45 protein-coding genes and 1 riboswitch are annotated in these 45,984 nt (G+C 74.3%); of the genes, 31 read left to right on the forward strand and 14 right to left on the reverse strand.

Annotation, left to right across the window (positions count from 1 at the left end):
• Together NH342_RS06165 and NH342_RS06170 are read left to right on the forward strand one after the other, a co-directional pair.
• On the forward strand, positions 1 to 2,236 hold a 2,236-nt coding region (locus tag NH342_RS06165; RefSeq protein WP_253012755.1), incomplete at its 5' end, for a transglycosylase domain-containing protein.
• Positions 2,237 to 2,249: 13 nt separating this feature from the next.
• Positions 2,250 to 3,860 (forward strand): glycosyltransferase family 87 protein, encoded by a 1,611-nt coding sequence (locus tag NH342_RS06170; RefSeq protein WP_253012757.1) that lies wholly within the window; start codon positions 2,250 to 2,252, stop codon positions 3,858 to 3,860.
• On the opposite strand, the gene NH342_RS06175 is transcribed toward NH342_RS06170, so the two are convergent.
• Positions 3,750 to 4,562 (reverse strand): deoxyribonuclease IV, encoded by an 813-nt coding sequence (locus tag NH342_RS06175; RefSeq protein WP_253012759.1) that lies wholly within the window; start codon positions 4,560 to 4,562, stop codon positions 3,750 to 3,752. The two genes, NH342_RS06170 and NH342_RS06175, sit on opposite strands and share 111 nt — an antisense overlap.
• 145 nt (positions 4,563 to 4,707) lie before the next feature.
• On the opposite strand from NH342_RS06175, the gene NH342_RS06180 reads away from it, so the two are divergent.
• The 7 genes from NH342_RS06180 to NH342_RS24115 all read left to right on the forward strand — a co-directional run bounded on the left by NH342_RS06180 (position 4,708) and on the right by NH342_RS24115 (position 10,092).
• The gene (locus tag NH342_RS06180) at positions 4,708 to 5,739 is read left to right on the forward strand and encodes a hypothetical protein (protein WP_253012761.1); all 1,032 of its coding nucleotides are present in this window, start codon (positions 4,708 to 4,710) and stop codon (positions 5,737 to 5,739) included.
• Positions 5,740 to 5,860: 121 nt separating this feature from the next.
• On the forward strand, positions 5,861 to 6,148 hold the full coding sequence (gene rpsF, locus NH342_RS06185) for a 30S ribosomal protein S6 (RefSeq protein ID WP_091067342.1): 288 nt from the start codon (positions 5,861 to 5,863) through the stop codon (positions 6,146 to 6,148).
• 2 nt (positions 6,149 to 6,150) lie between these two features.
• Positions 6,151 to 6,645, forward strand: coding sequence for a single-stranded DNA-binding protein (locus NH342_RS06190; RefSeq protein ID WP_253012763.1), 495 nt, complete (start codon positions 6,151 to 6,153; stop codon positions 6,643 to 6,645).
• A 30-nt stretch (positions 6,646 to 6,675) separates the two neighbouring features.
• Positions 6,676 to 6,912, forward strand: a complete 237-nt coding sequence (rpsR, locus tag NH342_RS06195; RefSeq protein WP_055763176.1) for a 30S ribosomal protein S18 — start codon at positions 6,676 to 6,678, stop codon at positions 6,910 to 6,912.
• Between the two features lie 2 nt (positions 6,913 to 6,914).
• A complete protein-coding gene (rplI, locus tag NH342_RS06200; protein WP_253012765.1) occupies positions 6,915 to 7,370 on the forward strand; it encodes a 50S ribosomal protein L9 in 456 nt (151 codons plus the stop codon).
• Between the two features lie 592 nt (positions 7,371 to 7,962).
• Complete coding sequence (gene dnaB, locus NH342_RS06205) at positions 7,963 to 9,333, forward strand: replicative DNA helicase (RefSeq protein ID WP_253012767.1); 1,371 nt, start codon at positions 7,963 to 7,965, stop codon at positions 9,331 to 9,333.
• A gap of 72 nt (positions 9,334 to 9,405) precedes the next feature.
• A complete protein-coding gene (locus tag NH342_RS24115; protein ID WP_253012769.1) occupies positions 9,406 to 10,092 on the forward strand; it encodes a VOC family protein in 687 nt (228 codons plus the stop codon).
• Here the strand turns inward: NH342_RS24115 and NH342_RS06215 are convergent.
• Positions 10,076 to 10,534, reverse strand: a complete 459-nt coding sequence (locus NH342_RS06215; protein ID WP_253012771.1) for a cupin domain-containing protein — start codon at positions 10,532 to 10,534, stop codon at positions 10,076 to 10,078. The two genes, NH342_RS24115 and NH342_RS06215, sit on opposite strands and share 17 nt — an antisense overlap.
• 48 nt (positions 10,535 to 10,582) lie before the next feature.
• Here NH342_RS06215 and NH342_RS06220 point away from each other — a divergent pair, with 48 nt between their 5' ends.
• Complete coding sequence (locus tag NH342_RS06220) at positions 10,583 to 11,419, forward strand: alpha/beta hydrolase (protein ID WP_253012773.1); 837 nt, start codon at positions 10,583 to 10,585, stop codon at positions 11,417 to 11,419.
• Between the two features lie 26 nt (positions 11,420 to 11,445).
• A complete protein-coding gene (locus NH342_RS06225; RefSeq protein WP_253012775.1) occupies positions 11,446 to 11,835 on the forward strand; it encodes an MmcQ/YjbR family DNA-binding protein in 390 nt (129 codons plus the stop codon).
• 45 nt (positions 11,836 to 11,880) lie between these two features.
• On the opposite strand, the gene NH342_RS06230 is transcribed toward NH342_RS06225, so the two are convergent.
• The gene (locus tag NH342_RS06230) at positions 11,881 to 12,552 is read right to left on the reverse strand and encodes an NUDIX domain-containing protein (RefSeq protein ID WP_253012777.1); all 672 of its coding nucleotides are present in this window, start codon (positions 12,550 to 12,552) and stop codon (positions 11,881 to 11,883) included.
• 82 nt (positions 12,553 to 12,634) lie between these two features.
• Between NH342_RS06230 and NH342_RS06235 the strand changes: the two genes are divergently transcribed.
• Positions 12,635 to 13,633 carry an SPFH domain-containing protein gene (locus NH342_RS06235; RefSeq protein ID WP_253012780.1) on the forward strand — a complete coding sequence of 333 codons (999 nt, stop codon included), beginning with the start codon at positions 12,635 to 12,637 and terminating at the stop codon, positions 13,631 to 13,633.
• Positions 13,630 to 14,508 (forward strand): hypothetical protein, encoded by an 879-nt coding sequence (locus NH342_RS06240; protein ID WP_253012782.1) that lies wholly within the window; start codon positions 13,630 to 13,632, stop codon positions 14,506 to 14,508. The genes NH342_RS06235 and NH342_RS06240 overlap by 4 nt, the downstream gene beginning before the upstream one ends.
• Here NH342_RS06240 and NH342_RS06245 read toward each other — a convergent pair.
• On the reverse strand, positions 14,474 to 15,085 hold the full coding sequence (locus NH342_RS06245; RefSeq protein WP_253012784.1) for a class I SAM-dependent methyltransferase: 612 nt from the start codon (positions 15,083 to 15,085) through the stop codon (positions 14,474 to 14,476). The genes NH342_RS06240 and NH342_RS06245 overlap by 35 nt on opposite strands.
• 18 nt (positions 15,086 to 15,103) lie before the next feature.
• On the opposite strand from NH342_RS06245, the gene NH342_RS06250 reads away from it, so the two are divergent.
• Positions 15,104 to 16,441 carry a DNA polymerase IV gene (locus NH342_RS06250; RefSeq protein ID WP_253012786.1) on the forward strand — a complete coding sequence of 446 codons (1,338 nt, stop codon included), beginning with the start codon at positions 15,104 to 15,106 and terminating at the stop codon, positions 16,439 to 16,441.
• Here the strand turns inward: NH342_RS06250 and NH342_RS06255 are convergent.
• The 4 genes from NH342_RS06255 to thiM all read right to left on the reverse strand — a co-directional run bounded on the left by NH342_RS06255 (position 16,360) and on the right by thiM (position 19,293).
• The gene (locus NH342_RS06255) at positions 16,360 to 17,037 is read right to left on the reverse strand and encodes a TenA family protein (protein WP_253012788.1); all 678 of its coding nucleotides are present in this window, start codon (positions 17,035 to 17,037) and stop codon (positions 16,360 to 16,362) included. The two genes, NH342_RS06250 and NH342_RS06255, sit on opposite strands and share 82 nt — an antisense overlap.
• Positions 17,034 to 17,861: a bifunctional hydroxymethylpyrimidine kinase/phosphomethylpyrimidine kinase gene (thiD, locus tag NH342_RS06260; protein ID WP_253012790.1), complete on the reverse strand. Its 828-nt coding sequence runs from the start codon at positions 17,859 to 17,861 to the stop codon at positions 17,034 to 17,036. The genes NH342_RS06255 and thiD overlap by 4 nt, the downstream gene beginning before the upstream one ends.
• A complete protein-coding gene (gene thiE, locus NH342_RS06265; protein ID WP_253012792.1) occupies positions 17,858 to 18,490 on the reverse strand; it encodes a thiamine phosphate synthase in 633 nt (210 codons plus the stop codon). The genes thiD and thiE overlap by 4 nt, the downstream gene beginning before the upstream one ends.
• A complete protein-coding gene (thiM, locus tag NH342_RS06270; RefSeq protein WP_253012794.1) occupies positions 18,487 to 19,293 on the reverse strand; it encodes a hydroxyethylthiazole kinase in 807 nt (268 codons plus the stop codon). Before thiM ends, thiE begins: the two co-directional genes overlap by 4 nt.
• Positions 19,284 to 19,377: riboswitch (TPP riboswitch) on the reverse strand. It overlaps the preceding gene by 10 nt.
• A 129-nt stretch (positions 19,378 to 19,506) precedes the next feature.
• Here thiM and NH342_RS06275 point away from each other — a divergent pair.
• From NH342_RS06275 to NH342_RS06295, 5 genes are all read left to right on the forward strand, one after another.
• Positions 19,507 to 20,052 carry a hypothetical protein gene (locus NH342_RS06275; RefSeq protein ID WP_253012796.1) on the forward strand — a complete coding sequence of 182 codons (546 nt, stop codon included), beginning with the start codon at positions 19,507 to 19,509 and terminating at the stop codon, positions 20,050 to 20,052.
• Entirely contained in the window at positions 20,049 to 21,563 is a 1,515-nt protein-coding gene (locus NH342_RS06280; RefSeq protein ID WP_253012798.1) for a flotillin family protein, read from the forward strand. Before NH342_RS06275 ends, NH342_RS06280 begins: the two co-directional genes overlap by 4 nt.
• A 61-nt stretch (positions 21,564 to 21,624) precedes the next feature.
• The gene (locus NH342_RS06285) at positions 21,625 to 21,846 is read left to right on the forward strand and encodes a hypothetical protein (RefSeq protein ID WP_253012840.1); all 222 of its coding nucleotides are present in this window, start codon (positions 21,625 to 21,627) and stop codon (positions 21,844 to 21,846) included.
• Positions 21,846 to 22,238 carry a type II toxin-antitoxin system VapC family toxin gene (locus NH342_RS06290; protein ID WP_308200619.1) on the forward strand — a complete coding sequence of 131 codons (393 nt, stop codon included), beginning with the start codon at positions 21,846 to 21,848 and terminating at the stop codon, positions 22,236 to 22,238. The genes NH342_RS06285 and NH342_RS06290 overlap by 1 nt, the downstream gene beginning before the upstream one ends.
• Positions 22,235 to 22,669, forward strand: coding sequence for a GNAT family N-acetyltransferase (locus NH342_RS06295; protein ID WP_253012802.1), 435 nt, complete (start codon positions 22,235 to 22,237; stop codon positions 22,667 to 22,669). The genes NH342_RS06290 and NH342_RS06295 overlap by 4 nt, the downstream gene beginning before the upstream one ends.
• Before the next feature lie 100 nt (positions 22,670 to 22,769).
• Here the strand turns inward: NH342_RS06295 and NH342_RS06300 are convergent, their stop codons facing one another.
• Together NH342_RS06300 and NH342_RS06305 are read right to left on the reverse strand one after the other, a co-directional pair.
• Positions 22,770 to 24,383 carry a helicase gene (locus NH342_RS06300; protein ID WP_253012804.1) on the reverse strand — a complete coding sequence of 538 codons (1,614 nt, stop codon included), beginning with the start codon at positions 24,381 to 24,383 and terminating at the stop codon, positions 22,770 to 22,772.
• Positions 24,384 to 24,609: 226 nt separating this feature from the next.
• On the reverse strand, positions 24,610 to 25,317 hold the full coding sequence (locus NH342_RS06305) for a hypothetical protein (protein WP_253012806.1): 708 nt from the start codon (positions 25,315 to 25,317) through the stop codon (positions 24,610 to 24,612).
• A 139-nt stretch (positions 25,318 to 25,456) separates the two neighbouring features.
• Between NH342_RS06305 and NH342_RS06310 the strand changes: the two genes are divergently transcribed.
• A complete protein-coding gene (locus tag NH342_RS06310; RefSeq protein ID WP_253012808.1) occupies positions 25,457 to 26,290 on the forward strand; it encodes an alpha/beta fold hydrolase in 834 nt (277 codons plus the stop codon).
• On the opposite strand, the gene NH342_RS06315 is transcribed toward NH342_RS06310, so the two are convergent.
• Positions 26,287 to 29,571 (reverse strand): DEAD/DEAH box helicase, encoded by a 3,285-nt coding sequence (locus NH342_RS06315; protein ID WP_253012810.1) that lies wholly within the window; start codon positions 29,569 to 29,571, stop codon positions 26,287 to 26,289. The genes NH342_RS06310 and NH342_RS06315 overlap by 4 nt on opposite strands.
• Positions 29,572 to 29,691: 120 nt before the next feature.
• Here NH342_RS06315 and pgm point away from each other — a divergent pair, with 120 nt between their 5' ends.
• Positions 29,692 to 31,326 carry a phosphoglucomutase (alpha-D-glucose-1,6-bisphosphate-dependent) gene (gene pgm, locus NH342_RS06320; RefSeq protein WP_253012812.1) on the forward strand — a complete coding sequence of 545 codons (1,635 nt, stop codon included), beginning with the start codon at positions 29,692 to 29,694 and terminating at the stop codon, positions 31,324 to 31,326.
• 209 nt (positions 31,327 to 31,535) lie between these two features.
• Here the strand turns inward: pgm and glpK (NH342_RS06325) are convergent, their stop codons facing one another.
• Together glpK (NH342_RS06325) and NH342_RS06330 are read right to left on the reverse strand one after the other, a co-directional pair.
• Positions 31,536 to 33,056 (reverse strand): glycerol kinase GlpK, encoded by a 1,521-nt coding sequence (glpK, locus tag NH342_RS06325; RefSeq protein WP_253012814.1) that lies wholly within the window; start codon positions 33,054 to 33,056, stop codon positions 31,536 to 31,538.
• Positions 33,057 to 33,092: 36 nt separating this feature from the next.
• On the reverse strand, positions 33,093 to 33,833 hold the full coding sequence (locus tag NH342_RS06330; RefSeq protein ID WP_253012816.1) for an MIP/aquaporin family protein: 741 nt from the start codon (positions 33,831 to 33,833) through the stop codon (positions 33,093 to 33,095).
• Positions 33,834 to 34,012: 179 nt separating this feature from the next.
• Between NH342_RS06330 and NH342_RS06335 the strand changes: the two genes are divergently transcribed.
• The 8 genes from NH342_RS06335 (at position 34,013) to NH342_RS06370 (ending at position 43,448) form a co-directional block, all read left to right on the forward strand.
• Complete coding sequence (locus NH342_RS06335; protein WP_253012818.1) at positions 34,013 to 34,732, forward strand: IclR family transcriptional regulator; 720 nt, start codon at positions 34,013 to 34,015, stop codon at positions 34,730 to 34,732.
• Positions 34,725 to 36,230 carry a glycerol kinase GlpK gene (glpK, locus tag NH342_RS06340; protein ID WP_253012820.1) on the forward strand — a complete coding sequence of 502 codons (1,506 nt, stop codon included), beginning with the start codon at positions 34,725 to 34,727 and terminating at the stop codon, positions 36,228 to 36,230. Before NH342_RS06335 ends, glpK (NH342_RS06340) begins: the two co-directional genes overlap by 8 nt.
• 120 nt (positions 36,231 to 36,350) lie before the next feature.
• A complete protein-coding gene (locus NH342_RS06345; RefSeq protein ID WP_253012822.1) occupies positions 36,351 to 38,081 on the forward strand; it encodes a glycerol-3-phosphate dehydrogenase/oxidase in 1,731 nt (576 codons plus the stop codon).
• Between the two features lie 150 nt (positions 38,082 to 38,231).
• Complete coding sequence (locus NH342_RS06350; RefSeq protein ID WP_253012824.1) at positions 38,232 to 38,666, forward strand: SRPBCC family protein; 435 nt, start codon at positions 38,232 to 38,234, stop codon at positions 38,664 to 38,666.
• 47 nt (positions 38,667 to 38,713) lie between these two features.
• Complete coding sequence (locus NH342_RS06355; RefSeq protein WP_253012826.1) at positions 38,714 to 39,334, forward strand: TetR/AcrR family transcriptional regulator; 621 nt, start codon at positions 38,714 to 38,716, stop codon at positions 39,332 to 39,334.
• An 8-nt stretch (positions 39,335 to 39,342) separates the two neighbouring features.
• Positions 39,343 to 41,625: an MMPL family transporter gene (locus NH342_RS06360; RefSeq protein WP_253012828.1), complete on the forward strand. Its 2,283-nt coding sequence runs from the start codon at positions 39,343 to 39,345 to the stop codon at positions 41,623 to 41,625.
• A 40-nt stretch (positions 41,626 to 41,665) separates the two neighbouring features.
• A complete protein-coding gene (locus NH342_RS06365; RefSeq protein ID WP_253012830.1) occupies positions 41,666 to 42,334 on the forward strand; it encodes a hypothetical protein in 669 nt (222 codons plus the stop codon).
• 37 nt (positions 42,335 to 42,371) lie between these two features.
• Entirely contained in the window at positions 42,372 to 43,448 is a 1,077-nt protein-coding gene (locus tag NH342_RS06370) for a M20 family metallopeptidase (protein WP_253012832.1), read from the forward strand.
• On the opposite strand, the gene NH342_RS06375 is transcribed toward NH342_RS06370, so the two are convergent.
• On the reverse strand, positions 43,432 to 44,433 hold the full coding sequence (locus NH342_RS06375) for a LacI family DNA-binding transcriptional regulator (RefSeq protein ID WP_253012834.1): 1,002 nt from the start codon (positions 44,431 to 44,433) through the stop codon (positions 43,432 to 43,434). The genes NH342_RS06370 and NH342_RS06375 overlap by 17 nt on opposite strands.
• Positions 44,434 to 44,639: 206 nt before the next feature.
• Here NH342_RS06375 and NH342_RS06380 point away from each other — a divergent pair, with 206 nt between their 5' ends.
• Positions 44,640 to 45,479: a BtpA/SgcQ family protein gene (locus NH342_RS06380; protein ID WP_253012836.1), complete on the forward strand. Its 840-nt coding sequence runs from the start codon at positions 44,640 to 44,642 to the stop codon at positions 45,477 to 45,479.
• Positions 45,476 to 45,984: PfkB family carbohydrate kinase (locus NH342_RS06385; RefSeq protein ID WP_253012838.1), on the forward strand; the 509-nt coding region annotated here is incomplete at its 3' end. The genes NH342_RS06380 and NH342_RS06385, both read left to right, overlap by 4 nt.

Below are 45,984 nucleotides of genomic sequence, written 5' to 3' on the forward strand. Positions count from 1 at the left end.
CGGCGGCGACCGGGGCCGGACGACGGCCGCGCGCACCGGCGGGCCCGCCACCGTCTCGGCCCGGCCCGCCGGCGGCAAGCGGAAGGGCAAGGGCAAGCGGACGGCGAAGCAGAAGCGGCGCCGCGTCTACAAGGTGCTCGCCTCGCTGGTGCTGGGCGGGCTGCTGCTGCTGGGCGTCTTCGTCGGCGTGGTCTACGCCAACACCACGGTGCCGAACCTGGACGACGTCCAGCAGGACCAGCTGTCGATCATCTACTACTCCGACGGCACCACGGAGATGGCCCGGCTCGGCACCGAGAACCGGATCAACGTCACCCTCGACCAGGTCTCCGAGCCCGCCCGCGAGGCGGTGCTGGCCGCGGAGAACCGGAACTTCTACTCCGACCCGGGCATCTCGGTCACCGGCATCGCCCGGGCGGCCTGGAACAACCTGACCGGCGGTTCCACCCAGGGCGGGTCGACGATCACCCAGCAGTACGTGAAGAACACGCTGCTCACCGCCGACCAGACCTTCAGCCGCAAGTTCCAGGAGCTGTTCCTGGCGGTGAAGCTGGACAACAGCTACTCCAAGGACGAGATCCTCCAGGGGTACCTGAACACCATCTACTTCGGCCGCGGGGCCTACGGCATCCAGGCCGCTGCGCAGACCTACTTCGGGGTCGACGCCAGTGCCCTGACCGCCCAGCAGGGCGCCGTCCTCGCCGTCCTGATCCGCAGCCCCAGCGCCTACGACCCGGCCAGCAACCCCGAGGGCGCGCAGGACCGGTGGGGCCTGGTGCTCGACGGCATGGTCGAGCAGGGCTGGCTGAGCTCGGCCGACCGCCAGGCCTCGACCTACCCCGAGGTGCTGCCGGCGTCCACGGCGAACCTGAACTACCCGGACGGCCCCGAGGGCTTCATCGCCCGGCAGGTGGTCGCCGAGCTGCAGTCCCGCTACGGTCTGGACGACCAGGACGTCTTCGCCGGCGGCCTGCGGATCACCAGCACGGTGAACAAGGGCTACCAGGACGCCGCGGCCGCCGCTGTGGCCGACGTGATGCAGGGCGAGCCGGAGAATCTCCGGGAGGCCCTGGTGTCGGTGGACCCGCGGACCGGTGCGGTGCTGACCTACTACAGCCCGGTGACCTCCACCGGCACCGACTACGTGCAGGCGCAGCGGCAGCCCGGCTCGTCGATGAAGCCCTACGTGATGGCCACCGCGCTGGAGCAGGGCATCGGTGTGGAGACCCGCTGGGACGGCAGCTCCCCGCAGACCTTCCCCGACCGCGAGGCGCCGGTCCGCAACTCCGGCGGCGCCTCCTGCGGCAACTGCACCCTGGTGCAGGCCATGACCCGGTCGCTGAACACGACGTTCTACGGCCTGGCCTACGAGGTCGGGGCGGAGAACGTCCGCGACACGGCGCTGGCCGCCACCGGGATGCCCGACACCTGGTCGGGGGGTGCCCTCGACGGTGGGCGCACGCTGGCCAACGCCGAGGGCACCACCGGGTCGGCCATCGGCATCGGCGAGTACGAGATGCGCCCGATCGACCAGGCCGTCGGCTTCGCGACCATCGCCAACGGCGGGGTCCGGCACGGCACGCACATCGTGTCCCAGGTGACCGACTCCGCCGGCGGGGTCATCGTCTCCCCCGACGCGGTGGTGGACACCGGGACGCAGGCCATGCCGGCCGACGTCGCCAGCGACACCACCTACTCGATGGAGGGCGTCGCCGAGTACTCCCGGCGCAGCCTGGACGGCGACCGCCCGGTGGCCAGCAAGACCGGCACCCAGGGCCAGGGCGAGGACAACTCCGACGCCTGGATGGTCGGCTTCACCCCGTCGATCTCGACGGCGGTGTGGATGGGCAACGACAGCCCCAGTGACCCGATCGTGAACGCCGCCGGGTCGATCATCTTCGGCTCGGGTCTGCCGGGGGCGATCTGGCAGCAGTACATGGACGCCGTCCTGGCCGGCACGCCGGTCGAGGAGCTGCCCAGCCAGCCGATCATCGACGGCGACTCCGGCCGGGGCTCCCCGGTCCAGCCGACCACCCAGGCCCCGCCGCGGACGACGGAGGCCCCGGTGACCACCACCGAGGCCCCGCCGACCACGACGCAGGCCCCGCCGACGACCACCCAGGCCCCGCCGACGACCACCCAGGCGCCGCAGCCGACCACGGCGGCACCGACCACGCCGACGACCCAGTCACCCGGTCAACCCGGCGTCGGTCTGCCGACACCGACCACCCGTTGACCACACTGACCGGGTGAGCACGCACGACTCGGGCCCGCCCCCGGCCGACGAGCCGGCGGGTGGGCCCGCGCCGTCCACGGTGCGGGTCAGCGAACCGCCGCAGGTGGCGGCACCGCCCTGGCCGGACCGGGTCGTGCCGAGCTGGACCGACCGGGTCGCCGCGCAGGCCAGCGAGGCCGTCGGTGGCCCGTGGGGCCGGCACGCGGTCACCGGACGCGCCCTGTTCTGGACCCCGCTGCGGGTCTGCCTGCTGTTCTGCGTGCTCGGTCTCGCGCTGGCCTGGGCCAAGCAGTACCCGTGCTCGGACGGCAACTGGGTGGGTTCGAAGCAGTACACCCACTTCTGCTACTCCGACACCGTCCCGCTGTTCGGCCTGCGCGGCCTGAACTCCGGCCAGGTGCCCTACCTGGACTCCGCCGTGGAGTACCCGGTGCTCACCGGCGGGTTCATGTGGGTCGCCTCGGTGCTGGCCCGCGGCTACGACTCGCTGGCCCGGACGGTCGGCCTGCTGCCCACCGTCGTGCCGGTGCAGAGCTACTACGTCGTCACCTGCCTGGTGCTGGGCGTCTGCGCGCTGCTGGTCACCCGCTCGGTCGTCGGCCTGGCCGGACGTCGGCCGTGGGACGCGGCGATGGTCGGGCTGTCCCCGCTGCTGGTGGTGCACGCCTTCACCAACTGGGACCTGTTCGCGGTGGCGCTGGCGTCGCTGGGCATGTGGGCCTGGGCGAAGCGGCACCCGGTGCTGGCCGGGGTGCTGATCGGGCTGGGGACGGCGGCGAAGCTGTACCCGGTGCTGCTGCTCGGCGTCCTGCTCGTGCTGTGCCTGCGCGCCGGGAAGCTGCGGGCCTGGGCCACCACGACGGTCGCCGCCGCGGCCGCCTGGTTGGTGGTCGACCTGCCGATCGCGCTGCTCGCGCCGGAGAACTGGCAGCTGTTCTTCACCCTCAACGACAGCCGCCCCGCCGACCCCGACACGCTGTGGAACATCGCCATCCAGGCCAGCGGCGGCACCCTCCTCGACGGCCCGCTCGCCGACGGCCAGAGCCCGGCGGTGCTCAACACCTGGGTCGCGGTGGCCACCATCGCGGTCTGCGTCGCCGTCGCGGCGCTCGGCCTCACCGCCCCGCAGCGGCCCCGGGTGGCCCAGCTGGCCTTCCTCCTGGTGGCAGGGTTCCTGCTGGTCAACAAGGTCTGGAGCCCGCAGTACTCGCTGTGGCTGCTGCCGCTGGCGGTGCTGGCCCGCCCGTCCTGGCGGTCGTTGCTGCTGTGGCAGGCCACCGAGGCGGTGCTGTGGGTGCCGCGGCTGCTCTGGTACCTGGGCACCGACAACAAGGGCGTCGACGTGCAGTGGTTCTTCCTCGCCGTCGGGGTGCGCGACGTCGCCGTCGTGGTGCTGATGGCGCTCGTGGTCCGGGACGTGTGGCACCCGGGGCTGGACCGGGTGCGGCGCAGCTGGCCCGGCACCGACGACCCCGCCGGCGGGCTGCTCGACGGCGCCCCCGACCGCTTCCGGCTAGCCCAGCGCCGCCCGGACCCGGGCGATCTCGCCGGCGTGGGAGGCGGCGTCGCCGGGGGTCTCCAGGACGACGGGGCAGCCGGCGGCCCGCGCCACGCCGAGCAGTAGCTCCTCCGGGACCTGCCCCTCGCCCAGCGGGGCGTGCCGGTCGCGGGTGGAGCCGGCCTCGTCGCGGCTGTCGTTGAGGTGCACCAGGTCGATCCGGCCGGTGATCGCCCGGACGTCGTCGACGACGGTGGACAGGTCCCAGCCGGCCGCCCAGGCGTGGCAGGTGTCGAGCACGAAGCCGGCACCGAACTCCCCGACGGTGTCCCAGAGCCGGGCCAGCGCGTCGAGCTCACGGGCCATGGCCTTGTCCCCGCCCGCGGTGTTCTCGATGAGCACCGGGACGGGGAACCCGCCGTCGGCGGCCTGGCGCTCGAACAGCTTGCGCCAGTTGTCGAAGCCCGCGGCCGGGTCGTCCTTGCCGGTGACGTGGCCGCCGTGCACCACCATGCCCGCCGCACCGACCGCGGCCGAGGCCGCCGCGTGCTGGCCGAGCAGCTTGCGGCTGGGGATGCGGATGCGGTTGTTGGTCGAGGCCACGTTGAGCACGTAGGGGGCGTGCACGAACACCGTCAGGTCGGCGGCGCGCAGCTCCTCGGCGTCCGGCCGCGGCTTCGGTGCCTTCCAGTCCTGGGGGTCGGCGAGGAAGACCTGCACGGCCGAGGCGTCGACCTCGGCGGCCCGGGCCAGCACACCGCCGTCGTCGACCTCGCCGCCCTCGGTGAGGCCGGAACCGACGTGTACTCCTACCGGGTGCGACGACATGCACCCGAACGTAGGCCGTGCGGGTGACATCGGGATGCGGGCGTATCTCCTGCGTCACACACTCGTTGGGACACGTGGTAGGTGTTACCCGCAGGCACTGCTAGCGGTGACCACAGCTCGGGTCTCGACGGAGAGGCGCAGGACGATGCACAGCGGACGGATCGCCCGGTCGGCACGGCGGGGCATCGCCGTGCTCACGCTCGGCTGGCTGGTCGCGGTGGTGGGCTCGGTCCTCGCCGCGCCCGCCGCCACGGCTGCGCCGACGGCGACGGTGGAGATCAGGACCCTCACCCCGCCCACGGTCAGCATCGACGCCGGCGGCACGGTCACCTTCGTCAACTCGGTGGCCTCCTACCCGGCCAGCACCACGCTGCCGCTGGTCGGGTCACTGGGCGGCACCGTCTACACCGACGTCTCGGTGGCGTTCAACGGGTCGACGAAGGGCCTGCAGCTCGGCCAGTCCGCCCAGTACACCTTCCCGTCCAGCACGGTGGGCGCGATCACCTACACCTACCGCGTGGTGCCGGCCACGGGCACCCCGGCCGCCGTGGTCAACGACCTGGTGAACGGCATCGTGCGCACCCTGCCCGCGCTGCCGGTCGGCACGCCCTTCGTGGTGAACACGCTGGTGCCGCTGCCGAACCTGCCCTCGGCGAACCTCCCCACGCTGCCGCCGGTCACCGTGGCCGTGCCGTCGCTGCCGGTGCCGGCGGCGCCGTCGGCCCCGGTGGACCCCCCGGTGACCTCCGGGGGCGAGCAGACCGCCGCCCCGACCACCGAGCAGCCGGCCCCGGCGCCGGTCGACGGCACCGGGTACGCCTACGGGGTGCCCAGCACCTCCGGGCAGCTCGCCCCGCTGGACAGCTCGGCGGCCGCCGCCTTCGACCCCTCGCGCTACGCCACCGGCGACGCCGCGTCCAGCCGTGGCGGCAGTGGCGGCGGCGGGGTGGCCGGCAGCTACGACGGCGCGTCGGTGCCGGTGTTCGGCCAGCTCGCCGGGCTGGGCGGGTCCCTGCCCGGTGGTGGCGACGGCGTCGAGGTCGCCTCGGACTCCCGGGCCAGCAGCCCCGACCCGGCGCTGTCGGTGCCGGCGCTGGCTGCCGTGGTCGCCCTCGCCGGTGTCACCGCCGCCCTGGTGCGCACCCATCTGGCCCAGCGGTCGGCGTCCCGCTCCTGATACCCTCGGCGGAGCGCTCCTGTCCGGCTGCTGTCCTGGGCCGTCCAGGGGCGCGACGCGTGCAAGCCCTCCTGCTGCAGATGCCCTGCAGCCGCTGAGACCAGAGGAGGTGGGGTTCTCCGTGCGTCACTACGAATTGATGATCATCCTCGATCCCGAGCTGGAGGAGCGTTCGATCGCTCCCAGCCTGGAGCGGTTCCTCTCCGTCGTCACCAACGCCGGTGGCACCGCGAAGACCGAGATCTGGGGCCGGCGCCGCTTGGCGTACGAGATCAAGAAGAACGTCGAGGGCATCTACGCCGTCGTCGACATCCAGTCCGAGCCCGCCGCGGTCGCCGAGCTGGACCGTCAGCTCAACCTGAACGAGTCCATCCTGCGCACGAAGCTGATGCGGCCCGAGGTCCACTGACCGTGGCCGGCGAGACCGTCATCACCGTCATCGGCAACCTGACCGCCGACCCGGAGTTGCGTTTCACGCCGTCCGGTGCCGCCGTCGCCAACTTCACCGTGGCCTCCACGCCGCGGACCTTCGACCGCCAGACGTCGGAGTGGAAGGACGGCGAGGCACTCTTCCTGCGCTGCAACGTGTGGCGGCAGGCGGCGGAGAACGTCGCCGAGTCCCTCACCCGTGGCTCCCGGGTCATCGTCAGCGGTCGCCTCAAGCAGCGTTCCTTCGACACGAAGGAAGGCGAGAAGCGCACCGTCGTCGAGCTGGAGGTCGACGAGATCGGCCCCTCCCTGCGCTACGCCACTGCGAAGGTCACCAAGGCCAACCGCGGTGACGGCGGCGGGGGCTTCGGTGGCGGCTCCGGCGGCGGTGGGGGCTTCGGCTCCTCCGGCGGCGGCAGCAGCGCCAGCGACCCGTGGTCGACCCCGGCCTCGTCCAGCGACGAGCCCCCCTTCTGATCTCGCACCACCCCTGAGAAAGAGAAACCAGTGCCCAAGCCCCCGATTCGCAAGCCGAAGAAGAAGGTCTGCCAGTTCTGCAAGGACAAGGCGACCTACGTCGACTACAAGGACACGACGCTGCTGCGGAAGTTCATCTCCGACCGCGGCAAGATCCGTGCCCGCCGCGTCAGCGGCAACTGCAGCCAGCACCAGCGCGACGTCGCCGTGGCCGTGAAGAACAGCCGCGAGATGGCCCTGCTGCCCTACACCTCCACGGCGCGCTGACCATGAGCGCATCGAAGCTGATCCTGACCCACGAGGTCGCCGGCCTCGGCTCCGCCGGGGACACCGTCGAGGTGAAGGGCGGGTACGCCCGCAACTACCTCCTGCCCCGCGGTCTGGCCATCGTCGCCACCCGCGGTGCCGAGAAGCAGGTGGCCGGCATCCGCCGGGCGCGTGCGGCCCGCGAGGTCGCCACGCTCGAGGAGGCCAAGCAGGTCGCCGGCCAGCTGGGCTCGCTGAGCGTCACCGTGCCGGCCAAGGCCGGCAAGGGTGGCCGCCTGTTCGGCTCGATCACCACGGCCGACGTCGTCGCCGCGGTGACCGCCGCCGGTGGCCCCGCGCTGGACCGCCGCCGGGTCGAGCTGCCCAGCTCGATCAAGTCGACCGGTGCCCACACCGTCACGGTGCGGGTGCACCCCGAGGTCAGCGCGACGCTGGCCATCGAGGTCGTCGCTGCCTGATCGCACGTGCTGTCCCGGAGGGGGCGTCGGACCGCTGGTCCGGCGCCCCCTCCGTCGTTCGTGGCCCCTCCCGCCCGCCCGGCCCAGCGTCGATCAGGGAGGTTGATCGAACTCCGTCCTCCCTCGCCAGATCTGGTGCAGGAGGACGGACTCCGGTGCAGGGGGACGGGCTCTGGCGGCTTGTGCCAGACCGCGGTGGGGCCCGTGGTGAGGGTGGTGCGTCCTGCCCGTCCACGACGCGCCCGGGCGTCCGGCGCCACCAAGTTTTTCTGCCGTCCACAGCCTGGGCGCAGCCGATCGCCAGGTGACCGGCTGCTTCCCGTCAGGTGACGGGTGGCCGTCCCGCCGCCGTCCACACGACGGCTGCGTCCGTCCACGGAGCCGTCCACAGGTTGTGCAGAGCGGTGTGCACAGCGGTCGTGGACGCCGTCCCCCGGGCTGCCTAGCGTTCCTCCCCGAGCGCGCCGCGGGCGCCCGGACGCCGCCCGCGCGGAACTGTCGGACCCCCGCGGTAGCAAGAGCACGACGGCCCGCCCGGAGGCGGGCGCCGGTCGTGACCGGGGGACGGCGACAGCGAAGAGGAGCACCGCGCGTGGCAGTGGTCGACGACATCAGCAGGCCGGTGGCCTCGGCGCCGGAGTACGACCGCCAGCCCCCTCAGGACGTCGCTGCCGAGCAGTCGGTCCTGGGCGGCATGCTGCTGAGCAAGGACGCGATCGCCGACGTCGTGGAGGTCCTGCACGGCGCAGACTTCTACCGGCCGGCGCACCAGGTCGTCTTCGACTGCATCCTCGACCTCTACGGCCGCGGTGAGCCCGCCGACGCGATCACCGTCGCCGCCGAGCTCAACCGCACCGACCAGCTCTCCCGCATGGGTGGTGCGGTCTACCTGCACACCCTCATCGCCTCCACCCCGACCGCGGCCAACGCCGGCTACTACGCCGCGATCGTGGCCGAGCAGGCCGTGCTGCGGCGGCTGGTCGAGGCCGGCACCCGGGTCGTGCAGCTGGGCTACGGCGCGGCCGGCGGGCGGGGCGACGTCGACGACATCGTCGACCGCGCCCAGCAGGAGATCTACGACGTCACCGAGAAGCGGATGAGCGAGGACTACTCGCGCCTCGAGGACGTCCTCCAGCCCACGATGGACGAGCTCGACGCCATCGCCAGCCGCGGCGGCACCGCCCGGGGCGTGCCCACCGGCATCCGTGACCTCGACGAGCTGACCAACGGCCTGCAGGCCGGCCAGATGGTCGTCATCGCCGCGAGGCCCGGGGTTGGCAAATCGACCCTTGGACTTGACATTGCGCGCAATGCATCCGTCAAGCACCACCAGGCCGCGTGCATCTTCTCCCTGGAGATGAGCAAGCACGAGATCACCATGCGTCTGCTGTCGGCCGAAGCGAAGGTGCCGCTGCACCACATGCGCGCCGGCACGCTGTCCGACGAGGACTGGTCGAAGCTGGCCCGCCGCATGGGCGAGGTCGCCGACGCCCCGCTCTACATCGACGACTCGCCCAACATGACGATGATGGAGATCCGGGCCAAGGCGCGGCGGCTCAAGCAGCGCAACGACCTCAAGCTCGTGGTCATCGACTACCTGCAGCTGATGACGTCGGGCAAGCGGGTGGAGTCCCGTCAGCAGGAGGTCTCGGAGTTCTCCCGCGCGCTCAAGCTGCTGGCCAAGGAGCTCGAGGTCCCGGTCATCGCGATGAGCCAGCTCAACCGTGGCTCCGAGCAGCGCCAGGACAAGAAGCCGATGCTGTCCGACCTGCGCGAGTCCGGCTCGATCGAGCAGGACGCCGACATGGTCATGATGATCCACCGCGAGGACATGTACGAGAAGGAGTCCCCGCGGGCCGGCGAGGCCGACATCATGCTGGTCAAGCACCGCAACGGCCCGACCGCGAACGTCACCGTCGCCTTCCAGGGCCACTACTCACGCTTCGTCGACATGGCCAACTGACCCGGGGCTCCGGGCGCCCCCGGCCCCTGATCCCCAGCGGTGTCGGACGGACGCACCCGGCACGATGACGGCGTGGACTCCTCCGCACTGACCCGCACGCAGGCCCAGGACGCCGTCGCGGGGCTCGGCTGGCGGCTGCTGCTCGGCGAGCTGGTCACCGCCGTCCCGCTGGACTCCCTCGCCGAGGGCGCGGGGCTGCTGACCGCGGTGGCCGTCGAGCTCGGGCCCGACGGCGACGCCCACCTGCGCGCCGACCTGCGGCCCGACCGGCTCCGGCTGGGCCTGCAGGACCGGGCCCGCGGCGTGGTCACCGCGGCCGACGTCGAGCTGGCCCGCCGGGTCACCGAGCTGGTGGACCGTCCTGTCGACCCGGTCGGCGAGACCCGCGTGCAGGAGCTGGAGATCGCCGTCGACGCCCTCGACATCCCGGCCGTGCGGCCGTTCTGGGCCGCCGTCCTCGATCTGGTCCCGCAACCCGGGGACGACGACGCCCTGGTCGACCCGGCCGGCCGGCTGCCGGCCGTCTGGTTCCAGCAGATGGACGCCGAGCGCCCGCAGCGCAACCGCATCCACCTGGACATCACCGTGCCGCACGACGTCGCCGACGCCCGGGTGGCCGCCGCCCTGGCTGCCGGTGGCCGGCTGCTGTCCGACGACGCGGCCCGCTCGTTCTGGGTGCTCGCCGACGCCGAGGGCAACGAGGTCTGCGTGTGCACCTGGCAGGACCGCGACCGGCCCGGCGTCAGTCCCGCAGGTTGAGCTGGTCGTACCGGGCGGCCAGCTCGTCGAGCTCCTCGGTGGTCGGGGTCCGGCCGTCGGCCCGCAGCTCCACCATGCCGCGGAAGTAGTCCTCCCGCGGCGCCCCGGGGGTGAACAGGATCAGGAACCGGCACCCGGCGTCCTCGTCCGCGGCCCGGAAGCCGTGCACCCCCGACCGCGGCACGTAGACCAGGTCGCCCGGCCCGGCCGTCGTCCAGCGGTCGCCGTCCAGGACCGCCAGTCGGCCCTCCAGCACGTGGAAGGACTCGCTGAACGTGCGGTGCACGTGCGGGCCCGGCCCACCACCGCCCGGCGGGAGGGTGACCTCGAAGAGGCCGAAGTCGCCGCGGGTCTGCGCGCCGGTGGCCACGAAGCGGGTCTGCCCGGCCACCTCCTGGTCGCCGTGCCGGGAGACGGTCGCCGGGTCGGGCAGGTAGCTCATCCCGCGGGTCTACCCCATCCGGCCGGCCCTCCGCCACGAACACCGGCCGTGCGGATCAGCGACCGGGTGCAGGCGATGGCGATGCACGCGACCGCGCGGTGGACCGTCCGCTACGGCGAGCAGCTGCGGTTCGCGGGCACCGAGCTGCCCCCGCCGTCCGTCGTCCGGGTGCCGACCCGGCACGGGCCGGCACCGGTCCACGTGTACGGGCAGGGGACGACGGCGCACGTGCACTGCCACGGCGGCGCGTGGCTGATGCGCTACCCGCAGATGGACGACTGGTGGTGCCGCTACCTGGCCGCGACCACCGGCGCGGTGGTGCACAACGTCGACTTCCGCACCGGCCCCTACGTCGTCTACCCGGTCGCCCAGGAGCAGGCCCACGACGTCGCCGCCTGGGTGGCGCAGCGGTTCGACCGCACGGCCGTCGGCGGGTTCTCCTCCGGCGGCGGCATGGCCGCCGCGGTGGCGCTGATGGCCCGCGACCAGGGGTCGTTCGCCCCCGCTCTGCAGGTGCTCGGCATCCCGGCCCTGGACATGGCCTCGGAGGTGCCCGTGGGCGCGGGGATGATCTCGCCGACCCTGCGCGGGCTGGTCCGCCGGGTCTACTTCCCCGACGTGGAGCGCCGCCGCGAGCCCTACGCCTCCCCGCTGCTCGCCCCGGACCTGACCGGCCTGCCGCCGGCCCTGGTGCTCACCGCCGGCCGCGACACCCTCCGCCCGGACGGCGTCGCCTACGCGCAGCGGCTGCGGGAGGCCGGCGTCGACGTCTGGCACCACGACACCCCCGGCGTCGACCACTACTTCCTCACCGAGGACCCGGTGCGCGCCCGCGACACAATGGCCGAGGTCGCCGACCGGCTCCGGGCGGCCCTTGTGGGCTGAAGCCCCGACGGGCCAGGGTGTGCGCCGTGGCCACCTGGGACGACGTCGAGCGGATCGCGACCGGCCTGCCGTCGGTGCAGGAGGGCACCACCTGGGGCAACCGGTGCTGGAAGGTGGCCGGGAAGACCTTCGTCTGGGTCCGGCCGCTGGGGAAGAAGGACCGGGCCGACCTGGGGGACGCGGCCCCCGCCGGTGAGGTCATGGGCATCCGGGTGGACGGCGAGGGCGGCAAGGCCGAACTACTGGCGGCCGAGCCCGAGGTCTGCTTCACCATCCCGCACTTCGACGGGTACAGCGCGGTCCTGGTCCGGCTCGACGAAGTGGCGCCCGAGCTGCTCACCGAGCTGATCGAGGACGCCTGGCGGGTCATGGCCCCGCCGAAACCCCGCCGTGATCACGGACTCCAGGACACCTGATCGCGGCGCGTCGCGCGCACAGGTCCGTGATCACCGACGGGTCCCTCAGGTGTCGGCGCGGAGCAGGGGCGGGTGCAGCTGCTCGGCCGGGCCCCGCCGGTACAGCTGCGCCGGCCGGCCGCCGTCCCGGGTGGTGGTCTCCCCCGTCGGCTCGAGCAGGCCGGGCGTCCCGGTGACCTTGCGGTGGAAGTTGCGGGGGTCCAGCGGACGACCCCAGACCACCTCGTAGACCCGGCGCAGCTGCGCGACGGTGAACTCCGGGGGGCAGAAGGCGCAGGCCAGGGCGGTGTACTCCAGCTTGGCCCGGGCCCGTTCCACGCCGTCGGCCAGCACCCGGTCGTGGTCGAAAGCCAGGCCGCCGGCCCGGTCGACCGGCACCCAGCGGGCCTCGGCCGCGTCGGTCCCCGCGGTGGGCGCCGGCTGGTCGGGCACCAGGGCCAGGTGGGCGACGGTGACCACCCGCTGCCGGGGGTCGCGGTCCGGGTCCCCGTAGGAGGCCAGCTGCTCCAGGTGGCCCACGGCCAGGCCGGTCTCCTCGGCGAGCTCGCGGGCGGCCGCCGTCGCCAGGTCCTCGTGGGGTCGGACGAACCCGCCCGGCAGGGCGTCCCGCCCGAGGAAGGGTTCCTCGCCCCGGCGCACCAGCAGCACGCACAGCTGGTCGGCCCGCACGGTCAGCACGACCAGGTCGACGGTCACCGCGAACGGGGGGTGGGCCACGGAGCCACCCTAGCGTCACATTGACGACAACCCCCGAGGGCGTTTATCGTCAAGCTGACGACAACAACCCGAGGAGGACGTCGTGGCCGACATCGCCCGCTACCCCTTCGCCCGCCACCTGCGTGGCTCGGCGACCGCCCACGTCCAGCACGTGACCGCCGGTCGGCTGCGGCACGGCGGCACCGGGGCCAGCTTCTGGTTCCGCCCGCTCTCGGCGGTGCTCAGCGAGGTCCCGGTCGACGACCGGGAGCTGCCCCTGCTCTTCCACGCCCGGACGGCGGACTTCCAGGACGTCACCGTGCAGATGACGCTGACCTACCGCTTCGCCGACCCCACGCTGGCCGCCGGGCGGGTGGACTTCTCCATCGACCCCGACACCGGCCTCTGGCGCGGCACCCCGCTGGAGCAGGTCGCCGGGCTGCTCACCGAGTCGGCCCAGCAGCACGCGATCGACCTGCTGGCCGCCACCGGCCTGACCACCGCGCTCACCGCCGGGGTCGGCCCGGTGCGCGACGCGGTCGCGGCGGGCCTGGCCGCCGACGCCCGGCTGGCCGAGACCGGCATCGCGGTCGTCGACGTCCGGGTGGTCGCCATCCGGCCCGAGCCGGAGGTCGAGCGGGCCCTGCGGACGCCGACCCGCGAGCGGGTGCAGGCCGAGGCGGACGCCGCGACCTACGCCCGGCGGGCGACCGCGGTGGAGCGGGAACGGGCGATCAGCGAGAACGAGCTGGCCAGCCAGGTCGAGCTGGCCCGCCGCGAGGAGGAGCTGGTCGGCCAGCGCGGGGTCAACGCCCGGCGGGAGGCCGAGAACGCCGCGGCCGCCGCGGAGATCGCGGCGGAGTCGAAGGCCCGCCGCGACCGGGCGGCCGCCCAGGTCGAGGCCGAGCGCACCCGGGTGCAGGGCGAGGCGCGCGGTGCGGCCAACCGAGCCGAGTGGGCGGTCTGGGTGGACATGCCGGTGGAGACCGTGCACGCCCTGGCGCTGCGCCAGCTGGCGAGCAACCTGCCGCAGGTCCAGAACATCACGGTGACGCCGGACGTGCTCACCGGGCTGCTGACCAGGCTGGGGGTCGAGCGGTGAGCCTGGCACCCCGGGTGGTGCTGGTTCACCGGGCCACCGAGCTGACCGAGCTGGTGGCCCGGCACGGCACCCGCGGGCAGGCCGCGTTCTTCCTGCGCAGCCGCGGCCGGGACGTCGAGGAGGTCGCCGCGCACGACGCCGCCCAGCGGGCCGCCGTCGCCACCGCGCTGGCCCAGGTGCCGGTGGACTGGCGGCGGGGCAGCGTGGAGCGCGCCGACCTGCCGCGGTTCCTGTTCGCCCCGGACGACGTCGTCCTGGTGGTCGGGCAGGACGGCCTCGTCGCCAACGTGGCCAAGTACCTCGACGGGCAGCCGGTGGTCGGCATCGACCCCGAACCCGGCCGCAACGCCGGCGTGCTGGTCCGGCACCGGGCCGCCGACGTCGGCGAGCTGCTGGCGGCCCGGGGCAGCACGCAGGCCCGCACGATGGTGCGGGCCGAGTCCGACGACGGCCAGGAGCTGACCGCGCTCAACGAGGTGTACCTCGGCCAGCCCACCCACCAGACCGCTCGCTACCGGCTGCAGGCGCCCGGGTCGCCACCGGAGCGGCAGGCGTCGTCGGGTCTGCTGGTCTCGACCGGTACCGGGGCCACCGGGTGGTGCCGGTCGGCGGCGCTGGAGCGGCGCAGCCCGCTGGCGCTGCCGGGGCCCACCGACCCCGCGCTGGCCTGGTTCGTCCGCGAGGCCTGGCCCTCGCCGGTCACCGGCACCACCTGCACCGAGGGCCTGCTGGGCCCGGACGAGGAACTCGTGGTGACCGTGGAGAGCGACGGGCTGGTCTCCTTCGGCGACGGCCTGGAGGACGACCACCTGACCCTGACCTGGGGCCAGCAGGTACGGATCAGCCGCGCGGAACGGGCCCTGCAGCTGGTCTGAGCAGGGCGACCAGGAAGGTCGAGTCCGCGGCGAACGGGCGCAGGTCCCAGGTCGACAGCAGCACGTCCTCGGCCCACCCGGTCGCCGCGGCGTCGGCGCGGAACTCGGCGAACCCGTAGCCGCGGTGGTCGCCGAACCCGATGGCCATCCGGCCCCCGGGCACCAGGTGCGCGCGCAGCCGGGTGAGGGCGTCGCGGCGCAGCGCGTGCTCGACGAACGTGATGACGTTGCCGGCGCAGACCACCGCGTCGAAGGTCTCGCCGAGGTCGAAGGTGGTCAGGTCGTCGACCACCCAGCGCGGGCCGGGGTGGTCGGTCTCGGCCGCGGCGACCAGCACGGGGTCGCCGTCCACCCCGGTGACGTGGTGCCCGGCGCGGTGCAGCGCACCGCCCACCCGGCCGGGCCCGCAGCCGGCGTCCAGCACCCGCGACCCGCGGGGCAGCATCGCGTCGACCAGGCGGGCCTCGCCGTCCAGGTCGGCGCCCTCGGCCGCCAGGCCGCGGAAGCGGTCGACGTACCACTGGGAGTGGTCGGGGTCCTCGGCCGTGATGGCGGCCCAGCTCGCGTACTCGCTCACCCGGGCATCATGCAGGGGATGCGATCCGAGGCCGGTGTGCTGCACCTGGACCTCGACGCCTTCTTCGCCGCCGTCGAGCAGCGGGACAAGCCCTCGCTGCGCGGCAAGCCGGTCGTCGTGGGCGGCACCGGCGGGCGCGGGGTGGTCTCCACGGCCTCCTACGAGGCCCGCGCCTACGGCGCCCGCAGCGCCATGTCCACCGCCGAGGCGCGTCGTCGGTGCCCACCCGGGACGGCGTTCCTCGGCGGCCGGTTCGCCGCGTACTCGGTCACCTCCCGCGTGGTCATGGACCTGCTGCGCGAGCTGTCCCCGCTGGTCGAGCAGGTCAGCGTCGACGAGGCCTACGTCGACCTCGCCGCGGGCGGTCACGACCTGTCCGTCGAGGGCCTGACCGCGCTGGGCCGCGACCTCAAGGTGCGCATCCACGCCGCCACCGGCGGGGTCCGCGGCTCGGTCGGCATCGGGTCGTCCAAGACGATGGCCAAGATCGGCAGCGAGCTGGACAAGCCCGACGGCCTGCTCGTCGTCCCCGCCGGCGCCGAGCTGGACGTGCTGCACCCGCTGCCGGTGCGCTCCCTGCCCGGCGTCGGCCCGGCCACCGGGGACCGGCTGTCGGCGGTCGGCGTCCGCACCGTCGGCGACCTGCACGAGCGGTCGCTGACCGACCTGGTCGCCCTCGTCGGGCAGGCGCACGGCAGCGGCCTGTTCCGCCTGGCCCGCGCGCTGGACGAGAGGCCCGTCGTCCCCGAGCGGGAGGCCAAGAGCGTCTCCGCCGAGCGCACCTACGCCACCGACCTCACCGACCTGGGTCGGCTGCAGAACGAGATCCGGTGGCTGGCCGACCGGGTGGTCGCCCGGCTGCAGAAGGAGGGGACGGCCGGCCGCACGGTGACGCTGAAGTTCCGCCGCTACGACTTCACCACCCTGACCCGCTCGCAGACCCTGCCCCAGCCGGTGGACGACGCCCGCACCGTCACCGAGGTGGCCACCCGGCTGCTCGGCGGCATCGACCGCACCGGCGGCGTCCGGCTGCTCGGCGTCGGCGTCTCCGGTCTGGCCACCTACGTGCAGGGCGACCTGTTCGCCGAGGACGCCGCCCCGCTGGTCCTGGAGGACGAGGAACCGGACGTGGCCGAGCCGGAGTCGCGCACCTGGTACCCGGGGCAGGACGTCGCGCACGCCGACATGGGTGCCGGCTGGGTGTGGGGCAGTGGCCTCGGGCGGGTCACCGTGCGGTTCGAGGGGCCACGGACGCCGCCCGGGCCGGTGCGCACCTACGCCGTCGACGACCCGTCGCTGGTCCCTGCCGAGCCGCCCGACTGGCGCGGCACCGAGGACCAGAAGTCCCGCTCGTAGGCCGTCGCCACCGCGAAGCTCCGCAGCATCGCGGGCTCCAGGTCCGGTGTCGCGGCGGCGTCGGTGAGCTCCCGGGCCCGTCGCGCCGACTCCTGGAACCCCGGGTCGTCGTAGGTGGTGACCCACCGCAGGTACGGGTGGTCAGGGACGGCCCGGGCGGCCGGGGCCAGCCGGGCGCCGGTGTGCGCGTACACCCAGAAGCAGGGCAGCACGGCCGCGCAGGCCACGGCGTAGGGCTCGGTGGCCGCCGTCGCGACCAGGTAGGAGACGTAGGCCCGGCAGGTCGGACTGGGCTCCTCGGCGCGCGGGCCACCGCCGAGCAGCTCGAGCAGGTCCGCGTGCAGCGAGGTCTCGACCACCGCGGCGGTGTGCGCCGAGCTCGCCCAGAACGCCCCCGCCGCCGGGTCGGGGGCGCGGGCGGCCAGGAGCGCCAGGGCCTTGGCGTACCCGGCGAGGTAGAGGGCGTCCTGCTCCAGGTAGGCGCGGAAGGCGGTCGGCTCCAGGGTGCCGTCGGCCAGGTCCGCGAGGAAGGGCAGCGCGTCGATCCCCGCCCGCAGTTCCGCCGTCCCCGCCCACGCACGGTCGGTCGTCGTCACCACAGCTGAGCCAGGTGGTGGACCGGTCCGTTCCCCGAGCCGACGTGCAGGTCGTCGGCCGCCTCGAGCCCGGCCTGCAGGAGGTCGCGGGCGTCCTCGACCAGGGCCGGCCAGTCGGGGGCCGTCCCGGCCGTCGACGGCACGGTGGCCACCGCGGCCAGGGCCGCGGACAGCGTGCATCCGGTGCCGTGCGTGTTCCGGGTGGGGACGACGGGACGGCGGCTGACGTGCACCCCGCCACCCCGGACGGCGAGGACGTCCACGCCCTCCCCCAGCTCGGCCGCCAGGTGGCCGCCCTTGACCAGCGCCGCCCCCGGGCCGAGGTCGAGCAGCGCCACCGCCTGGTCGCGCAGGTCGGCCTCGCTGCGCGCCGGTTCCCTGTGCAACAGCCGGGCCGCCTCGGGGACGTTCGGCGTGACCAGCGCGGCGACCGGCAGCAGCACGTCGCGGATGGCGGTCACCGCGGCCTCGTCGACGAGGGCGTCCCCGCTGGTGGCGACCATGACCGGGTCGACGACCACCGGTCCGGCCGTCCCGCCGGCCAGCAGGTCCGCGACCACCTCGACCACCTCGGCGGTGGGCAGCATGCCGGTCTTGGTGGCGTGCACCCCGACGTCGTCCAGCAGCGCGGTCAGCTGGTCGGCGACGAAGGGTGCGGGCACCAGGTGGACGCCGGTGACGCCCCGGGTGCTCTGTGCGGTGAGCGCGGTGAGCACCGCGCAGCCGTAGGTACCCAGCGCGCTGAACGTCTTGAGGTCGGCCTGGATCCCGGCCCCGCCACTGGGGTCGGAGCCGGCGACGGTCAGCGCGACGCGAGCGCTCACCGGAACGCCCCGCGGAGGGCGGCCGCGGCGGCGCGGGGGTCGGGCGCGGCGCAGACGTCGGACACCACGCAGACGCCGTCCACGCCGGTCGCCACCAGCTCGGCGACCCGGTCGGAGCGCACACCGCCGATCGCCACCGTGGTCAGCCCACCGGCGCCGGCGACCAGCCGGGCGACACCGGCCGGCCCCAGCGCCGGGCCTGCGTCGGTCTTGGTCGCCGTCGCCCACACCGGGCCGATGCCCAGCAGGTCGACCGTGCCGGCGGGCAGGGCGAGCGCGGCGGCCAGCTCCTCGTCCGTGCCGACGGACAGGCCGACGTGCAGCTGCGGGGCGTGCGCCCGGACGTCGGTGACCGGCAGGTCGGACTGGCCCACGTGCACGCCGTCGGCACCGGCCAGCAGGGCGACGTCCAGGGCGTCGTCGACGACGACCGCGACGTCGCGTCGGTCGGCGAGGACCGCCTGCACGGCCCGGGTCAGCTCGAGCAGCTCGCGCCGGGACGCCGTCTTGTCCCGCACCTGGACAGCGGTCACCCCGCCGGCCACCGCGGACACCACCACGTCGGGCACCGATCGTGGGCTGCAGAGCACGGTGTCGGTGACCAGGTACAGGGTGGGGTCGACGCTCACGCCTGCTCCCGGACGTCGGCATCGGCCAGCTCGTCGGGACCGACTGCGTCGAGCGCGTCCAGCCACGCGGTGGCGAAGGAGCCCGGGCCGACGCATGCCGCCGCGGCGCGCTCGGCGGCGACCGCGACGTGCGCGTGCGCGGCGACCGCGCCCCACAGGTTCGACCCGGTGGAGGCCACGTACGCCGCGGTCAGCGCGCCGAGGGCGCACCCGGCACCCGTCGTACGGGTCAGCAGCGGGTGCCCGCCGCCGACCCGGACCGTCCGGTCGCCGTCGGTGACCAGGTCGACCTCGCCGCTGACCGCGACCACCCCGCCGGTACGCCGCGCCAGGTCGGCGGCGGCGTGCGCGGCGGTGTCGACACCGACCGTGCTGTCCGTGCCGCGCCCGCCCGCCCCGGCACCGGCCAGGGCGATGACCTCGGAGGCGTTGCCGCGGACGACGTCCGGCCGGTGCTCGAGCAGCTCGACCGCCAGCCGGGTGCGGAAGCCGAGTGCGCCGACGGCGACCGGGTCGAGCACCCAGGGCGTGGCGTCGTCGGCGGCCCGCGCGGCGGCGGCTCGCATCGCCTCGGCCGTGCGGGCGTCGAGCGTGCCCACGTTGACCAGGACCGCCGAGGCGAGCGCGGCGAACTCCGCTGCCTCCTCGGGGGCGTCGACCATGGCCGGCGAGGCGCCGACGGCCAGCAGGGCGTTCGCGGTGAACGCCTGGACGACGGTGTTGGTCAAGCAGTGCACCAGCGGGCGCACCTGGGTCAGCGCGGTCCGGGCCGCCATCAGCGACGCGGTCGTGGAACGGCTCATGTCGACATCCCTTCGCCAGTACGAGCTGGAGCAGGTTCGACGGGTGTCATCTCAGCCCCTGGCGGGGCACCCCGTGTCGGCGCCGATCCTGGCACCCCGTCGCGGGGCGTCGTCCACAGGGGTGAGGTCGGTCCACAGATCCGGCACGCGGCTTGATCGCAACCTCCCGACCTGTGAGGCTGGCCGTCCGCCCCGCCGACGAACAGGAGCCCGTTGGACGCCACCTCGATCGCGTTCCTCGCCGTGGGCGGTGTCGGGGTGCTGGTCCTGCTGGTCGCGCTGCTGGGCGGGGAGATCGCCGACCTGGGCCACCCCGACGCCGACGGTCCGTTCTCCCTGCCGGCCATCGCGGCCTTCGTCGGGGGCGTCGGCTTCGGCGGCGCGGCGGCCTCTGCGCTGCTGCCCGCGCTGCCCGGCGTGGCCACGGTGCTGCTGTGCCTGCTGGTCGGCGTCGTCGTCGCGCTGCCGCTGGCGGCCGGCGCGGTGAAGCTCGCCTCCTCCCTGCGCGACATGAACACCACGCCGACGCTCACCAGCGGCGACGTCCTCGGCGCCCAGGGCGTGGTGGTCTCCGCCGTCCCGGCCGGCGGGTTCGGCGAGGTACGGCTCGCGCTGCACGGTCAGCAGCTGAAGTACGCGGCGCGCAGCGAGGTACCGCTGCCCGCCGGCACGCCCGTCTACGTCGTCGACACCCCGTCGCCGACCTCGGTGGAGGTCGTCTCGACCGCACCGGATGAGTCTGGAGGCCCCACCCCGTGACCCTGCTCTACGCGATCGGCGGCATCGCCGTCCTCGTCGTCCTGCTCGTGCTGCTGGTGCTCTCCCGCATCAAGGTGGCCGGGCCCAACCAGGCGTTCCTGGTCACCGGCCGGCAGGGCCGCTCGGTGACCGGTGCCGACGGCACGGTCAGCCGCGACATGAGCGGCCAGAAGGTCGTCATGGGCGCGAGCGTCTTCGTGCTGCCGGTGGTGCAGAAGCTGCACACCCTCGACCTGTCCAGCCGGCGCATCCCGGTCGGCATCCGGGGCGCGGTGAGCAAGCAGGGCGTCAAGTGCGACCTCGAGGGCGTGGCCATCGTCAAGGTCGGTGGCAACGAGTCCTCGATCCGCGCCGCCGCGCAGCGGTTCCTGCAGCAGCAGCAGGGCATCGACACGTTCACGTCCGAGGTGCTCGCCGGTGCGCTGCGCTCCATCGTGGGCCGGCTGACGATCGAGGAGATCATCCGCGACCGCGCCGCGTTCGCCTCCGCCGTCGCCGAGGAGGCCGAGTCCTCCCTCACCGGCCAGGGCCTGGTGCTGGACACGTTCCAGCTGCAGGACATCCAGGCCGAGGGCACCTACCTGGCCGACCTCGGCCGTCCCGAGGCCGCCCGGGTGCTCAAGGAGGCCTCCATCGCCGAGGCCCGCGCCCGGCAGGCCGCCCAGCAGGAGCAGTTGCTCGCCGACGAGGCCATCGCGGTCTCCCAGCGGCAGCTGGCGCTCAAGCAGGCCGAGATCAACGCCGAGATCGACGCCGCCAAGGCCAAGGCCGCCGCGGCCGGCCCGCTGGCCCAGGCCGCGCAGGACCAGCAGGTGCTCGCCGAGCAGGAGAAGGTCGCCGCCCGCAACGCCTCGCTGACCCAGGCGCAGCTGGACACCCAGGTCCGCCGTCCCGCCGACGCGGAGCGCTACCGGGTGGAGCAGGAGGCCGAGGGCCGCAAGAACTCCGCCATCCTGGCCGCCGAGGCCGACCGGCAGGCCACCATCGCCGCCGCGCAGGCCGCGGCCGAGCAGGCCAAGCTCTCCGGTGAGGGTGAGCGCGCGCGGCGTTCGGCGCTGGCCGAGGCCGAGGCGATCGAGGGCGCCAAGCGCGGTGAGGCCGAGAAGCTGCGCCGGCAGGCCGTCGCCGACGCCGTCGAGCGGGAGGGCGCCGCCGAGGCGGCCGCGATCCTGGCCAAGGGCAAGGCCGAGGCGGAGTCCATGGACGCCCGCTCGCAGGCCTTCAGCACCTACGGCGAGGCCGCGATCCTGGACCTGCTGGTGAAGGTGCTGCCCGAGGTCGTCTCGGCCGCGGCCGCCCCGCTGTCCAGCGTGGAGAAGATGACCGTGATCAGCGCCGACGGGCCCGGGTCGCTGTCGAAGTCGGTGGCGTCGAACGTGGCGCAGGGCCTGCAGCTGTCCGGTGACCTGACCGGCCTGGACGTCCCCGCCCTGCTCAAGCGGCTCTCCGGTGCCGTGGCCGACGGCTCGGGCCCGGCCTCTCCCGAGCGGGTGGCGGTCGACGGGTCATGACGGACATGTGCAGCACATGCAGATGGATGTGCTGCACATGTACGCTGACCGGGTGCCGAAGATGCTGCAGGTCCGCAACGTCCCCGACGACGTCCACGCCCGGCTGCAGGAACGAGCATCGGCGGCCGGCATGTCCCTGTCGGAGTACACCTTGCGTGAGCTGAGCAAGGTCGCTGCTCGGCCGACCCAGGAGGAGGTCTTCCGCCGCGCGGAGGCCCTGGGGCTGTCGGCGACGTTCGAGGAGACGCTCGCAGCCCTGGACGAGGGACGGGCCGAGCGCTGATCGTCGCCGACACCTCGGCGCTGTTCAGTGCGCTGACCGACGACGGCTCGTCCGGGGTGCTGGCCCGTGACGCCCTCCGGGCGCACGACGTGCACGCCCCGGCCCTCGTGGACGTCGAGTTCCTGCAGACGATCCGGCGGAAGGTGCTGGCCGGGATCTGGTCCGTCGATGCCGGTCGTGCGGCGCTCGACCAGCTCGTCGCGTTCCCCCTGCAGCGACACGACCATCTCCTGCTGCTCCGGCGCTGCTGGGAGCTGCGCGACTCGGTCTCGGCATACGACGCCCAGTACGTTGCGCTCGCCGAGCTGCTCGGGGCGGTGCTCGTGACCGCCGACGTCCGGCTGTCCCGGGCGCCGGGATTGCGCTGCGAGGTGCGAGTGTTGACCGCGTGATCGTCGAGAAGCGGTTCGCCGAGCTCACCCCCGGCGAGCTGTACGGCCTGCTGAAGCTGCGGGTCGACGTGTTCGTGGTGGAGCAGTCCTGCCCCTACCCCGAGCTCGACGGCCGGGACACCGAACCGGGCACGCTGCACGTGTGGGTCCCCGGTGAGGACGGCGAGGTGCTGTCCTGCATCCGGGTGCTGGCCAACGGCGAGGACCGGGCCATCGGCCGGGTGGCGACGGCGGCGTCCGCCCGCGGCCGGCGCCTGTCGGCGCAGCTGGTCGCCCGCGGGCTGGAGCTGAGCGCCGGCCGCACGGTCGACATCGGCGCCCAGGCCTACCTGGAGGCCTGGTACGCCAGGTTCGGCTTCGCCCGGTCGGGGCCGGACTACGTCGAGGACGGCATCCCCCACCTGCCGATGCGGATGGTCGCGCCCGCCTGACCCCGACCCGCCGGTGATCATGGGGTTGTTGCCGGGTGACGCGCGGTGGGCGGCGTGTCCCCTGGCCAGAACCCCATGATCACCGGCGGACGGGCGGGGATCAGTCGGAGCCGATCAACGAGGCCTGGGGGAGCCAGTCGGCGTCCAGGAGCTCGGCGATCTGCTGCAGGCCGGCGGTGTCGCCGCCCGCGGTGGAACCGGTGACCGCCAGCCGCTCGACCATCACCTTCGCCACCTGCTCCTCGACGGTGTCCTCGGCGTAGGCGATCCGCCACGGGGAGACCTGGTGGTCGCGGTGGGTGCGGCCGGTGACCTGGCGGGCGGCGATGCCGGAGAAGCGCGGCTGGTGGAACAGGCCCACCCGCGGCGTCGTCGAGGCGGTCGCCCCGCCGGGCAGCTGCTCGCCGGCGTGCAGGCTGATCGAGGCGGTCACGGTGAACACGCACACCCGGGACTCCCCGCGCTGGAACCGCAGCCGCTCGGCCTCCACGTCGAACCGGTCGCGGCCGTAGATGCCCGACACCGGCACCCCGGCGGCCAGCAGCGCGTCGCGGATCGGGTCGGCGGCGGTCTCCACGAACTCCACCGACACCGCCACCTGCCGGTCGGCCTCCACCTGCGATCGCACCCAGTCCACGGTCGCCGGCACCCGGATCAGCCCGGCCTTCTGCCGGAACCGCAGCAGCGCTGCCCGCCCGCGAGCGGTCTGCCGGGACCTGCGCGCCAGCTGCATCTCCGACCGGAACTCCTGCCAGTCGCTGTCGTACTGGGCGCGCTCCGCGGGGGTCAACGCCACCGGGGTGCCGGTCACCTGGACGTCGCCCCACGGCGCGGCGCGGTGCAGCGTGGTCGGCGGGTCGGTGTCGGTCAGCCAGCCACGCAGCTGGGCGAGGTCGGCGCGCCGCTCGTCCGGGTCCTCGGTCCAGGTGCTGCCGTAGCGGCCGCGTTCCACGTGGAACCCGTGCTCGGCCAGCCGGGCGGGCAGGTCCGACCAGGCGCGCAGCGGCTCGCCGTGCAGGGTCGCGAAGTGCGGCGCCAGGTACGGCAGCTCCAGCGGCGAGTGCGCCGGGGTGGCGGTGGTCAGCAGCACGAAGGGGGCGTCCTTGACCCGGCCGCCGCCGGAGACCGCCTTCCAGTGCTTCCACCGCTGCGTGGTGGTGTGCCGCACCATGTGCGCCTCGTCGGCCACCACGACGTCGAACCGCAGGTCGCGCACCTTGGCCAGCCGGTCCCAGGTGGTGACGCACCAGCGCAGGTCACCGGCCCCGAAGGCGCTGATGGAGCGCGTCCAGTGCGGGATGGTGATGGCGGCGGGCCGGTCGGCGACGACGAGCACGGTGCGGGCGCCGCGGCGGGCAGCGATCTGGCGCACGGCCAGGACGGCGGTGCCGGTCTTGCCGACGCCGGGGTCGTCACCGAGCAGGAACATGCGGGCGCCGGCGGCCTCGGCGGCGGCCACCGCGGCGGCGCCGGACACCTGCTCGGCCCGCGGTGTCATCGGGTCGCCGGCGGGGACCGGCCGTGGGTCGGCGTTGAGCTCGTCCTCCAGGAACCGCTCGACGGTGTGCGGGCCGGGGACGTAGGCCGCCAGCTCCGGCGGCGGGGTGGCGCCGACCCAGGTGTGGGCCTGCAGGTCCTTGTCCCAGACCGCGCCGGGCGCGGGGGCGCGGAACGGGACGGCGAGCACCCACACCCGCTCCCCGGGTCCGGCCACCGCCCGCGTGGTCGCGGGCGCCTTCCTGGGAGCCGCCTTCCTGGGAGCCGCCTTCCGGGGTGCTGCTCCCCGGGGTGCGGCCTCCCGCGGCGCAGCCTTCGCGGTCGTGGCGCCCGTGGCCTTCGCCGCCGTGGCCTTCGTGGCCTTGCGGGGTGCAGCCTTCCGGGTGGTCCTGCGTCGTCCGGGCACGGCGTCCGACGCTACGTGCCGGCGGGCCCGGGGTGGGTCAGGCGGCGAGCGCGCCGACCCGGCGGTGCGCGCCGGCCGCGGCCAGCACCACCGACAGGCTGCTGGCCGGGTCGACGACACCGGTGGCGGGCGGGGCGTCGGGGACGTCGAGCAAGTTGCGGAAGGACGCTGCTGCCCACCGGGACTCCGGGGCGGTGAGCTCGGGGTGGAACTGCACGCCGACGGCGGCGCGGCCCACGGCGAAGCCCTGCACGGTGCTGACCGCGTTGCTCCACAGCAGCCGGACGTCGGGTCGGTGCAGCACCGAGGCGGGCACCTCCTGGACGTGCGCGGTGGGCACGACGAGGTCGGGGACGCCGTGCCCGTGCACGCTGGTGATGCCGGCCTCGCCCCCGGTGGCGACGGGCTGGGGTGCAGTGCCGGTGGCGACGGCGGCGACCATCTGCGCGCCCAGGCAGATGCCCAGCACGGCGGCGCGGCCCTCGTCGGCCACGGCCAGGGCGGACCGGACGGCGTCCAGCCGCTCGGCCATCGCCGCGGTCCCGGACCCGACCGCCTCGAGGCCGCCGCTGAACACGTGCAGCACGTCGGGGCGGCCGCGGTGCTCGAGGGCGGGGTCGCCCCACGGCACGAGCGAGACCCGCCAGCCGAGCGCGGCCAGCTGCGCGGCCAGCGGGTCCCCCCATCCCGTGCCGGGCCACAGGGTGCCGCTGCCTGCCCACACCACTGCCTCGCCCGTGATCACCCGACCACCTTGCTGGCCGTCCCTGCTGCTGCCCGGGGACGACACGGGAGCGGGACCGCCTCCGTGGCCACACCGGTCACGCCGTCCCCGCAGGGTGGCTCCTGCCCCGCCGGTCGCCGTCGTCTGGTCGGATGTCGGGGTGAGCGCGGACCTCGAGCTGGCCACCCGGACCCTCGGCGACGACGGCCCCCGGGTCGTCTTCGTGCACGGGCTGTTCGGGCAGGGCCGCAACTGGACGACTGTGGGCAGGCAGCTGGCCGAGGACGGCCACCGGGTCACCCTGGTCGACCTGCCCAACCACGGGCACTCGCCGTGGACCGACCGCCTGGACTACGTGGAGATGGCCGAGCTGGTCGCCGGGCTGCTGTGCGGGTTCGGGGAGCCGGTGACGCTGGTCGGGCACTCGATGGGCGGCAAGGTGGCGATGCAGCTGGCGCTGCGGCACGAGGAGCTGCTGCGCGGGCTGGTCGTCGTCGACATCTCGCCCTCGGTCTACCCGCTGACCGGCGGCCGGACCGACGACCCGGACGAGGAGGCCTCCCCGTTCGCGGAGTTCATCGAGGCGATGCAGGCCGTCGACCTGACCGCCCTGACCCGGCGCGAGGACGCCGACGCGGCGCTGGCGGCGGCGGTGCCGAGCGACATGGTGCGCGGGTTCCTGCTGCAGTCCCTGGTCCGGGACGGGGCGACCGGTTGGCGGTGGCGGCTGAACCTGCCGGTGCTCGCCCGGGACCTCGCGGTGCTGCGGGAGTTCCCCGAGCCACCGGCGGGCGCGGTGTTCGACGGACCGGTGCTGTGGATCGCCGGGGCGGACTCCTCGTACGTGCTGGACGACGACCGGCCGCGGATGGAGGAGCTGTTCCCGCGGGTGCGGCTGGTGCGGGTGAAGAACGCCGGGCACTGGGTGCACTCGGAGGCGCCGGAGGTGTTCACCGAGACGGTCCGGCGCTTCCTGGCCCAGGTCGAGCGCTAGTCGAACAGGCCCCGGATGTCCTCGGCGGTCAGCGGTGCCGAGAGCGTCCCGTCGTCGTCGACGACCTGGTCGAAGACGGCCTGCTTGCGGGCCTTGAGCGCCATGACCTTCTCCTCGATGGTGTCCTTGGCGACCAGCCGGTAGACCATCACGTTGCGGGTCTGCCCGATGCGGTGCGCCCGGTCGACCGCCTGCGCCTCCGCTGCCGGGTTCCACCACGGGTCGAGCACGAAGACGTAGTCGGCGGCGGTCAGGTTCAGCCCGAACCCGCCGGCCTTGAGGCTGATCAGGAACACCGGGACGACGCCGTCGGTGAAGCTCTGGATCACCGCGGGCCGCTGCCGGGTGCTGCCGTCGAGGTAGGCGTAGCCGATGCCCTCGGCGTCCAGCTGGGCGCGGATGCGGGCGAGGTAGCCGGTGAACTGGCTGAACACCAGCACCCGGTGGCCCTCGGCGAGGACCTCGCGCAGGTGCTCCAGGAAGGCCTCGGTCTTGTCCGACCGGACGGCGTCGTGCTCGGGGTCGGCGAGCGCGGGGTCCAGCGCGAGCTGCCGCAGGAGCGTCAGCGACCGCAGGATCTCGAAGCGGTGGGCGTCCATGTCCTCGACCAGCCGCAGCACCTTGCGGCGCTCCCTCTGCAGGGCCGTGCGGTAGAGGGTCTCGTGCCGGCCGGTCAGCCGGACCTCCAGCACCTGCTCCTGCTTGGCCGGCAGGTCGGCGGCGACCAGCTCCTTGGTGCGGCGCAGCATCAGCGGCCGCAGCCGACGCCGCAGCGTGCCCAGCCGGCCGGGGTCGGTGCCCCGCTCGATGGGCCGCCGCCAGAGCTCGTTGAACACCTCGGGGTCGGGGAACAGCCCGGGCGCGCAGATGGACAGCAGGGACCACAGGTCCATCAGGCTGTTCTCCATCGGCGTGCCGGTGATGGCCAGCTTGAAGGGCGCGTCGACGGTCCGCGCGGCACGGTAGGCCTTGGCCTGCCGGTTCTTCACGAACTGCGCCTCGTCCAGCAGCATCCCGCGCCAGGCGTGCACCGCGTACTCGGTCTCGTCCAGGCGCAGCAGGGTGTAGGAGGTGACGACCAGGTCGGCGCCGGCGATGCGCTCGGCCAGCGGACGGCCCGCCTTGGCCGAGGTCTCCTCGACGGCGGTGACGCGCAGGCCGGGGGCGAAGCGGGCCGCCTCGGACACCCAGTTGCCCACCACGCTGGTCGGGGCGACCACCAGCACCGGCGCGGTGAGGTCGCCGGCGTCCTTGGCCCGTTGCAGCAGGGCGAGGGCCTGCAGGGTCTTGCCCAGGCCCATGTCGTCGGCGAGCACCCCGCCCAGGTCGTGGTCCCACAGCAGGGACAGCCAGCGGTAGCCCTCGAGCTGGTAGGGCCTCAGCTGCGCGGTGACCCCGGCCGGGACGGCGGGGGTGGGCAGCTCGTCGAGGTCCAGCAGGACCGCCGTCCTCCGCTCCCAGCGGGCGCTCTGCTGCGCCACCACGCCGAGCTGCCGCAGGTCGCCCCACAGCCCGGCCTGCCACCGGTTGATCCGGGTGGGCGGCTTGCGCGGGTCGGCCATCCCGGCGGCCTCGGCGATGAGCTGGGCCAGCACGGCGAACTCGGGGCCGTCGAGGGGGAAGTAGGTGCCGCTGGGCAGGAACAGGTGCGTCTGCTTGGTGGCCAGCGCGCGGAACAGGTGCGCGAAGGGCACGTCCTGGCCCTCGACGGTGACGGTGATGCCCAGGTCGAACCAGTCGGAGCCGTCGGCGGCGGGGTCGGTGACCGACACGCTGACCACCGGCGCGGAGGTGGCGGCCCGGTAGTCGGGGGCCTCGCCCAGCTCGGAGACCTTCACCCCCTGGGTGCGCAGGGAGGGCAGCACGCCCTCGCAGAACACCGCGGCGTCGAGCTCGCGCAGCTCGACGGTGGGCACCAGCCCGCGCTGCACGGTGGCCTGTCGCAGCTGCGGGAACCGGCCGTCGGGCAGCACCAGGCCGGTGAGCAGCGCCCGCTCGGCGCGGTCGTCGCGACCGGGGTCGCCGGCGGCCCCGCCCAGCGGGACCCGCCGGCCCTCGGGCACGCCGTCGCCGGTGACCGGCGCGGCCGGGTAGACGATCGCCCACTCCAGGGTCAGCCGGGCACCCTCGGCGTGGCTGACCGTCAGCGCCAGCACCGGTGGCTCGACCGAGGGCAGGTCCACCGAGCCGTCGGGCGAGACCAGCTCGACCATGCGCTGCAGGGCGGGCACCAGCTCGGCGCGCACGCGCTCGACGTCCGCGGCGGGCACCTCCAGCCGCGGGAACCGCGAGATCATCCGGGACAGCTCGACCGGCACCCGGCCGGCGAACGGGACCAGCCGCAGCGCGTCGTCCTCGACCACGAACGCGCCGTGCACCGGCGTGCCGACCAGCGTCAACCCGGCCACGGGGGTCGGGCCCGCCGCCCGGCCCACCACGGCCTCCAGCAGCAGGTCCCGATCGCGCGTGGCCTCCATGCGCAGCGGTGCCGGTGGCTCGAGCACGACCCGCTCGGCCTGGGTCTTCGCGGTGACGAAGGTGACCCCGGCGCGGTGGGCCTCGCCCAGCAGCCGCCACAGCTGCGGGCCGACGTCGTCGAGGAAGACCGCGTCGGTGGTGCCGTAGAACCCCGTGCTGCCCGCGCTCTGCGCGGCCCGGTACAGCCCGACCAGCACGTCGCGGTGCTCGGGGACCCGCCGCAACGGGCCGTACTCGAAGGGCAGGTCGCGCCAGGAGATGCCGGTGCGCACCCACCGGCCGGCGCGCCCGGGGACCACCGGCCGCAGCCGGACCTGCACGGGCACCCGCTGCCCGGACCGGCCGGTGGCGGCGTTGAGCTCGAACTGCAGGCCGATGGGCACCAGGTCGGTGCCGGCCGCGGTCGGGGTGAGGTCGGCGAGCGCGGTCTCCCAGGCGGGCTTCGGCTTCGCGACCCGGTGAGCCGCCGGGGGCCAGGCCTCGACCAGCTCACCGGCCAGGTCGACCACCGTCCCCTGGCCGTCGGGGCCGAGGCTGAGCAGCACCGCGACCGCGTGCTTGCAGTCCTGCCCGACCGGGCACGTGCAGCGGCTGACCCACTCCTCGACGTCGGCGAACGCGGCCACCTGGTAGACCTCGCCGCGCGAGCCGGCGACGACGCCGGAGACGTGGTCGCCGGACTGCACGGTGACCGAGCGGACCTTGCGCTCGCGCAGGCAGGCGCGGCCGCGGAAGGTCACCGCGTCCCCGAAGCAGGCCGCGAGGAACTCCTCGTCCAGGGGGAGGGAGAGCGCTGCGGTCACGTCCCTGACGGTAGCCACGGCCACCGACATCCCGAGCGCGCCGCCGCGATCTGTGGACGACGCCCGATCCTGTGGACGACGACTCGCCAGCGGGGCCCGCCTCGGGCGAGGATCACCGGCATGAGCGACGACCGCGCCGGCACCCCGGCCCAGCCCTCGGACCTGGTCGACCTGGCGCACCTGGTCACCGCCTACTACACGGTGCAGCCCGACCCCGAGGACCCCGGACAGCAGGTCGTGTTCGGCACCAGCGGCCACCGCGGGTCCAGCCTGGACGGCGCGTTCAACGAGGCGCACATCCTGGCGACGACCCAGGCGATCGTGGAGTACCGGCGCGGGCAGGGGTTCGACGGCCCGCTGTTCGTCGGCCGCGACACCCACGGGCTGAGCGAGCCCGCGTGGGCGAGCGCGCTGGAGGTGCTCGTCGCCAACGACGTGACGGTGCTCGTCGACGACGCCGACCGGTACACGCCCACGCCCGCGGTCAGCCACGCGATCCTGCGGGCCAACCGGGGCAAGGACAGCGGCCTGGCCGACGGCATCGTCGTCACGCCCAGCCACAACCCGCCCCGCGACGGCGGGTTCAAGTACAACCCGCCGCACGGCGGCCCGGCCGACTCCGACGCCACCGGCTGGATCGCGAACCGGGCCAACGAGCTGCTGCGCGCCGGGCTGGACGGCGTCCGGCGGGTGCCGTTCGCGAAGGCCCGGGCGGCCGCGCACGGCCACGACTTCACCGGCGACTACGTCGCCGACCTGCCGGACGTGCTCGACCTCGACGCCGTCCGGGCGGCCGGCGTGCGCATCGGTGCCGACCCGCTCGGCGGGGCCAGCGTCGACTACTGGGGCCGCATCGCCGAGGTGCACCGCCTCGACCTGACCGTGGTGAACCCGCTGGTCGACGCGACGTGGCGGTTCATGACCCTGGACTGGGACGGCAAGATCCGGATGGACTGCTCCTCGCCGTCCGCGATGGCCTCCCTCATCGAGCAGAAGGACCGGTTCCAGATCGCCACCGGCAACGACGCCGACGCCGACCGGCACGGCATCGTCACCCCCGACGGCGGGTTGATGAACCCGAACCACTACCTGGCCGTCGCCATCTCCTACCTGTTCGCCCACCGGCCCGGCTGGGCGCCGTCCACCGCGGTGGGCAAGACGCTGGTGTCCTCGTCCCTGATCGACCGGGTGGTCGCCGACCTCGGCCGCGAACTGCGGGAGGTGCCGGTCGGGTTCAAATGGTTCGTGCCCGGGCTCATCGACGGGTCGGTCGGGTTCGGCGGGGAGGAGTCGGCCGGGGCGTCGTTCCTGCGCCGCGACGGCGGGGTCTGGACGACGGACAAGGACGGCATCCTGCTGGCGCTGCTGGCCTCGGAGATCCAGGCGGTCACCGGGTCCTCGCCCAGCGAGCTGCACCGGGGGCTGACCGAGAGGTTCGGGGAGTCCGCCTACGCCCGGGTCGACGCCGCGGCCAGCCGCGAGGAGAAGGCCAAGCTCGGCAAGCTCTCCCCCGCCGACGTCACCGCGACCGAGCTGGCCGGGGAGCCGATCACCGGCAAGCTCACCGAGGCCCCCGGCAACGGCGCCACGATCGGCGGCCTGAAGGTGACGACCGAGAACGCCTGGTTCGCCGCCCGCCCGTCGGGCACCGAGGACGTCTACAAGATCTACGCCGAGTCCTTCCGGGGCCCCGACCACCTGGCGAAGGTGCAGGAGGAGGCCCGCGCCGTCGTCTCGGCGGCGCTCGGCAGCTGAGCGGGTCCGGCGTGGATCAGCGGGGTTCACCGGAGTCCGTCCTGGCTCACCGGCACCGGTGAGCCAAGACGGACTTCGATCAACCTGGTTGATCCACGTTGGGTGGCGGGCGCGACTCCCTGCACGAAAGTCCGGCCCCCTGCACCAGATCTGGCGCAGGGGGCCGGAGTTCGATCAACGCCCCTGGTCAACGCCGGGGCGCGCGGGGGTCAGGAGACGTCGTCGTCGACCCAGTCCAGGGTCTTGGTGACGGCCTTCTGCCAGTTGCGGTACTGCCGGTCGCGCTCGGCCGCGTCCATCGCCGGCTCCCAGCGCTTGTCCTCGGCCCACTTGGCGGTGAGCTCGTCGAGGTCGGACCAGAACCCGACCGCCAGGCCGGCGGCGTAGGCAGCGCCCAGCGCGGTGGTCTCCACGATCTCCGGCCGGATCACCGGGACGTCGAGCACGTCGGCCTGGAACTGCATGAGCAGCTCGTTGCCGACCATCCCGCCGTCCACCCGCAGCTCGGTCAGGTCGACCCCGGAGTCGGCGTTCATCGCGTCCAGCACCTCGCGGGTCTGGAACGCGGTGGCCTCCAGCACCGCCCGGGCGATGTGGCCCTTGTTGACGTAGCGGGTCAGCCCGACGACGGCGCCGCGGGCGTCGGAGCGCCAGTGCGGGGCGAACAGGCCCGAGAACGCGGGCACGAAGTACGCCCCGCCGTTGTCCTCGACGCCGGCGGCCAGCGTCTCGATCTCGGGGGCGGAGTTGATGATCCCCAGGTTGTCCCGCAGCCACTGCACCAGCGACCCGGTGACGGCGATCGAGCCCTCCAGCGCGTACACCGGCTTGGCGTCGCCCAGCTTGTAGCACAGCGTGGTGAGCAGGCCGTTCTCGCTCGGCACGGCCTCCTCGCCGGTGTTGAGCAGCATGAAGTTGCCGGTGCCGTAGGTGTTCTTGGCCATGCCGCGCTCGAAGCAGACCTGGCCGAAGGTGGCCGCCTGCTGGTCGCCGAGCGACCCCGAGATCGGCACCCCGGCCAGGAAGCCGGCCGACCGGCCCTCGCCGTAGACCTCGGAGTTGCTGCGGATCTCCGGGAGCATGGACATCGGGATGCCCATCTCCTCGGCGATGTCGGGGAGCCACTCCAGGGTGCGGTAGTCCATGAGCATGGTGCGGCTGGCGTTGGAGACGTCGGTGAGGTGCTTGCCGCCGTCGGTGCCGCCGGTCATGTTCCAGATCAGCCAGGAGTCGATGGTGCCCATGAGCAGGTCACCGGCCTCGGCTTTCTCGCGGGCGCCGTCGACGTTGTCCAGGACCCAGCGGACCTTGGGTCCGGCGAAGTAGGTCGCCAGCGGCAGGCCGACCCGGTCCTTGTACCGCTCGTCACCGCCGCCGAGGGCGGCGAGGGAGTCGCAGATCTTCCCGGTGCGGGTGTCCTGCCAGACGATTGCGTTGTAGACCGGCTGCCCGGTGGTCCTGTCCCACACCACGGTGGTCTCGCGCTGGTTGGTGATGCCGACCGCGACGATGTCCGACGTCGAGGCGTTGCCGCGGGCCAGCGCCTGGCCGACGACCTCGCGGGTGTTGGCCCAGATCTCCATCGGGTCGTGCTCGACCCAGCCCGCGCGCGGGAAGATCTGCTCGTGCTCCTTCTGCCCGGTCGCGACGATCTTGCCGTCGTGGTCGAAGAGGATGCAGCGGGTGCTGGTGGTGCCCTGGTCGATCGCGGCGACGTACTTCCCTGCCATGGGTTCTCTCCTCAGCTCTGAGTGGTGGGTCGTGGGTCAGACGGACACGTGGGCGAACAGGCCGGCGAGCAGGCCACCGATGACCGGCCCGACCACCGGCACCCACGCGTAGCCCCAGTTGCTGGTGCCCTTGTTCTTGATGGGCAGGATCGCGTGCACGATGCGCGGCCCGAGGTCGCGCGCCGGGTTGATGGCGTAGCCGGTCGGCCCGCCCAGCGAAGCACCGATGCCGACGACCAGCAGCGCGACGGCCAGCGGGCCGATCTGCGTGGGGGTGTCGCCGAAGCGGAGCACGATGTAGACCAGCACGAACGTGCCGATGGCCTCGGTGATCACGTTGTCGGCGTAGCTCTTGATGGCCGGGCTGGTGGAGAAGGTGCCCAGGATCGTGCCCGGGTCGGTCTCGGCCTCGTAGTGCTTGCGGAAGGCCAGCCAGGCCAGCACCGCGCCGAGCATCGCGCCGACGAGCTCGCCTGCGAAGTAGGTCAACGTGGACCCGAGGGTGATCGGCACCCCGACCGCGTAGGTGTCACCCGGTCCGACGAGCAGGCCGATCGTGACGGCCGGGTTCAGGTGCGCCCCCGACTTGGCCGCGGCGTAGACGCCGGCGAAGACCGCGAGGCCCCAGCCGAAGATGATCACGATGTAGCCGCCGCCGAGGGCGCCGGACTTGGCCAGCAGGACGTTGGCGACGACGCCGACGCCGAGCAGGATGAGGATGGCCGTTCCGGTCACCTCGCTGCCGAACACGGCCAGCAGACTGGTGGTCTGGTCCAAGGTCGATCTCCTGTCACGTGGCCCGCGGCGGTGCGGGCCGAACCGTCACCTCAGGTGGCCCCCGTCACCCCGGTGCTGTGCGATCGGACGCTAAGTGGCCCCGATCACGCGGCGGAAGCTCCGGCGTCCGACATGGTCGGACAGGACCCGAGGGTGCCGGATGGCTTAGGTTCCGCGGTGTGCCCGGATCCGTGCAGTCCGTCGAGCGGGCCGCGGCCATCCTGCAGGTGGTCGCGGGCAGCGGCGGCACGCTCGGCGTGACCGACATCGCGGTCGCGGTCGGCCTGCCCAAGACCACCGCGCACAGCCTGCTGCGCACCCTGCTCGGGGTGCGGTTCGTCGAGCAGGACCGCGAGGGCCACTACTCCCTGGGCCCGGGGTTGCTGCGGCTGGGCGCCGGGCACCTGGACGTGAACGAACTGCGCTCCCGGGCCTCCAACTGGACCGACGCGCTGGCCTCCCGCAGCGGGCAGGCCGTCCGGCTGGCCACGCTGGACGGCGAGCAGGTGCGGGTGGTGCACCACGTCTTCCGCCCCGACGACTCCGCCCAGGTCCTCGACGTGGGCACCGTCCTGCCCGCCGACCGGACGGCGCTGGGTGCGGTGCTGGTGGCCTTCGCCCCGCACCGCTCGGTGCGCGGGGACGTCGACGCCCGCCGCGCCGACGTCGCGACCGTGCGGGCCCGGGGCTGGGCCGTCCTGGACGGCGGCCACGAACCGGGGACGGCGGGGCTGGCCGCACCGGTCCGCGGCTCCACCGGCCTGGTGGTGGCCGCCCTGGGCATCAGCGGCCCGGCCGAGACCGTGCTGGACCGCCGGCACCGGCCCCGCCCCCTGCTGGTGTCGATGGTGCTGGAGTCCGCGCAGGCCATCAGCCGGGAACTCGGCTGGCATGGCTGACCGCGTCGTCCTCGCGGTCGACCAGGGCACGACGTCGACCCGCTCGATCGTGTTCGACCGCGGTGGCCGGCTGGTGTCGGTGCGGCAGCGGGAGCACCGGCAGTTCTTCCCCCGCCCCGGTTGGGTCGAGCACGACCCCATGGAGATCTGGGCGAACACGCAGCGGACGGCGGCCCAGGCGCTGCGCGACGCGGCGTCCTCGGCCGGTGAGGTGGTGGCCCTCGGCATCGCCAACCAGCGCGAGACCACCGTGGTGTGGGAGCGGGCCACCGGCCGGCCGGTCACCCGGGCGATCGTCTGGCAGGACACCCGCACCGCCGAGCTGGTCGCGCAGCTGTCGGCCCGGCCCGACGCCGCGGTGGTCCGCGAGCGCAGCGGCATGGACATCGCCGGCTACTTCGCCGGTCCGCGGCTGCGGTGGGTGCTCGACCACGTGCCCCGCGCCCGCGAGCGGGCCGAGGCCGGTGAGCTGCTGTTCGGCACGATGGAGACCTGGCTGGTCTGGAACCTGACCGGCGGCCCGGATGGCGGCGTGCACGTCACCGACGTGACCAACGCCAGCCGGACCTCGCTGATGGACTGCCGCAGCTGCACGTGGGACCCGGTGCTGCTGGACTTCTTCGGCATCCCGGCCGCGCTGCTGCCCGCGATCGCGCCCTCGGTGGGCCGGCTCGGGACGGCGACCGCGCTGGGTGCGCCCATCCCCATCACCGGCACCCTCGGTGACCAGCAGGCGGCGCTGTTCGGCCAGGCCTGCTTCTCCCCCGGCGAGGCCAAGTGCACCTACGGCACCGGCAGCTTCCTGCTGCAGAACACCGGCACCGAGCTGGTGCGCACCCGGTCGGGGTCGATCTCCACGGTGGCCTACCAGCTGGCCGGGGAGCCGGTGCACTACGCGCTGGAGGGCTCGGTCGCCGTCGCGGGCGCCCTGGTGCAGTGGCTGCGCGACGGGCTGGGCCTCATCGGCAGCGCCCCGGAGATCGAGACGCTGGCCCGCTCGGTGGCCGACAACGGCGGCTGCTACGTCGTCCCCGCCTTCTCCGGGCTGCTCGCCCCGCACTGGCGCGGCGAGGCCCGCGGCCTGGTCGCCGGGTTGACCTCCTACGTCACCAAGGGGCACCTGGCGCGGGCGGTGCTGGAGGCCACCGGCTGGCAGACCCGCGACGTGGTCCTGGCCATGGCGGCGGACTCCGGCCTGCAGCTGCCGGCGCTGCGGGTGGACGGCGGGATGACCACCAACAACCTGCTCATGCAGTTCGTCGCCGACGTGCTGGACACCCCCGTCGTCCGGCCGATGGTCGGTGAGACCGTCTCGTTGGGTGCGGCCTACGCCGCCGGGCTCGCCGTCGGGCTGTGGGCCGACGTCGAGGCGCTGCGCCGCAACTGGCACCGCTCGGCGCAGTGGAGCCCGGTCCCGGCCCGCGCCGCGCAGCTGGCCGCCGAGTACCCGACCTGGGAGAAGGCGGTCCGGTTGTCCATCGCCTGGGGTGCGGACTGACCTGCAGCCGTGCGACATCGTCGTACGGCTCGCATCGCCGGGCCCGTGCGCCGGTCCTACCGTGGCGGCAGAGCGTCCGGAGCAGAGCCGCGCCGGACTCGACGTCGCGAGGAGTTCGCCATGTCCGCCGTCCCCGTCCTCGGTCCCGAGCAGCGCGCCGCCGCGTGGGAAGCGCTGGCCTCCGAGGAGTTCGAGGTCCTCGTCGTCGGTGGCGGTGTCACCGGCGCCGGCGTCGCCCTGGACGCCGTCACCCGCGGCCTGAAGACCGCCATGGTCGAGGCCCGCGACTTCGCCTCGGGCACCTCGTCGCGGTCCTCCAAGCTGTTCCACGGCGGCCTGCGCTACCTGGAGCAGTTCGACTTCGGCCTGGTCCGCGAGGCCCTGCACGAGCGCGACCTCGCGGTGAACCGGATCAGCCCGCACCTGGTCAAGCCGCTGCAGTTCCTCTACCCGCTCACCCACCGGGTGTGGGAGCGGCCCTACGTCACCGCCGGCCTGGCGCTCTACGACGGCCTGGCCCGGTTCGGCGCGCTCAGCGAGCCGATGCCCGCGCAGAAGCACCTGACCCGCACCGGCGCCCGCAAGCTCTTCCCGGCGCTGAAGCCCGACGCGCTGGTCGGCGCCGTCCGCTACTACGACGCCCAGGCCGACGACGCCCGGCACACCCTCACCGTGGCGCTCACCGCGGCCAAGTACGGCGCCACCGTGCTCAACTCCGCCGAGGTCGTCTCCTTCACCCGCGTCGGGGGCCGCGTCGTCGGCGCCCGGGTGCGGGACGTGGAGACCGGCCAGGAGGTCGACGTCAGGAGCGAGGTCGTGGTCAACGCGACCGGTGTGTGGACCGACGACCTGCAGACCCTGGTCGGCGGCCGCGGCCGTTTCCACGTCCGCGCCTCCAAGGGCGTGCACATCGTCGTCCCGCGCGACCGGATCAACGGCGAGACCGGGCTGATCCTCAAGACCGAGAAGTCCGTGCTGTTCGTCATCCCCTGGGGCTCGCACTGGATCGTGGGGACGACGGACACCGACTGGGACCTGGACAAGGCGCACCCCGCGGCGTCCAAGGCCGACATCGACTACATCCTCGAGCACGTCAACGAGGTGCTCACCACCCCGCTGGGCCACGAGGACATCTCCGGCGTCTACGCGGGGCTGCGTCCGCTGCTGTCCGGCGAGAGCGAGGACACCAGCCAGCTCTCCCGCGAGCACGCCGTCGCCCGGCCCTCGCCCGGGGTCATCTCGGTGGCCGGCGGCAAGTACACGACCTACCGCCCGATGGCCGCCGACGCCGTCGACGCCGTCGTCGAGGACGTGACCCGGTCGGTGCCGGCCAGCGTCACCGAGGACATCCCGCTGCTGGGTGCCGAGGGCTACCAGGCGATGGTCAACTCCCTCGACCGGCTGGCCGAGCAGTGGGGCATCGGCCGCTACCGCGCCGAGCACCTGCTCAACCGGTACGGCTCGATGACCCCCGACGTGCTGGCGCTGGCCGCCGAGGACCGCGACCTGCTGCAGCCGGTCCCGGGTGCCGAGGAGTACCTGATGGTCGAGATGGTCTGGGGCGCCGCGCACGAGGGTGCGCTGCACCTGGACGACCTGCTCGCCCGCCGCACCCGCATCTCCATCGAGACCCCGCACCGCGGCACCGAGTCCGCCGAGCCGGTGGCCCGCGCCGTCGCCGGCGTGCTGGGCTGGGACGAGGAGCGGATCGCCAACGAGGTCGACTCGTACGCCGCCCGCGTCGAGGCCGAGCGGCGCTCGCAGACCGAGGCCGACGACCGGGCCGCCGACGCCGCCCGGGTCGCGGCGCCGGACACCCGGGCCGTCGCCGTCGGCCGCGCCCTGGTCTGAGCTGCCCCGCGCCCGCGGCGTGGATCAGGTGCGACGACGAATGTGCATCCTCAGCCACTGACGTCGGCGGCTGAGGATGCACGGTGCCCGTCGCACCTGATCCACGCCGGGCGAGGGTTGGGGACGGCGCCCACCGGGCACCGCCGCGGCATGCCGACCGTCGAGCGCACCTTCACCGTCACCGCACCGATCGAGAAGGTCGGGCCCTACCTGGCCGACTTCGCCCACGCCGAGGCCTGGGACCCGGGCACGAAGAGCTGCACCCCGCTGGACGGCCAGCCGGTGCAGGTCGGCTCCCGCTGGCACAACGTCAGCGAGTTCATGGGCCGGGAGACCGAGCTCGAGTACCGCCTCGACCGCTGGGAGCCCGACCACCTGACGCTGATCGGGGAGAACAAGACCGTCACCTCCACCGACGACATCTCCCTGCGGGCGGTGGACGCACGGACGACCGAGATCACCTACCACGTCGACTTCGACTTCCACGGCGTCGCGACGGTGGCCGGCCCGCTGCTCAAGCCGGCCCTGGAGAAGCTCGGGTCGGACACGGAGGAGCAGATGAAGAAGGTCCTGCCCACCATCTGACCCCCGGGCGCGACGATGCAGGGCTGTATCCAATACAGTCCTGCATCGTGAGCGCCCCGACCACCCGCCGCCGCGCGGTCACCGTCGAGCGGCTGCTGGACGCCGCCCTGGAGACCTTCGCCGACACCGGGTTCGCCGCGGCCAGCGTCGAGGACGTCTGCCGCCGCGGCGGGTTCACCCGCGGCGCCTTCTACTCCAGCTTCAGCACCAAGCACGAGCTGTTCGCGGCCCTGATGACCCGGGAGACCGCCCGCGACCTGGCCGCCGCCGAGCAGCTGGTCGCCGAGGTCTCCGGCGCCGCCGACCCGCTGGTCGCCGCCGTCGACCGGGTCGCCGACCTGCTGGCCGCCGGCCGGACCTGGACCCTGGTGCACACCGAGTACCAGCTGCTCGCCGCCCGCGACACCGACGCCGCCGCCCTGCTGGACCGGTTCGCCGAGGGCATGGCCACCCAGGTCGCCGAGGTCCTGGAGCGGGCCGCGGACACCCTCGGGGTGACCCTCACCCTGCCGGCCACCGACGTCGCGCACGCCTTCCTGGCCCTGCACCACGGCCTCGCACTCGCCTCCGCCCGCACCCCCGGCGCCCGCACCGGCGCCCTCGAGCGGACCGCCTTCCTCGCCCTCGTCCGGGGCGTCACCGCCCCGTCGACCGCACCCACCCCGTAGGAGCGCCCGTGTCCACCCTGCTGCAGCGGCTCGGCCGCGCCTCCTTCCGCAACCGCTGGGTCGTCGTGGCCGTCTGGGTGCTGGTGCTCGCCGGCGTCGCGGCGGCGGTGCTGGTGCGCGGGCTGTCCTTCGACGACCGGTTCACCATCCCCGGCTCGGAGTCCCAGCAGGCCCTCGACCGGCTCACCGAGGTCTCCCCGGCCGCCGCGGGGGCGAGCGCCCAGGTGGTCTTCGTCGCCCCCGACGGCTCCAGCGTCGCCGACCCCACCTACCAGCAGGCCATCGAGTCGGCCGTGCAGGCGATGGGCCGGGTCACCGATGTCGGCGCCGTCGTCGACCCGTTCCAGTCCCAGGCCATCAGCCTGGGCGGCCGGGCCGCCCTGGCGAACGTGCAGTACACGGTCAACAACACGCTGCTGCCCGACGACGCCCTCGAGCAGCTGCAGGCCGCCACCACCGCGGCCTCCGACGCCGGGCTCACCGTGGACGTCGGCGGGAACGCGTTCCAGACGACGGCGGTCACCATCGGGCCGCTGGAGTTCGTCGGCGTCGCGGTCGCCGTCGTCGTCCTCGCCGTCGCGCTCGGGTCGCTGCTGGCGGCCGGGATGAACCTGCTGACCGCCCTGGTCGGCGTCGCGGTCGGGCTGCTCGGCTTCCTCGCCATCGGCAGCTTCACCACGCTGTCGTCCTCGGCGCCGACGCTGGCGCTGATGATCGGACTGGCGGTCGGCATCGACTACACGCTGTTCATCCTGTCCCGGCACCGCACCCAGCTGGCCGCGGGCGCCGACCCCGAGGAGTCCGCCGGCCGCGCCGTGGGCACCGCGGGCTCGGCCGTCGTGTTCGCCGGCCTCACCGTCGTCGTCGCCCTCGCCGGGCTGTCGGTGGTCGGCATCCCCTTCCTGACCGTGATGGGCCTGGGGGCCGCGGGCACCGTGCTGGTCGCCGTCGCGGTCGCGCTGACCCTGGTGCCCGCGCTGATGGGCTTCGCCGGCGCGCGGCTGGCCCCGAAGCCGGGCAGCCGCACCGCACGGCTGGAGGAGGCCAGCGCGTCGGGCGGCCGGTCCCTGGGCGTCCGGTGGGCCGCCGTCGTCACCCGCGTGCCCTGGCTGACCGCGCTGCTCGTCGTCGCCGGCCTGCTGGTGGTCGCGATCCCGACGACGAAGCTCGAGCTCGCGCTGCCCGACAACGGCACCGCCGCCGAGGGCAGCTCCCAGCGGGCCACCTACGACGCCGTCGCCGAGTACTTCGGCCCCGGCCTCAACGGGCCGCTGGTCGTGCTGCTCGACGGCGTGGACGCGGCGAACGGCCAGGCCTCGGCCCAGGCCGTCGCGCAGGCCATCGGCGGTACCCCCGGGCTCGTCCCGGGCACCTCCACCGGCGGGCTGGACGACGTACTGGCCGCCGTCCCCCAGCAGCTGGGCGCGACCACCTGGCTGATCCAGGTCATCCCCGAGAGCGGACCGCAGGACGAGGCCACCACCCGGCTGGTCGGCGACATCCGCGACCTGGCCCCGCAGCTGGAGCAGCAGACCGGCGGCACGATCGCCGTCACCGGCCAGACCGCGGTCGCCATCGACGTCTCCAGCACGCTGGGTGCCGCGCTGGTGCCCTTCGCCCTGGTGGTGGTCGGCCTGTCGGTGGTCCTGCTGCTGCTGGTCTTCCGCTCGGTGCTGGTGCCGGTCAAGGCCGCTCTGGGTTTCCTGCTGTCGGTGGTCGCGTCCTTCGGTGCCGTGGTCGCGGTGTTCCAGTGGGGCTGGTTGATCGACCTGTTCGGGGTGGCCAGCGCCGGCCCGGTGGTCAGCCTGATGCCGATCATCCTCATCGCGGTGCTGTTCGGGTTGGCGATGGACTACGAGGTCTTCCTCGTCTCCCGCATGCGCGAGGCCTACGTGCACGGCGCCTCCCCGCGCGAGGCCGTGCTGGAGGGCATGCGGCACGCGGCCCGGGTGGTCACCGCCGCCGCGCTGATCATGTTCTCGGTGTTCGCCAGCTTCCTGACCATCGACGAGCCGGTGGTGAAGTCGATCGCGTTCGGCCTGGCGGTGGGCGTGCTGGTGGACGCCTTCCTGGTCCGGATGACGCTGGTGCCCGCCGTCCTGGTGCTGATGGGGCGGTCGGCCTGGTGGTTGCCGCGCTGGGCCGAGAAGGTGCTGCCCGACCTGGACGTCGAGGGGGCCAAGCTGGAGGCGCCGGCCCACCACGGTGCGCACGAGGCGCCCGAGGACGCGCCGCGCGAGCCCGCCGCGGCGGGCACCGGGCACGGGCGGCACGAGGCACCCGGCGACTGACCTGCCCGGCGACGACGGCGCGGTCGGCCACACTGCAAGGGTGAGCGCACCCCGGGACGGCGCCGACGCGCCCGAGCACGAGCCCTACACCGGCCCGCCGCCGTCGCAGCCGTGGGCCGGCGGGCCGGGCGACCAGTTCCCGCCCTACCCGCCGCAGCAGCCCTGGGGTGCCCCGGCCTGGGGTCCCCCGCCCGGGGGTCAGCCCTGGGGGCAGCCGTGGGGTTGGACGCCGCCGGCCCCGTCCCCGCCCGCATGGCCCCGCGGCCCCGGCCGGCCCGCCCAGGCCACCGCGGCCGCGACGCTGGGCTTCGTCGCCGGCGGCATCGCGCTGCTCTGGGGGCTGGTCGCGATCGTGCTGCTGGCCGGCTCGGACGGCGGCAGCAGCAGCTGGCTCGGCGTGGTCGTGGGCATCCCGGCCGGGGTGGCGCTGATCGCCGGAGGGACCCGGTTGCTGGCCGGCCGGGACCGCTGGCTGGTCGTCGGCGGCGGGGCGGCGCTGGCCCTGGCGGTGCTGCTGCAGGCGGTGATCAGCGCCGCGACCTCCTACGGGTCGGCGTTCGGGCAGGCGGTGCTGGTGGTCTTCCTGCTGCCCGCGCCGGCGGTGTCCGCCGTGCTGGCCGGGCTGCCCGTGGTCGGCGGCTGGGTCGACCACGTCCGCGGCGGCGGCGCCCCGCCACCCCCGCCGGAGGCAGCGCCTCCGGCCTGGTGACCCTGCCGGTTCCACGTGGAACCGGCAGGGTGGGGTCGTGCTGATCGACCCGGTCGACCTCGTCCGCGAGCTGGTGCGCCGGCCCACCGTGTCGGGTGACCCGCGGCCGCAGCGGGACCTGATGGGCACCGTGGCCGAGGTGGTGACCGCCCGGGCCCCGCGCCTGCTGCGGACCGACGGCGAGGACCCCGACCACCCCTGGACGCTGCTGGCCACGCCCGCCGACCCCGGGCGGCCGCGACTGCTGTTCGCCTGCCACGTCGACACCGTGCCGGCCGCCGACGCGGTGCACTGGCAGCGCGACCCCTTCGGGGCCGAGGCCGAGGACGGCCGGGTCTGGGGCCGGGGTGGATCGGACATGAAGGCGGGCCTGGTCGCGGCCGCCGCGGCGGTCGCCGCCGCCGACCCGGAGACCCCGGTCGGCCTGCTGCTGACCAGCGACGAGGAGATCGGCTCGCACGGCGCCGCGGTGGCCGCGCAGGCGCTGGCCGGCTCGCCGACCGGCGCGGTGGTCGTCCCCGAGGCCACCGGCAACGAGGTCGTGCTGGGCCACCGCGGCGCGCTGTGGCTGGCGGTGCGGGCCGCGGGCCGGGCCGCGCACGGCAGCACGCCGCACCTCGGTCACAACGCCGTCCTGGACCTCGTCGCCGTCCTTGCCCGGGCCGGCGCCGACCTGCCGCTGGCCAGCGAGCCGTTCCTGGGCACCGAGACCTGGAACCCCGGGGTGATCGCCGGCGGCACCGTGCCCAACGTGGTGCCCGACGCCGCGGAGGTCGTCGTCGACATGCGCACGGTCGGCGACGGCGCGGCGCTGCAGGCCTGGTGGCGGGCCCAGCCCGAGGTGGCCGAGGTCGACGTCCGGGTCGACCTGCCGCCGTTGCGCACCGACGCCGACGACCCGTGGGTGCGGGCGCTGCCCGCGACCGTCCGCGCCGAGCCGGCCACCTACTTCACCGACGGCTCGGTGCTCGGCCCCCTGGCCGCCGGCGCACCGGTGGTCGTCTGGGGGCCGGGCACGCCGGCGGTCATGCACGCCCGTGACGAGTACGTCGAGGTCGCCGAGCTGACCCAGGCCGTCGCGGTGTTCGGCGAGGTGGTCAGCCGCTGGGGCTGAGGCCGGTGCTGGCCCGCACCACCAGCGACGGCGCGAGCGCGGCACGGGCCGGTGCGTCCCGGTGCGGGCCGAGCGCGGCCGACAGCAACCGGACCGCCTCTGCGGCGATGTCGTCCTGGGGCTGGCGGACGGTGGTCAGCGGGGGGTCCGAGAGCGCCGCGTAGGGGATGTCGTCGAACCCGGTCACGAGCACGTCCTCGGGGACGCCGACCCCGGCCGCTGCGCACGCCTGCAGCACACCCAGGGCGATCAGGTCGTCTGCGCAGACCACGGCGTCGGGGAGCGGCCCGGCGACGATCAGCCGCTGCACGGCCTCCCGCCCCCACGCGATGGAGTACTCCCCGAGCAGCACGTCCCGGACGGCGACGCCGCGGCGGGCGGTGTGCTCGCTGAAGCCGGCCACGCGCAGCTCGGTGGAGGAGTTGGTCAGCGTGGAGCTGATGAACGCGGCGCTGCGCACCCCGCGATCGGCGAGGTGGTCGACGACGAGCCGCAGCGCCAGGTCGTCGTCGACGCCGACCCAGTCGCTGTCGACCCCGGCGACGTACCTGTCGACCTGGACCAGCGGCAGCTGGTCGCTGGCCCACGCGAGGGCCTCGCGGCTGCGGATGCCGTGCACCGGGCTGATCACGATGCCGTCGACCTGCCGCGCGACCAGGCTGCGCAGCCGCTGGGCCTCCAGGTCCGGGTCCGAGCGCGAGGAGCAGAGGAACAGCTGCAGGCCCGACTGCGCCAGCGCGTGCTCGACGCCCTCGACGAGCGCGGTGAAGAACGGGTTGGCGATGCTGGGGACCACCATGCCGACGGTGTCGGTACGGCTGCGGCGCAGCGCGCTGGCGATGCCGTTGCCGGAGTAGCCCAGGTCGTCGGCGGCGCGGGTGACCGTCTCGAGCACCGACGGCGAGACCGGCCGGGCGCCGGACAGAGCGCGCGAGACGGTGGCGGTGGAGACGCCGGCACGCTCGGCGACGTCCCGGATGGTCACCCGGCCCACGGCCCCCCCGTCCTGCCCCCGGAACCTGGGGCCGCCCCATCCTGCACGACCGCGTCCGTTTCTGCCCGTGTCGGTCGCGTGTTGTCGTCCTGAACTGCCGAAACATGAATGTAAACGATTGCCTCTTGACGGCGCGGGGGTGGTCGGCAGTAGCGTCCGTCACGCCCTGGCAATCGATTACACGGATGGTGACGACGGTGCCCGCTCCCCTCGGGGTCTTCCCCAGCAAGCCCTCGGCGATCGCCGAGCTGTTCGGGGACGGCACCGCGTTGATCGGTGCCGTGCACCTGCCCGCACTGCCCGGCAGCCCGGCCTACCGGGGTCAGCCGGTCGCCGAGATCGTCCGGTTCGCCGTCGAGGAGGCCCGGGCCTACACCGGCAACGGGTTCGATTCCGTGATCGTGGAGAACCACTGGGACCTGCCCTTCCTCAAGCCCGGCGAGCACGGCTACGAGGTGGCCGCCTCGATGGGCGTCATCACCGCCGCGGTCGTCGCCGAGCTCGGCTCGAAGGTCGGCGTGAGCGTGCTGTCCAACGCCGGTGAATGCTCGGTGGCCAGTGCCTGGGCCGCCGGTGCGGGCTGGGTCCGGGTCAACCAGTGGGTGAACGCGTACGTGGCCAACGAGGGGTTCATCGAGGGCCAGGCCGCCCGCACCACCCGCTACCGGCACGGCATCGGTGCCGACCCGGTCAAGGTCTTCGCCGACGTGCACGTCAAGCACGGGGCGCACGCGATCGTCGCCGACCGCACGCTCGCCGAGCAGACCGAGGACGCCGAGTTCTTCGACGCCGACGTGCTCATCGCGACCGGGTCGCGCACCGGTCACGCCACCAGCGTCTCCGAGGTCGTCGGCATCCGGGACCACACCCAGTTGCCGGTGATCATCGGCAGCGGGGTGGACCCGACCAACGCCGCGGCGCTGCTGGCCGAGTGCGACGGCGCGATCGTCGCGTCGGCGGCCAAGGAGAACGGACGCTGGTGGGGTCGGGTCGACCCGGGCAAGGTCCGCGACGTCGCCCGGGCGGCCGGCCGGTGACGCCCGCGCCGCCGGTGGTCTTCTGCGGCTACGCCAACCTCGACGTGGTGGGCCGGGTCCCCCGCTTCCCCGCCCCCGACGAGCGGGTGCACGCCACGGCCATCGACCAGCTGCCCGGTGGCATGGGCGCCAACGCCGCCGTCGCCGCCGCACGGACCGGCGCCTGCGTTGCCTTCGCCGGCGTCGTGGGCCCGGACCTGCCCAGCGACCTGTTCCTCGCCCAGCTGGACGCCGAGGGCGTGGACACGACCTGGACGGACCGGTCCGGCTACCTGTCCACCGCGATCGTGCTGGTGGACGGCGAGGGCCGGCGCTCGGTGGTCAGCCAGGACGACGCGCTGGGCGCCGCGCACGTGGCCCGCGTCGCCGACCGGCTGGCCGGCGCCGGCGGCGGGCTGCTCTACCTGGACGGGTACCGGGCGGCCCAGCTGCCCGCCGCGGCCCGACCCGGGGTCGTGCTGGCGGTCGACCTGGACGGGTGCGAGGACCCCGCCGTCGCCCGGGC

Source organism: Klenkia sp. PcliD-1-E (assembly GCF_024124375.1).
GTDB lineage: Bacteria > Actinomycetota > Actinomycetes > Mycobacteriales > Geodermatophilaceae > Klenkia.

What these genes read in the sequence shown, in the direction of transcription:
- glpK (WP_253012814.1), bottom strand. Translation starts at nt 33,056, where the DNA reads ATGGCAGGGAAGTACGTCGCCGCGATCGACCAGGGCACCACCAGCACC.
- NH342_RS06350 (WP_253012824.1), top strand. Translation starts at nt 38,232, where the DNA reads ATGCCGACCGTCGAGCGCACCTTCACCGTCACCGCACCGATCGAGAAG.
- NH342_RS06215 (WP_253012771.1), bottom strand. Translation starts at nt 10,534, where the DNA reads ATGAGCTACCTGCCCGACCCGGCGACCGTCTCCCGGCACGGCGACCAG.
- NH342_RS06175 (WP_253012759.1), bottom strand. Translation starts at nt 4,562, where the DNA reads ATGTCGTCGCACCCGGTAGGAGTACACGTCGGTTCCGGCCTCACCGAG.
- NH342_RS06180 (WP_253012761.1), top strand. Translation starts at nt 4,708, where the DNA reads ATGCACAGCGGACGGATCGCCCGGTCGGCACGGCGGGGCATCGCCGTG.
- NH342_RS06250 (WP_253012786.1), top strand. Translation starts at nt 15,104, where the DNA reads ATGCGATCCGAGGCCGGTGTGCTGCACCTGGACCTCGACGCCTTCTTC.
- NH342_RS06285 (WP_253012840.1), top strand. Translation starts at nt 21,625, where the DNA reads ATGCTGCAGGTCCGCAACGTCCCCGACGACGTCCACGCCCGGCTGCAG.
- thiM (WP_253012794.1), bottom strand. Translation starts at nt 19,293, where the DNA reads ATGAGCCGTTCCACGACCGCGTCGCTGATGGCGGCCCGGACCGCGCTG.
- rplI (WP_253012765.1), top strand. Translation starts at nt 6,915, where the DNA reads ATGAGCGCATCGAAGCTGATCCTGACCCACGAGGTCGCCGGCCTCGGC.
- NH342_RS06345 (WP_253012822.1), top strand. Translation starts at nt 36,351, where the DNA reads ATGTCCGCCGTCCCCGTCCTCGGTCCCGAGCAGCGCGCCGCCGCGTGG.
- glpK (WP_253012820.1), top strand. Translation starts at nt 34,725, where the DNA reads ATGGCTGACCGCGTCGTCCTCGCGGTCGACCAGGGCACGACGTCGACC.
- pgm (WP_253012812.1), top strand. Translation starts at nt 29,692, where the DNA reads ATGAGCGACGACCGCGCCGGCACCCCGGCCCAGCCCTCGGACCTGGTC.